Below are 57671 nucleotides of genomic sequence, written 5' to 3'. Positions count from 1 at the left end.
ATCAATGTTAATGTAAATGATAAAGCTGTAAAAGGAAATCTAAAGCTTAGTGTTTTTGATATTTCCGGGAAAAATGTGATGGAACAGAATCTGTCTGTAAAAGAAGGTTCACTCAATCAGCAGATTTATTTCAAGAATTTAATCAATGGAGCTTATATTGTAAGCATTACAGACCAATCCGGTAAAGTGATATTAAATAAAAAAATTATTGTTACAGAGTAATAGCTTACATTATTGTTGCAAATTTCTTTAACTCTAATAAATACAAGCCTTTTCAAGTATTTTGGAAAGGTTTTTTAATGATTATTTGATCTTCATAAGTTTTATTTTTCGATATTAAAATGTATTTTTATAAAAAAATATAGATGAAGCTATACTTTAATGTAGGGTATAATGCAAAGGCCGGACAGAATCTACAGCTCCTGATTGTGGATGAGGAAAGTGCTGCTGTTCAGACTCATACCCTGTTTTATGCAGAAAACGGCATTTGGAAATGTGAAGTAGATTATTTTTCAAAATCAATTTCATATAAATATCAGCTGACAGATGAAAAGAGCAATATTCTTAGAGAAGAATTTGTGCTGCACAATCTTAATTTCCCGCATAACTACAAAGAGTTTATTATTTTTGATGAATGGAATAATAAGAACTTCCCTGAGAACTATTTAAACAATAAAATCCTTTATAATAAGCTCAATCAGTTTGTTCCCGAAAAAGCAGCTGTTTTAAAAAAGCATACCCATTTATTCAGGATTGAAGCGCCTGTTTACAATCCGGACTGGGAAATTGCTCTTTTCGGAAGTACGGCTTCTCTGGGAGGCTGGGATTATAATAAAGCGATCCGTCTTACGCAGACAGATTTCGGAATCTGGGAAGTATCTGTTGAAATTCCTGAAAGCGAGTTTATCCAGTTTAAATATTGCCTCTACAGCAAAAAAGAAGGAAAAATTATTGACGTTGAGACTGGCGAAAACAGATTTACGGTTGCCAATCAGTTGAAAGATGTGCTTCAGATTGTTTCAAATCATTACTTTAAATTCAAATCTTACCAGATGTATCATGATGCTGGTGTGGCAGTTCCTGTATTTTCTTTAAGAAGTGAGAGCGGTTTTGGAGTCGGAGAATTTTCCGACCTTAAAAAGCTGGCAGACTGGACGAAGGAAACCAATCTGGGGATTATCCAGATCCTTCCAATTAATGATACCACTGCTAATTATTCCTGGACAGATTCTTATCCTTACGCAGCTGTTTCTGTTTATGCATTGCATCCGCAGTATATTTCATTGGAAAATCTTGATTTTGATTTACCGGAAGAATTAGTTTCTGAATATCAGTCTGAAAAAGAAGTATTGAATGCTCTTGAACTCATTGATTATGAGAAAATGATCCAAGGAAAATGGAAATTTTTAAAAGCAGTTTTCAATGCAGACAAAGAGAAAATCTATAAGGACAGGAACTTTAAAAAATTTATAAAAGATAATGATTACTGGCTGACTCCTTATGCCGCTTTCTGTGTGCTTAGGGATAAATATAAAACACCGAATTTCAACGACTGGAAAACCCATAAAAAATATATCGCAGGAAAAATTTCACAGTTTTTCACTACAAAAAGTAAAGATTATGATGCGTCTATGCTTCATGCCTGGGTGCAGTACCAACTTCATTTACAATTGAAAGATGCGGTAGATTATATCCATAGCTTAGGGGTTTCCTTAAAGGGAGATCTTCCGATCGGTATTTACAGGCATTCTGTGGAAGCATGGACCGAGCCCGAGCTTTTCGGAATGGATTTCCAGGCCGGAGCACCACCTGACCAGTTTACGGAGCTGGGACAGAACTGGGAATTCCCGACATACAATTGGGAAGCGATGAAGGAAGATGATTACCGTTGGTGGAAAAACAGGTTTAAAGCACTCGAGCAGTATTTCGATGCCATGAGAATTGATCATATCTTGGGTTTTTTCAGGATTTGGAGGATGCCGGTTTCCGCTACACAGGGAATTTTAGGATATTTTTATCCGGCTGTTCCTATTGTTCTGGATGAATTTAAAGCTAGGCATATTCCTTTTGATTTCAACAGATATTGTAAGCCTTTCATCAATGAAAGAATCTTGTGGGAATATTTCGGGGAAGAAAGCAGTAAAGTTTTTGAATTTATTAAAAGCAATAATGACGGAACATATACATTTAAAGAAGAATTTGATACCCAGAGAAAGCTGGCAGAGTTTTTCAAAAAGAATCCGCAAGGCTCTATAGAAGAAAAGCTTATCTCTTTATGTGCCAATGTTTTGTTCCTTACTGAAGAGCGGAATGGCGAAACAGTGTATCACCCAAGGTTTAATGTGTATAATACTGATTCCTATACCTATCTTTCCGAATGGGAAAGGAAGGCGATTTATGAGCTGTACCATGATTATTTCTTCAGAAGACAGGATCACCTGTGGTACGAAAAGGCAATGGAAAAGCTTCCGGTTATTCTTAACGCAACGAAAATGCTGATCTGTGGTGAGGACCTGGGAATGGTTCCTGCCTGTGTACCTGTTGTAATGGATGAGTTGGCGATCATTGCTTTAAAAGTACAGCGAATGCCGTCAGACAATATTCCGTTTTACAATCCTAAAAAAGCTGATTATATGAATGTAGTAACAGCTTCCTCACATGATAGCTCAACGCTGAGACAATGGTGGAAAGAAGATTCTGCATTGACGCAAAAATATTTTAATCAACAGCTGGTTCAGTACGGGAAGGCTCCGGAAGAAATGGATTCCCATCTTGCTGAGATCATTATGAAACAACATCTTTACACTGAAGCAATGCTGGCTGTTTTCCCAATCCAGGAGTTTCTGGCCACGGACCCGGAGTTAACTAACCTGAATATGGATAATGAAAGAATCAATAATCCAGCGGTTTTCCCTCATTACTGGCGTTACAGGATGCATTTAAAGCTGGAAGATTTAAAAGATAAGAAAAGGTTTAATGAAAAAATAGCCTATTGGATAAAAGATAGTGGAAGGTTGTAAATTTAACATTTGATTATCAGTTAGTTAAAAATAAATTAAAAGAAGTTTTATCTTAGGATTTAACTTCTTTTTTTTATTTATATCCAAAAGATAGAATAGAGATATTCTGCTATATACTAACCAATTAACGACTATAGAAATGAAAAAAATACTTTTGGGATTTGCCTTGGGACTGGCAGTGTTGTCTTCCGCCCAGCAGTATCCAAATAATGGATGGGGAGATGACGGATATTACCAGAATGGAGACGGCTATTATCATGATGAAGATGACAGAAACTACTTCCCGGACGATTATTACTATAACTATCCTCAGGATTATTATCCAAGCGATTATTACCAGGCATATTATAATGACTACAGAAACAGTGTTGTAAATATCAACTGGAATGTATTTTTCAGAGATAACAGGCTGAACCGATGGCAGATTGATCAGATTTTAAGTCTTAATAACCTGTATGTAAACTTTTCTACATGGAATAATTTTTACAGATACAATCCGGACAGATGGTATTATGACAGATTCTATGCATTGGAGAGAATTTTAGGCCCTAGAGTATTTGTTGTTTTCCAAAACAATTATTACCGCGGAGCCAGCCCGATTGTTTACTTCCAGAATTACAGAAGAACTTATTATGCACCAAGATATGCAGTAATGCCGAGGTACAGGAATGTAAATATCAATGTGTACAGAGTAGACAGGTCGAGATTCCGAAGAATGGATAATCCAACTTTTAATGTGATCAGAACAAGCAGATCTGATGGATTCAGAGGGTCCAGAGATGATAATAATTCCGGAGGCTTCCGTAAGCAGGCTGATCATAATAACAACGGTTTCCGCAGTAATGAAAATAATGGAGTAAGAAATAACGGAGGATTCAGAGGGAATTCTGAAAATAACGGAACACGCGGTGGATTTGGAAATAATGGTGGTAACGGTGGTTTCAGAGGAAATAATGAAGCAAACAGAGAAAGAGCTCCAAAAAGAGAAAATAACAGTGGAGGATTTAGAGGAAACAATGGAAGCTCCAGGTCTGAAAGTTCCCCTTCGAGATCACAGAACAACGGCAGTGAAAACAGAGGAGGTGGTTTCAGAAACAGATTGGTAAGTAACAGATAATAATTTTCATATATTATATTTAAGTGGTGTGAAGGACAGGTTTTAGGATCTGTCCTTTTTTTATTGTTTTAATGTTAAAATTTAACATTTTTTATGAATATTTCAGTTTAACTTATCTTTTAACTGATAATCAAAAAGATGTATAACAATTAATTAAATATTTTTTAAGATGAAAAAATTAGTTTTAGCAATAGCATTTATCGGAATAGGAAGCTTTGCAATGGCACAAACAACAACTCCACAGGATAGACAAGCCAGAAAAGCAGAGAAACATCAAAAAATGGAGCAGAAGCATCAGGAACACCTTGATCAGATGCAAAAAGATCTTAACCTGAACGAGTCTCAGGTAGCACAGATTAAAAGCCTTCATGAAAAAAGAAAGTCTGAAATGAAAGCTGACTTCGACAAGAATAAAGAAGTAAGACAGGCTAAAATGGAAGAGATGAAAGCTAAAAGAGCTCAGATGGATGCTGATATGAAAAAAATCCTGACACCTGATCAATATGATAAATGGCAGGCTGACAGAAAAGCAAAAATGGAGCAGAGAAGAGTGGCAATGAAGGATAGAAAAATGATGAAAAAGACTATGAATACTGCTGCTCCGGAAGCAAAATAACAATTCATAATTTTGATTTTTTAATGTGTGAAGGGCGGGTTTTATCCCGCCCTTTTTGTATTAATTTTCATTAAAACTTTTGATTTCGGGCTTTTATTGCGTATTTTTGACTATAAATTTATACTTATGATCAGCGAAAAAATTGCAACGTTAATTAACGAACAGATAGCTCACGAACAATATGCAGCACAATATTACCTTTCAATGTCTGCCTGGTTTTCAGGAAAAGACCTTGATGGAATTGCAAACTATTTCAGAGTTCAGAGCAAAGAAGAATTGATGCATGCAGATAAAATGTTTGATTTTTTAAATGACGTAGGCGGAGAGATCATCATCGGAGAAATTGCAAAACCTCCGCATGAGTTCGAAAATGCTACTGATATTTTTGAAAAAGCATTGGAACATGAGAAAAAAGTAACCAGAAGTATTTTCAATATTGTGAAAAATGCCAATGATGAGGGTGATTTTGCAACAACATCTTTTATGCAGTGGTTCATCAATGAGCAGGTAGAAGAAGAGGCCAGCGCTTCACAGTATGTTACAAAAATCAAAATGGTTTGTGATAATCCATCTGCACTTTATCTTTTCGATCAGGAATTGTCTCAGAGAGTTTTTGTGCCTGCGACAACAGCTTAAATACATTATACTGTAGAAACCGCCCCGCCGTTCGAAGAACGGCGGGGCGGTTTCATTTTTATGATCAGGTTATCCACAAACATCTCTGTAAGATTTTGTTCTGATTATTGATAAATCTGTTCTTTAAGCTTTATGGTATAATTTTGATAATCAGCTTGTTGATGAGAAATTTTAAAGTTATCAACATTATGTTGTGGAAAACAATGTGGAAAAAGATAATACAGATTCCTCTATAGATAAATCAGCTGAGTCTTTAACACTTTTCTTCCCAGACTTTCAAGAATACGTTTATAATTCTCAATTTGTTGGTCATTTTTTTCTGTTTCTTCACCCGTTTTAAAGTCAACAATAATATACCCTTCTTCTCCCTTCAGAATACGGTCGGGTCTGAAAATATGGCTTTGACCTCTTTCTGAAATCATGATATCTTTTTCATTAATCACTTCCCATTTTTCATCAAAAAATTCAGAATATTTTCTGATGATCTGAACTAAAGTTTCCTGGATCTCATTTTTTTCTTCCAAGGTAATTTGTCCGTCCAAAACATAACTTTCCAGAACTTTTACCGTATCTCTCTCCGTATTGATTTTTGACAGTAATTCATGAACAAAAAGCCCGATCCTTACCTTTTCATTCCGTACCTGATAATTTTTGGAAGGAGTCGCGATCTTGATGGACGCTCTGTTTTCATTAATATTTTTAAGGTTCTGAATATCTTTGGTCTTAAATAATGATGTTTTATCTTTAGAATGTTTTTTCAGCATTTCAGGATGTACTTCATACAAATCGAATTCATCAGATCCTTCCGTATTTTTTGCATTGAAAAATTCAAGCAGCTCAAGATTATTGGATGTTTTATTCGCTTTCTGAAGATAGAAAAACAGCTGTTCAACAGGACGGGTAGTCGCGACATACTGAAGACATAACCTGTCAATAAGATTTTTATAAGAATTTTTCTTGTTAAATGCCTCTATCTCTTCATCGTACACTTCAAGATTTTTGCTGAACTGATTAATGTTGACTGATTTTAATGCATCATCATTATTGGTATCAAACCAGTTTGTAAACTCGCTGTCCCGGTTTTTATTCATCATCGGGATGAATACAATAGGGAATTCCAGTCCTTTTGATTTATGAATGGTCATGATCTGTACAGCATCAATATTTTCCGAAGCCTGGATTGTATAAGCAGAAGCTTCTTCATCCCAGTATTTCAAAAATTCTTTTGTGCTGGCACCCGCATTTTGTGTGAAATTGAAAAGCATTTCAAGGAAATTCAGAAGAAAATCTGTCTCTTTATTTTCTACGGCAAATTCATTGATGTAGTATTCCACAAAATTATACAGATTGAATCTTGGAAAATTATCCTGTTTCAATTTCAGGGAATAGGTATTCTGGATGAACTGAAGTACCTCTTCGTGCGTTTCTATATCCAGAATTTCTTTCATTTCCAAGGTGAAATCTGCCATATGAATTCTTCCTAAAGCATTCAGGTAATACATCATCATGATCAGATTAGGCTTGTTTTTCGGATTGATTTCCCACCGAAGAAATTCAATAACAGCCTTTAAAGTATTGGAAAGCTCCAGTGTCAGACCTTTGTCGGAAATTGTTTTAATATTCGTTTCTTCCCCATGATAGTTCACTTTCAGATTTCCTAATTTTTGAGAATAGCTGAAAATATCAAAGTTACCACGGCATAAGATCGTAATATCAGAAAATTTAAACCCATTATCCAGGCTTTCCTGAATATCCTTCCGCATTTTTTCCGAAGTATCATTATAAAAATCCTCATTTGTAAGATTTTCGATCAGACTTACTTTTACACGGCCCTCGATCTGGGATTTTGAGTTTTGTTCAGCATCTTCCCCGAAAATATTACGGTGTTCCTCTTCCAGATCTTCCGAATGATACCGGTACAGCTCATTATTGAACTGTACAATATTTTTAGCACTTCGCCAGTTATCCTTTAAAACAAGAAGAGCTGCTTCCTTTGGCGAAAATTCTTTTTTGTTGATAATATCCAGCATTAGTTTGCTTTCCCCGCCCCGGAACCTGTAAATACTCTGTTTGGGATCTCCTACAAGCGTAAAAGAAGTATTTTCCGTAGAAACACTGTGATCGCGTAACGGAACAAAATTCTGCCACTGCAGTTCCGAAGTATCTTGGAATTCATCAAAGAAATAATGCTGAAACTGTGAACCTACCTTTTCATAAATAAAGGCTGACGGCTCGTTTTTAAGATTTTCATTGATCAGGATATTAAATTTTGAGAGCAGGACAAGATCATTTTCTTCTTCAATTTTTTTTAACTCATCCTGAATGTCCTTATTCACCTTTAACGGAAGAAGCGCAGACAGGATTTTTTCCTTCTTTTGAGTTTCAATGTATAAAAGAATCAGCTGCATTCTGTTATCAAGAAGCTGGTCCAGGATTTCAAAGATCTCAGATTCTTTACTTTTGGCTTTCGAAGAAGCTCCCTTTCTGTAATTGTTAACTACAGATTCTTCAAGCGTTGTGGGAAACGGAAAACCCGGTCTTTTCTGATGGTAAAAATCCTGAACCTTAGTGAAAAATCCTCCGATCCCGTTTTTTCCCTGTGCAAAATCTTCGATGTCGATATTTCTGGACCGGAACAGCTCAATAGATTGAGCAGCAAGTTCAGCAGACCTTTTTTTATTCAGAACGATTTCCTTTCTGAGTGTATTTTTTATATTCTCGTAATTCGTGTCATCAAAGCTTTTGTTACTTTTCAGATGTTCATAGTGAATATCTTTTACAAACTCCTTTGCAGAATCATAAAGGTTTTTATTAAGATTGATCCTTTCATTGTTTTCCAGGCTGTAATCCACATAATCCATGAAGGAATTGGAGATATTTTCATTCTCACCGATTTGGTCCAGCATTTTATCCACGGCTTCAATCAGAAACGGTTCGGCTTCAATTTCAAGGTTAAAATTTTTCGCTAAACCCAATTCGTAAGAAAAACTTCTTACCAGCCTTGAATTAAATCGGTCAATCGTTCCGATATTTAGTGTAGAATAATTGTGAAGGACATAATCCAGCAGTTTTTTGGAGCGGTAATGAAGCTCATCAATCGTTATTTTCAGCCCATCAGCTTCAAATGCTTTCTGAATGTTTTTCAGGTCGCTGTTTTCCGCAAAATTGTCCGCAGAAAAATTTCCCAGCCAGGATAAAATTCTCTCCTTCATTTCATTGGCCGCTTTGTTGGTAAAGGTAAGCGCGAGAATATTCCGGATCGACTGCTGCTGGTTGGGATAGCGGAGACAGATCATCAAAAGCCTCTGGACAAGGGCATATGTTTTCCCTGACCCGGCTGAAGCATTGATCACTGTATAAGAATTTTGCATTGCTGAACTTAGAATTGAGACTGCAAGTTAGCTAATTTTTAAGTGAAATTTTAACAATTCACAGTGGCGATTTAACAGTTTGCCAAGCAAAAATCAAAAAGAAATCCCAAAACACGTTAACTGTGGTTAAACTTATCATTTAATTTAAAAATAATTTTAGATTTGCTCTATAAAAAACTATTCGTGAAATTTAAACTATTCTTTCTTTTTACTATCCTTTTTTTCGTTAATGTCAATGCTCAAAATTATATTTTTGGAAAAGTAACTTCTGAAGATCATTCAGAAATTCCGGATGTAATTGTAATTAATATCAGGACGGATGAAAGAACGGTTACGAATCGGGACGGCCATTTTATGATTTCCGGAAGGGTAGGGGATGAACTTCGTTTTGTAAAGCCAGGCTATGAACGCCTCGTTAAAAAAGTTTCCAGGGAAAATATAGAATCTCCCATTAATATCACCTTAGAAAGAGCCACCATATTGATCCCTGAGGTAGAAATCAAGCAGGGAATCACCGGGGATCTTAAGATTGATGCAAAAAATCTTAACAGACCAAAAAAGGTAGAAAAGCTTGTAAAAGATATTGATAAATATATTTCTCAAAAATCAGATCCAAGAATACTGGCAGCGAAACCCGGAGAATTTGTGCAGCCGAAAGGGCAGGGATTTTCTATTGGGAAAGTGAAAAACAAGTGGGATGATATTGATCTCGGAAGTTATCTGAAAACAGCTCTTGGTGAGGAATACTTCACGGATTTAAAAATTGAAAAATCTCAGATAGATCATTTTATCGGCTATGTTCTGGCAGGTGGTTTTGAAAGGAAAACCATTCTGAAATATGGTTTCTGCAGCGATGCTGATCTCTACAGGTTCCAACGTTTTGTACTGACAAGAATTTCTTCTTACCGCGCTCCACAGACTCAAAGATAAACGAAGATGAAAATTTATTTTAAACAAAGCCTTTACGGAATTCCGTTTTTTATCTCGGCAGGAATTTTTGCCCAACAGCAGGTAACGGGGATGGTGACAGATAACAGCAAAAAAAATATAAATCCTGTTTTAATTATCAATGTTTCCAACCAAAAAAGTACATTAAGTGATGCTTCAGGGAATTTTACATTAGAGGCTTCGGAAAATGATGAACTTAGGTTTGTAAAAGAAGGATATTACCGTTTTGATAAAAAGATGAGAAAGGAAGATTTCAATTCTCCTTTAATGATAAGCCTTGACAATACTGAAATAGAAATTCCTGAAGTAAATATCACGTATAAGCCCACAGGTAATCTGGAAAGGGACAACAGGCATCTTAATGAATCCAGAAAAGCAGTTTCTTTAAGATCTGAGCTGGATGAGTATATGAAAAGTCCTTTGAATGCACCTTTACCGGATAATACGGTTTCAAAAACCTTTACAGGGCAGGATTATAAAACCGGACAGGTCAGTATTTTAGGGGTCTTAGATGCTGCCGTAGGACTTTTCAAGAAAGCAACAGAACTTAAAATTACAAAAGCCAATTTTACGGAGACACAGGATTTCCTTAAAAGAGTAAAGGAAGAAATAGACTTGCAGTTTCTGAGAAAATACGGTATGGATGAAGAGCAGATAGATCATTTTTTAATCTATGCCAATGATACCCGTATGATGGCGAAAAAATACAGGAAAAAATTTAAGGCTGATATTGTAGAGTATGAATTAAAAGTAGCCTTTGCAGAATATAAGAAAACCCATAAGTTGGGCAATATTTAATCTTAAGGAACAGGAACATGAACTTTCTAGGTGGAAATATAGGCATTCATGGCTGGAAAACAGTTTTGTTTCTTCTTGTGTTCACGTTTAATAATTTCTTCTCACAGCAGACGGTTACGGGCCGTATCACCGATGATAGTGGTGAAAGCCTTAGTTCAGTGACCATTATCAATATGTCCAGTGAGCAAAGAACCTATTCCAATTCTATGGGCCAGTTCTCTATTGAAGCTTCTCCAAATGATGAACTGAGATTTGTAAAAGCAGATTTCAGAAGGGTTTCTGCCATAGTTCCGGCCAACGGATTCAGTTCTCAGCTCTTGGTTGTTCTGATTCCTATCCCAAAAGAAATTGAAGAGGTAAAGGTAGTTAAAAAACCGACTGGAGACCTTGAGACAGATTCCAGAATGGCCTCAAAAGCGGATAAAGGTGAGATCGTACGACAGGCAGTAGGGTTACCCCAACCTGTTGGGAAAATGAGGGAAAAGCCGGCAGAAGTGAAACAGGTACTTCTTCCGATACTTTTAGGGAGCCTGGATGTACAGGGAACTTATGATCTGATAAGTGGAAAAGCAAGGCGCCAGAAAAGGCAGTACAGGTATGATGATTTGCAGGAACATATTGCGTGGGTACGGAATAGAGTGGATAATGAATACTTTACGAAAGCAGGTATTCCGGAGGAAAGAATTTCAGAGTTTATACAATATTCATTTGAGGTCAAACCTCAAGTTCGCACATATGTGAAAGCAAAAAACTTATCCGGAGTATTGTTGCGGATGGAAGAAACCATGCCTGTTTATCTCGAAAGATTGAAACAGAATAAAATACAGGAATAATGTTAAGAAATTCTTAAAATTCGGAATAGAAATTGATGTACTGTTATTTAAATTAATCAATCACAATTTCTATGAATAAAAATATTATTGCGGTAGCAGTCGGAGCACTGGGATTCGTCCTTGGGCTTGCCTTTTTAGGAAATGCTATTAAAAACAGAAATAAATCTGAAAATACCATTTCTGTAACCGGATTGGGCACCAAGCAGTTTACTTCCGACCTGATCACATGGTCCGGAAGTTTTTCCAAGAATAATTCTGATCTAAAGGCAGCTTATGATGAGCTGGCTATAGACAGAAAGATGATCAACGATTATCTTGTTTCAAAGGGGATCAAACAGGGTGAGATTGTTTTTTCTTCTGTAGATATTCAAAAGCAGTTCAGAAGCTATAATGATTCTAACGGGAATTATGTGCAGGGTGAATTTTCAGGCTACAACCTTACCCAGAAGGTCTCTATTGAAAGCAAAGAGGTTGTGAAAATTGAGAATCTTTCCAGAAACATTACAGAGATCATTAACCGCGGTATTGAATTTACTTCTTCGGCACCATCTTATTTTTACACTAAACTGGCAACAGTAAAACAGGAAATGATCGCCAGCGCAACCAAAGATGCCAAAGAAAGAGCAGAGAAAATTGCGGAAAACTCAGGAAGCAGTCTGGGAAATCTTAAAAAGGCCACAATGGGGGTGATCCAGATCACAGAACCGAATTCCAATGAAGACTATTCTTACGGCGGAACATTCAATACTTCCTCCAAAGAAAAAGAAGCTAATATTACCATAAAACTGGAATACGAAGTCAATTAAGACTATTCATTTGTGAAATCAGAGGAAATAAAAATAGCAAAAAATAAACCGCCGGAAATTTTCCGGCGGTTTTTTATATTTTAATGATATACAACGTCATAAATTTCGTCTTTTACACGCTTCAGATCTTCAGGAGTATAATTGGCCAGCAACCAAAGATCAAGAGGCTTTTTTCCTTCCCCATAGCTAGGCTGTACATACATTTCGTCAATCAGTGCAAACCCGTTTTTCTGATAAAAGGAATAACGTCTTTTCGCATCATCTCCTAAATGATCGGGTTCTATTTCCAAAATGATTCTGGGATAATTTTTAAACAGATATCCGGTAATATATGATCCCAGTTTCTGGCTTCTGAATGCTTCAAAAACTTCAAAATGTTCTACAAAAACATAAGAACTTAGTTCCCAGATGATAAGATACCCAATAGCCTGCGACTCATGAAGCACAGAAATTATTTTCACGTGAGGGTTTGAAAATAAGGCGGTAAATTGGTTCCAATCCCTTTGTTCGTCTTCAGGGAATGTGCTGGAGTAAGATGTATAGATGTCCTGGACTCTATAATCTTCGGCAGAAGTTATCGGTAAAAATTCCATAATTATAAATCAAAAACGCTTGGTCTTCTTGTAATAAAAATATCTTTGATCCAAAGCGTAAATGCCAGGCCCAGATAGATTAAAAAGAAAAAGCCGGCAGTTGCAAAAGTAGAATAGATGAAGAAGACCCTTAATTTGGATACAGGGATTCCCAGTTTAGCGCCTGTCCTTGTAAGAACACCAAACCATTCTCTCTCCATTTTATGGCGGATATTATCAAACATTTGAAGATTCTTTTAAAAGTTTAAATCCAATACTGCAATTTAAGCAATTTTTTTCTTCGCACGAGGTTTTATGATGATAAATAAGGCTCTGGCTTTCCAGTGCATTTTTAACTTTCAGTCCCAGTTTCTTCCATCCGGAAGTTATAGAATTTTTTTCAGCGGTCATGTTTCTGTATATCTCCAGAATTTCATCGGCGGTTTCCTCGTTATGATATTTGTGATACGTGTATTTTAAAGGAAGTACGGTATTTAAGATAACCAGTTCAATAAAATCCCTGCTTAAGGTTTTAGGCTGGAATTTCGAAACTGTTCCGAAATTAAAATGAAAATCCCAATAAGCCGAAGCTTTTACCGGTGCAAAAACTTCATAGAGCTTATTCATATTGTCAGCTTTAATGATTTTTGAAAACAGATTCTGATGCCTGTAATAAAGATCTGCCAGCTGGGAAAGACGTATCGTGGGGAAATTGGGCGGACGCAGTCTTAAAAACTTCGGATGAAATACCATATCCGGGATGCCGAATTTTTTTCGTATGAATTCAAATTCCCTTTTCCACATTAGCATTTTTTCATCTTTTGGGTGGCCCAGCCATCCTGAAATACCAAATAATAAGGCCTCCAGCTGTAATTCATTCTGGCGGATTTTGTTGATAACACCAAAATCTATGGACTCGGCAATCTGCCTGAACATATGAGCATTTACTTTCAATCCGAAAGAGTAGGCAAGACTGTGGAAAAGAACTGCTTCAAAATTGTTCCTGTACTTTTCTAAGCTTTTTTCCAGTTCCTGAGACTTTTCATCCAGCTTTTTAAGGATATTGGTCTCGTGAAAGGTTAGTGGAATTTTGGTGGAATCAAAAATATTTTCACAGGGAATAAACTGAGTCCCATTGATCATTTTTTCATATTTCCAGAGAATATCCTGATCAATATGATCTTTCAGTTCCAAAGTAGGCACATTTTTAGAGATGAGGTCATTGATCTCAGTGTCATTCTGGTAAACAACGTGAAGAATAATGTTTTGATAGTTAGGGTCCTGGGAATGGTTGTGAAAAACCCAGTCGGAGGTGCGGACGTGCAGCTCGATATTTCCGGCAATAATCAAATCTTTCGTTTTAATTTTTGCGTCGAGAAAATCCGGACCTGCATTTGTATTCCATTTTCCAAAGCTGATGATCTCAACGGAATGCCCTTCAATATCCTTGAAGTCGAAATGTTTGAAAACCTTATAGTTCCAAAGATATTGAAGCAGTTTTTCCGTCATAGTGACGATAAATATAATAGAAATATTATACTTTCGCCAGCTCTTTTTTGAAATTTTCTATAGTCGTTCTATACATTTCTTCATATATAGGAAGAATGTTTTTCAAATCGAATTTTATAGCCTGATCTTTCGCATTTTTTTTCATTTTGGCTAAAAGCTCATCATTGCTCAGCAGCTTGATGGTATAATTGCTCATAGCTTCTACATTTCCAATTTCAGCTAAGAATCCTGTTTCCCCCTGAATATTTACTTCAGGAATTCCGCCTGCATTAGAACTGATTACAGGAGTATAAGCAGCCATAGCCTCAAGAGCTGCCAGACCGAAACTTTCCTGCTCAGAAGGAAGTAAAAATACATCAGAAAGTTGGAGGATCTTATACAGGTTATTTACTTTTCCTAACAGACGGATCTTTGAAATAAGCTCAGGATTTTCTTCCAGAAACTGATTCACTTTTTCCATATCCGGCCCTTCACCGATGATGATCAGTTTTGATTTTACCTTTTTCTCAACACTCTTAAATATCTGCAATACTTCCTCTACACGTTTTACAGGACGAAGATTGGAAACATGGATCAGAATTTTCTCATCAGGATTGGCAAACTGTGTTCTCTGGCATTCCGTGCAGTCATCAAATTCAGAATTATCAATAAAGTTGGTAATAACCTGTATTTCTTTCTTGATATTGAAAAACTGCAGTGTGTCTTTTTTCAGACTCTCAGAAACTGAAGTAATAGCGTCTGACTGATTGATGGAAAATTCTACGGCGTGTTTATAACTTGGGTGCTGACCTACAAGAGTAATATCTGTTCCGTGGAGCGTAGTTACCAATGGAATGTCATTATTATCCTCTTTCAGCATCTGTTTGGCTGTAAACGCAGCGTAAGCATATGGAATGGCATAATGAGCGTGTAGCAGATCAAGCTTATAAAGATTTACGACCCGGTAAATCATGGAACTTAATGCAATATCATAAGGCTGATACTGGAAAAGCGGATAGGTCTGTACATTCACCCTGTGAAAGAAAATGTTCGGATTGGTAATGTCTAGTCTTGCGGGGAGTGCAGAACTTATAAAGTGAACCTCATAGCCTTTATTGGCCAGGGACATTCCCAGCTCTGTTGCAACGATTCCGCTTCCCCCGTATGTTGGATAGCAAAGTATGCCTATTTTCATTAGATTATTGTTGTTTTGATGTTGTAGAAACTGTTGTATTCAGAGGAGTATGATCGATCCCCATGCCTGCTTTCAGCTGATCATTGACCAGAACAGGCAGCCTGCCCCATATTTTTGTTTTTCCGTTCAGAGCATTGGCTGCAGCAGTCATTGAATCATCATTATTTTCATAAGAGACCAAGACTGTGGATATTTTTGTAATATCAATGTCTTTTAAGGCATAAGCACTTCCGAAAACATTTAGAATAACTTTTTGATTTTTGGTAAGATCAGCAAGGACTTTCTTAGATTCTGCTGAAATTTTATAGGGTTTATATGCTGTTGAATTATCCTTGTGGAATCCTACGATTACTGTAGAACCTGCAGGGATTGTAGTGATCTCGTTAGCTTTTTTGATCATGACATTTGATCCGAGCTGATTGGCGAAAGTCTGATAAGGAGCCTCTTCAAGAGGAACGTAATATATTTGTTTTCCGGTGACAGGAAGCAATTGTTGATCATCTTTTAGCAAAGTCAATGCATTGGAATAAAGATTTTGCACCAATGTTTTATGAGAATCATTGTTCAGATCACTGTTGATATTTTCAGGATTTTTTGGACTGTATGTATTAAGGCCCAGGAAATATTTTGTGAGTAAAATTTTCTTTACACTTTCTTCCACTCTTGATTGTGGAATTTCACCGTTTTCAATTGCTTTCTGAATTAATTTTTTCCCTTCCGAAACTCCCTGGGAGAAAAGCATAATATCATTTCCAGCTTTAAAAGCAAGGGCATCCAGTTGACCCGGCTTATATTTATTGGCTACAGCACCCATGTTCAGTGCATCAGTAATGATTAAACCTTTGTAACCCAGTTTTTCTTTTAAAACACCAGTAATAATATTTTTAGAAACCGAAGCTGGAATTCCTTTTCCTGATTCAAGGCTCGGGACATATAAGTGAGCTACCATTACACCACCGATTCCTTTATCCATTAAAGCTTTAAAAGGTGCCAGTTCAACAGTATTTAATCTTTCTAAACTATGTGAAACCACAGGTAAATCCAGATGAGAATCTGTACTGGTGTCACCATGTCCCGGAAAATGCTTGATGGCAGCAAGAATCGTATTGTCCTGAAGACCGTTGGAATAAGACAAGGCAGAACTGATTACATTATCTACCTCTGAGCCGAAGCTCCTGTTTCCGATAATAGGGTTATCCGGATTGGTATTCACATCAACAACCGGTGCGAAATCCCAGTTGATCCCCATTCTGTGGCAGTCTTCTGCGATTTTGGCGGACATCTGATAAATAAGACTCTTATCCTGAACGGCCCCAAGGGTCATGGCCCAGGGAAATTTATGGGCTGTAGCAATTCTTTGAAACAGTCCCCATTCTGCATCCATGCCAATCATCATCGGAATTTTTGATTTCTGCTGGAACTCATTAACCAGGTTGATTTCTCTGGCGGCATCATCCTGCATTAAGATTAATCCTCCGATCTTATCATTAACCACAATATTCCTGATCTGGTTAATATAGTCTTCACCTTTATTTGTGTAAAGCGCTACAATAAACAGCTGGCCCAGCTTTTCATCCTGAGAAAGTGACCTGTAAGTTTTGTTCACCCAGTGATGAGCCTTTTTCAGGTCTTCTTCGGAAATGTTTTTGGGCTGGTACTGAGCTTTGGCTGTAAAGCTTATTAATGAAAAAATAAAGAGGGAAGTATATAACAATTTCTTCATGATCTTTTGAATAAGAACAAAAATACAATTAAAAAAATGATGAAAACAAAGTTTTTGCAATTTTTGGTATATGATTTGAATACGCTTTATAAATAATAACTAAACTTTTTTAAAATGAAAAAAATACTTCTCTTTTTATTCCTGGGTGCTGTAGGTTTTACTGCTTATAGTTGTGACGATGATGATGATGTTGTTCAAACAGTAGATTATGATACAATTTCTCAAATGAAAGATATTACAGGCACTTTTTCAAGTAATGGTAACTATACTATTTCTCAAGGGCTTAATATTCCAAGTACAGATGTTGTTTTAGTCTATAGATCAGTTGCTGGCAATCTTTGGCAGCAAATTCCAAAATCTGTTTACATACCAGATGTAGCTGGCAAGCCAACAAACAGGGGATTTGATTATAATTTTGTTTTTAATTCTCAAAATGTAGAGATCAGAATTGATGATGAGAATTTTAATTTACCAACAGATCTTACATCTGGTGAGATTGCTGAATATTTAAACAACCAAACTTTTAGAATTGTACTTGTTCCTGCCAGTGCTACAGGGGTAGGTGGAGCTAAAAATAAAAATGCCAGTGTAGATTATAGTGATTATAATGCGGTAATTAAGTATTACAACCTAGATGACACTAAGGTGCAAACTATCAAAGTGAATTAATTAAGAATATCTTTTCAGTTTTTTATAATTATTAAAAAAGCTCCGGGAGAAATCTCGGAGCTTTTATTTTATATGGATTTAGAGATGTGTTAAATGGATAACAAATTGTTATGAAAAGGATGACCTTACAAGGCGGCGGTCCCTTTGTTTAACCATAGAATTAATCTACAGAACAGCAGACATTCTTAAAAAACAAAGCTTCAGAAATTTCTGAAGCTTTATTTTATTTAATTATCGTTGTCATCCAGAAGATGGCCAAAGAAGTCTTTTTTTGTCTTTAAATAACCTTTACTCATCTCATTGGCGGGAATCTGTAATGGAACCCTGGAGTTGAGATTAATATTGCTGTTGACCACATATTTTACCTTTTCAGGGTTGTTGGTCAGAAGATTAATATCTTTTACATCCAAAAGATTAAGAATCTCGATAGCTACGCCAAAGTTCCTGTCATCTGCGGGAAGTCCCAGTTCCAGATTGGCCTGTACTGTGTCAAGACCTTTTTCCTGTAAAGAATAAGCTTTGAGTTTGTTGATAATCCCGATATTTCTTCCTTCCTGACGAAGGTAAATAATAATCCCTCCGTGCTCATGGGTATATTTCATTGCGGCATCCAGTTGTTGTCCGCATTCACATTTTTTTGAATGGAAAACTTCTCCGGTAATGCATTCAGAATGGAAACGTACGTTCACCGGTTTTGAAAAATCTGTATTTTCTGCTACGATGGCCATGTGTGGCATCCAGTCGTTTTCGTTTTCAGAGAAAGCGATCATTCGGAAAGAGCCGTGTTCAGTAGGAACATTGGCTTCTGCCTGAATTTTAATCATTAATAGTGGTTAGTTTTTAATTTCCTTTTAAAGAATCTTCGATTACAAAAATATTGGTTTTTAAGCGAACCAGATATCTGTTAAGAACTTCATCATCATCTTTGTCAAGTTGCTGTCTGAGTCTCTGAATTTTCTTGTATGATTTTTCGAAGCTTTTAATGGCTCTGCTTTTTCCCGGCGAATTGTTGGCATCAATGGCATATAAATAATTCTGAAGGCTGTATTTCAAGCTTGTCACTTCATCATTCAAGCTGTTATTCTTAAACTTTGGAAAAGTAGAAATCAGATTTGAAATTTCAGAAGCATTTACATTTTCTTTGATATTGATATCAAAGCTTTTTTTTGCCCCTCTGTCGGAATCAGAACCTTTAGTTTCGCTATAAAAATTATTTGACAACGGGGAAAGATTAAGCTTCTCCGTCGCACAGGAAGTTATGATTAATAGTAGTACTCCAAAAAAAAATAGTTTTCTCATTTCTGTTGCCCCTTTTGATAAAGGATCGGGTTAAGACTATCATCGTTATACATTTTCATTTGTTTGTATACTTTCATCTTAACATTACCGCATTCAATATCAGTAAGCAACTGATTAATAGAAGTTGACAGGTCTTCTTTCTGAGTAAGCAGTACATCCAGTTTAGCCTGGCAGTTGGCACGGTGCTCTTCAGAAGCGGATTCCCTATTGGCCTCTAATGACATATGATAAACCTTTAATGCAAGAATTGATAATCTGTCTACAGCCCAAGCGGGTGTTTCTGTATTGATTTTTGCATCAGGTTTGGGAGTTATATTTTCAAACTTTGTAAGGAACCAGCTGTCGATAAATTCTACCAGGTCTGTTCTTTTCTGGTTGGATGCATCTATTGTTCTCTTCAATTGAAGAGCTTCAGCGGGATCAATATTTTCATCTCTAATAATATCTTCCAAATGCCATTGAACGGTATCAATCCAGTTCTTTGCATACAAAATCCGTTCCAAACTGTCTTTTTCGAAAGGGTTATTAATTAGAGCGTTAACGTCATCGGACACGTGATAATCTTCAATAGACTGATTGAAGACTTTCCATGCAGTCTCAGTGAAATTCATTATTGCTGAGGAATTTTAGTTGCTGGTAGTATTATTATTGTTGGTAGAAGAGGTTTTGCTTTCAGAACCTGATTTGTCTTCTTCCTTCACCGCATCTTTAAATTCTTTGATTCCTGAACCAACTCCTCTCATTAATTCCGGAATTTTCTTTCCTCCAAACAGCAATACCAAAAGTATAGCTACGATAAGGATGTGCTGCCAAGATAAGGCAAGTATTGTTAGTGTGTTCATCTCTTAAGATTTTTGCAAAGTTACGCTTTTTTTAATATGAAATCCAACCTAATGGATCAACCGGTGTATTTCCGTTCCATACCTGGAAGTCAAGGGTATAAGAACCATCAAAATCCTGAGCTACCGTACCTACCGGAGTACCGGAAGAAACCTGCTGTCCTTTGGATACACTTACGTTTCCTAAGTTGGAATAGATCGTAAAATAGGTTCCGTGTTTTACCATAACAGTTTTTGTTCCGTCACTATTTGCCAATACTGAGGAAACGGATCCCGGATATACAGATTTTGCACGGGTTCCAGATGGAACAGAAATTTTAATACCTGTATTTTCCTCAACAATATTTTTGAAAACCGGGTGTGGCTGTCTTCCGAATCGGTGGGTAACCTGTCCTGCTCTGTCTGCAGGATAGCCCAGTCTTCCTCTGTTGTCTGCAAAACTGCTACCGATTGGTGTAGTCACTCCATAGCTGGTCATTGCTTTAGTTTCAGCGGCCTTTTTCTCTTCTTCTTTTTTCTTATTCAGTGCGGCTTCTGCAGCTCTTGCGGCAACAAGCTTATTTGTGGCTTCTTTAGCTCTTGCATTGGCTTCGTCAGATGCTTTTTTCGCGGCTACTCTTCTGGCCTCGTCTTTTGCGCTGGCTTCTGCTCTTGCGGCCTCTTCATTGCGTTTTTTCTCCTCTTCAGCTCTTTTAGCAGCCAAATCGGCGGCTTTTTTAGCTTCAATTTCTGCCAGTTTTCTTTCTCTTTCTAGTGCTTCAGCTCTGGCTTTTGCCTCTGCTTCAATTCTTGCTTTTTCTCTTTCCGCAATTATTTTAGCCATACGGATTTTTTCTGCTTCCGCTTTTCTTCTGGCTTCTTCTTCTGCTTTTGCTATTCTGATTTCTTCTGCAATGATGGCTCTGATCTGTCCTTCTAAGGCTTTAGACTGAACCTGCTTCTGCTTAAGTTCTACAGTAAGCTTGGCTTCATTTTTCTTGAAATCTGCCAGCAGCTGTTCTTTCTGCGCTCTTTCTGCATTAATGGTTGCCAGGTCTTTCTGCTGGTTAGCCAAAAGATTTTCTTTTTCCCTTGCGGAGTTCTGCTTCTGTGCGATTGATTTTTTGATCTGGGCAGCTGCGTTGCTGATCTCTGCCGCTTTTTTATCCTGATAGTCAGCGTACTGTTTTAAGTACTGAACTCTTCTGATGGCTTCACCCAAATTTTTGGACGAAAGAATGAAGGTTACTTTGTTCTGTACTCCTTTGTTTTTGTATGCATTGACAAGAACCTCAGCATAATTCTTTCTGAGAACTGCCAATTCTTTATTTTGACGGTTGATTTCCAGCTGACGAAGATAGATCTCATCTTCAATAAATCTTTTTTCTTTTTGAGTGTTGGTATACACCTTTTCTCTTAAAGTCAATTTTTTATTGACATTATTAAGATAGGCTACTGAAAGTTTGGATTCAGTTCTGGTTTTCGCCAGATCTGTATTTATCTGTACAATTTGTTTTTTAAGATCGGCATTCTGTTTCTGAAGCTGTTCCTTGTTCTGCTGTCCCTGATGCAGGCCGAACAGTAGAATACCTATTAAAAAGCTAAATTTTTTAATCATTTAATCTCAATTTTCTTATAACTGGATGGTACAGAATAAGCTGTTTCCATCCTCGAAAAATCAAATTTCGTGTTTTCCAGTAAAATTTGGCTAGATTTTGAGCCTTTTATAATTATTTTAACATTTTTTGGAAGGCGGATTCCATTGTATTCATTCCAGTTGCTGTAAGAGATTTCGAGCTCATCAGGAGATAAAACATCCTTCAAATTCACACTCAGCAGATCATAATTTGTATCATACTGAAGCTCAATTTTGTATTCCCTGGTTTTCTGGTCTGTGACAATTTTCTGGTTGGTATTGGAAACCATTTTAAAGCCCTGCATATTTTTGGTCAGGGTAAACTGGGAATCACTGATCTTCACAAAGGTTCTCCCCATCAATATTTTTTCCAGTGATTTGTAGTCGATGAAATTGACATTCAGTAAGTTATTTAAGTAGTCGAAATCTGAATCGATATAGGTTTTGCTGGTTTTGTCCTGTCCTTTGATTCCTTCAGGAGTAGCAATTCCTCTTGCTACAGTAAATAAAAATGCCTGAAGATTCATCCATACTTTTTTATCATTTTCAATATAGATGACGGCATCAAGGGTTGGGATAAAGTTTCCGGTTTCCACATTCACCTTACTGTTGATCTTGATCTGATCAAATTTTGGTGGAATAAGCACATGCTCGTAGAAGGTAAGTTTGTCTCTCACCGGCTCATTGGCATCTTTGGGATTTCTATTGTCTTCTGCTATGACGGTACTATCCTGATTGCTGCCATTGTTTTTAGCTGCATTCCTTGTTTTACAGGATGATAGGGTAAGCAACAGGAGAAGTATTGGGATCCAGTTTTTCATGTATTTTGTCTTGCAATTAAAAAAAATACGCTGCAATATTAACGCCAAACCACACAACAGATGCTATGTGGTTTGGTTATATCTTATTTTAGATTAATTATTTCTGTTTTTATCTGGATAAAAAATCCAGCACTGAGTAGTCACCTAAAGAAATTTCTCTGGACACTCCAAAATACTGGGCAGAATTTCCGATCATTGAATTGGAAAGGTTTCCGTGATTGATTTTTGTATTTTCCTGAATCAAAGAGTTTTCAATATTGGAATTGACAATAACCGTGTTATTTCCTAATGAGACCCCGGGACCTATTTTAGAATTGGAAATCTTTACATTTTCACCGATGAAGCATGGCTGAATGATCAATGAATTTTCAATCACTGCCGATGCCGGGTAATCAAGCATTGCTTCTCTTTCGTATTCAAGGATTTTGCTGTTGGTTTCTACGGTAGCATTTTTGTTTCCGCAGTCCATCCAGTCATTCACTTTTCCTAAAGTGAATTTTGCTCCTTTTGCTCTAAGGTTTTCCAGTGCTGTTGTCAGCTGATATTCACCGCCGTTTTTTATATCATTATCCATAATATAATTGATTTCGTCCATCAGTTTTTCAGCACTGTTGAAGTAATAAATACCGATGATGGCAAGATCTGAAACGAAAGTTTGAGGTTTTTCAACAAAATCAGTAATAAAACCGTAGTTATCTAACTTTACCACTCCGAAAGCAGAAGGATCTTCTACGCTTTTTACCCAGATTACTCCATCAGAATTTTTGTCCAGCTGGAAATCTGCACGGAAAAGTGTATCTGCAAAAGCGATCACTACATCTCCCTGCATGGAGTTTTCTGCACATTTAATAGCGTGTGCTGTTCCAAGCGGGTCATTCTGGTAATATATACTGCCTTTTGCTCCCAGTTTTTCGGCAATCTGAAGGAGGGATTTTTCAATCTCCGGCCCGAAATCTCCAATGATAAATGCTACTTCTTCAATTTTTTCGCCTGCCACTTTAGCAATATCTTCTACCAGTCTCTGTACAATAGGTTTCCCAGCAATCGGGATAAGAGGTTTTGGAACTGTCAGTGTATGTGGACGTAATCTGGAACCACGTCCAGCCATAGGAACAATTATTTTCATAAATAATATGACAATGTTTATTTGTTATTTTGATTAGTTAAAGGTAATAATTAAAATCATTGCTGATCGTAATAATTATCATCTTTATCAATCTTCTGTTTAATTTTTTTAAGAAATCAATAGTATCAAATTAGAGGCCATATTCTAAGACCTTTTTAGTATTTTGGATAAAATAGCTTTTTCTTTATAGGCTACAAGGGCAATAAAAAGAAGCAGAAATAAATTTCCCACGATATAATTGGTTCTGAAGAAATAGAAAGATACGAGTGAGCAGGTAATAGTAAAGATTAAATAGAGCGCAATTTTCCCTGTATTATAATGAATAGGATATTGCTTCTGCCCCCAAACATATGAAATAATCATCATAGACATAAAGGTGATCAGCGCAGCCATAGCACTTGCCCAGTATCCATATTCCGGAATAAAGAAGAAGTTAATGAAAACGGTAATGCATGCACCTATCACTGAAATATATAAGCCGACTCTGGTCTGGTCAGATAATTTATACCAGATAGAAAGGTTAAGGTAGATCCCTAAAAATAAAGCGCCAAGCATCACAAATGGTATGATTTCAATACCTTCATAATAAAGCGGGTTGCTCAGGTATTTTTCTGAGATCCACTGAAGGTTCACCATCAGTCCCATATAAATGATACAGCTGCATATCACAAAAACATCCATCAATACGGCATAGGTTTTATGTGAATCTTTATTCTTAAAACTTGAAAAGAAATAAGGTTCAATACCGAGCTGATAGGCCTGCCGGAAAACTGTGATAAAGGTTGCGATTTTATAAACTGCACCATATACTCCAATCTGATGGCGTGCTTCGTCAGGAGGAAGCAGATATTTAAGAAATTGTCTGTCAAGAGTCTGGTTAACGATTCCTGCCAGTCCTGCAATCATTACAGGCCATGAATAATTCATAATTCTTTTCCATAATTTAAAATCAAATTTGGAAATACTGAAACTGAAAAACTCTTTTCCGACAATCAGCAATGTAATAATACTCTGTACCAGATTGGCGATAAATACATAACCTACCCCTAATTGAGGATCATATTTTAAACCGAGAATTCCTTCCGGATGTTTGGGAAGCCATTGGATGAAAAATATGACCAATAGAAAGTAAACAACAGAGCCGGCAACTTTGGAAAACATATATTTAAATGCTTTCCCCTGCAACCTTAATATAGCCGAAGGAATTGTAGAAAAGGCATCCAGAGAGAGAATGAATAAAAATATGACCAGATAATTGACCTGATCCGGAGTTTCAAAAGCCACTGCAAGTTCATTCCGGAATACATATCCTAAACCAAGATAAATTAAAGCAATGCTGATAATGCTTACCGAGCATGTCGAAATCAATGTTTTCTTGTCAATGCTTTCTTCCTGGGCAAACCGGAAAAATGAGGTTTCCATACCATGGGTAAGGAGTACCGTAATAACTCCGGCAATGGAATACCAGTCCACAAAGGGTGATGAAGCAGCAGGCCCGAAAGCCTTTGTCACGATAGGTGCAATGATGAACGGGAAAATACGGACCAATACTGAACTAAGCCCATATACGGCGGTCTGGCCGAATAACTTCTTATACAAACTCGAAAATTTTATGCAAATGTAAATATTTAGAAATTGATTTATAATCAGCAACATTAAAATTCATTCATAAACCTTAATTTTGTTTTTTGTAGATGCCAGATATCAGAAGTTAGAAATTAGCGATATAATTTTAGGCTTAAAATTTTTCTGACATCTAACCTCTAATTTCAATAAAAGTAAAAAATGAAGACCCTAATCAAAAGTGTAAAGATTGTGAACGAAGGTAAGATCTTCGAAAGCGATATTTTAATAGAAAATGACCTGATCTCTAAAATAGATACCCATATTTCCGAAGAAGCGGATCAAATCATTGATGGCTCCGGGAAATACCTTCTTCCGGGGGTAATAGACGACCAGGTGCATTTCAGAGATCCGGGACTTACACATAAAGGAGATATTGAAACTGAGTCCAGATCTGCCATTGCAGGAGGGGTTACAAGTTTTATCGATCAGCCTAACACGGTTCCTAATGCAGTTACTCAGGAATTACTGGCCGATAAATACGAGATTGGTTCTCAAAAAGCATATGCCAACTACGGGTTTATGATGGGAGGAACGAACGATAATCTTGAGGAAGTTTTAAAGACAAATCCTAGAAATGTTCCCGGGATTAAATTATTTTTAGGCTCATCCACGGGAAATATGCTCGTAGACAATCCTGAAACGCTGGAGAATATCTTTGGCAGCACAAAAATGCTGATCGCTGTCCACTGTGAAGATGAAGCGACAATCAAAGCCAATACCCAGAAATATCTTGATGAATATGGGGAGGATATTCCTGTAAAATTTCATCATCTGATCAGAAGTGAGGAAGCGTGTTATAAATCTTCTTCCAAAGCAATTGAATTAGCGGAAAAAACAGGAGCAAGGCTTCATGTATTCCATCTTTCAACAGCAAAGGAAATGGAGCTGTTCAGAAATGATATTCCTTTAAAAGATAAAAAAATTACAGCTGAAGTATGTGTTCATCATCTGACGTTTACCAATGAAGACTATGAAACTAAAGGTTCTCTGATCAAATGGAATCCTGCTGTAAAAACACAGAAAGACAAAGATGCACTGTGGGAAGCTCTTCTGGATGACAGAATTGATGTAATTGCTACAGATCATGCACCGCACACAGCCGAAGAAAAGCTGAATCCATATACGAAATGCCCTTCCGGTGCACCCTTGGTACAGCATTCGTTATCGGTGATGCTGGAAAATCATTACTTCGGAAAAATTTCTTTGGAAAAGATTGTTGAAAAAATGTGTCACAATCCTGCGATACTTTTCAGAATTGAAAAAAGAGGTTTTGTAAGAGAAGGGTATAAGGCGGATCTTGTTTTGGTTGATTTAGATGCAGAGTGGACTGTAGCTAAAGACAATCTTCTTTACAAATGCGGATGGAGCCCGCTGGAAGGAATGAATTTGCACTCCAAAGTAACCCAGACTTTTGTGAATGGCCATCTGGTTTATGATAACGGGACTATTTCAGAAAAAAAATCAGGGGAAAGACTTCTTTTTGAAGTAGAAGAATAAGGGTAAGATAAAGATCAAAATAATAAAAAGGGCAAATAAACATATTTGCCCTTTTATTTTTATAAGCCAGATGCTCTCTGGAATTACCCGTCAAAAATTATCTGAATTTTCGCGACCCTTCTACGGGAAGGAATTCTGATCTGATGAATCTGCAGTCAGATATTTTTTAAGCTTAATTGCTTTTCCTTTGATGTATTTAACTTAACAGCTAAAATCTTTTGTGAATTTTGTAGTGAAAAAAAACTATTTTTTCGCTCTGGCACTCATATAAAATGTAAGTTTTCCGCCAGCTACGAGCTCAGAATGTTTTAGCGTAAAATTTTTAATCTCTTTACCGTTCAGAAGAATCTTTTCAACATACGCGTTCTTCGGACTCTGACTAACGGCTTCAATTTCAAACGTTTTCCCGTTTTCCAAATTCAGAACTGCATGGTCCACTGCCGGACTTCCAATGGCATAATCTTCAGAACCGGGTGCTACAGGATAAAATCCGAGTGAGCTTAAAATGTACCACGCGCTCATCTGTCCCGCATCATCGTTTCCACCAAGTCCATCAGGTGTTGCTTTGTACTGCATTTCTAAAATACGGCGGATCTGAGCCTGGGTTTTCCATGGCTGCCCTGCCCAATTATAAAAATAAGCAACGTGGTGTGCCGGTTCGTTCCCGTGAACATAGCCTCCGATAATTCCTTCGCGGGTAATATCTTCTGTATCAGCAAAAAATTCATCAGGAAGGTGCATGGTGAAAAGCTCATCCAGTTTTGAGGCAAATTTTTTCTTTCCACCCATCATCTGAATCAGACCGTCAGGATTCTGAGGAACAAAAAAGCTGTAATTCCAGGAATTTCCTTCAATGAAGCCCTGTCCGTGGGTGCTCAGTACATCAAAATCTTTTTTGAAACTCCCATCAGCAAGTCGGGGACGCATAAATCCGGCTTTCGGATCAAAGTTATTTTTCCAGTTTTCAGAACGTTTGAGGAACTGGTTATAAATTTCTGTTTCACCTAAATGTTTTGCAAGCTGGGCAATTGCCCAGTCATCATAAGCATATTCCAGGGTGTTGGAAACTGAAGTTCCGTTTTTCTCAGTCGGAATATAACCCATATCTATATAGTATCCGATGCCTTCATAATCTCTTTTATTGGCTGTGGCAATACAGGCTTCCAATATTTCTTTCGGATCACCGTTGTAATTCCCTTTGATTACAGCATCGGCTGCTACACTTACACTGTGGTATCCGCTCATACACCAGTTATCATTGGCATAATGTGACCATATCGGAAGCATTTTCATGGAGAACTGATCGTAATGGGCCATCATGGATTTCACCATATCATTATTCCTTTTGGGCTGGATGATGTTAAAGAAAGGATGAAGGGCGCGGTATGTATCCCAGATTGAAAATGTTGTATAATTTGTGAAACCTTCTGCCTTGTGAATATTCTGATCTAAACCTTTATATTCCCCATTGATATCCATATAAGTGGTAGGACTGATAAAAGTATGATACATCGCTGTATAAAAATTGGTCTTTTCTGTTTCCGAACCTTTGATGATGATTTTATTCAGCTCTTTATTCCAGCTTTCCTGAGTTTTTGCTTTGATCTGATCAAAAGATAAATTTCCGGTTTCTTTTTCAAGATTTTCCAGGGCATTGGCCTGACTTACCGGAGAAATGGCCAGCCTAACTTCTACGGCTTCGTTTTCCTGAGTATCAAAATCAAAATACATTTTCAGATTTTTACCGGCGATTTCTGGGAAGTTTTTATTCTGGTCAAATTTTCTCCAGAATCCTTTGTAGACCTGCGGTTCATCAAAATTTTTCTGCCCATATGACTGAAAGGGTTTTGAAAATTTCATAGCAAAATAAACTGTTCTGGTTCTTGCCCAGCCATTGGTCTGGCGGTAACCTGTTACGGTGCCGTCGTTTTCTACGCGTACATATGTCCAGACATTTTTACCCTCATAATTATAGATTCCTGCAGTCAGATCTAAAATGATATGTGCCTGATCAGATTTCGGGAAGGTGTACCGGTGAACTCCGGTTCTTGTGGAAGCAGTCAGTTCTGCCAGGATATTGTGATCATCCAGCTTCACTTTGTAATATCCGGCTTCAGCTTTTTCATTTTGATGGGAGAATCTGCTTCGGTATCCATTTTCAGGATTGGAGGCTGTTCCGGGATTCAGCTGCAGTTTCCCGACAGTTGGCATAATCAGGAAATCTCCAAGGTCGGAATGTCCTGTTCCGCTGAAATGTGTTGAACTGAAGCCTACAATCGTTTTATCTTCATAACGGTATCCTGCGCAGTATTTATATACTTCACCATTATATTTTCCATTGAGTTCATATGAGACCGTATCAGTTTCCGGACTTAGCTGTACAGCTCCGAAAGGAACGGTAGCACCGGGATAGGTATGTCCCATTTTTTCAGTTCCGATCAAAGGGTTTACATACTGTATCAGCTTTTCAAACTGTTGGGCTTTCGAATATTGACCGAGAAGTAAAAGGAGTATAACTGCAAAAGTTGCCGTATTTTTCATGAATGAATATATTTTCAAAAGTAAAATTAATTAAAAATTGAAGAATAATCATTTATTGCTTTGCTTTAGATGCGATTCACTCCGTATTTAGTGTTTTTCAGAAAAGCGGAATCCTATTCCATGCAGGTTCTCGATCAGGATATTTTGCTCATCAGTAAGTACTTTTCGCAGTCTGGAAATAAACACATCCAGGCTTCGTCCCATAAAATAGTCATCATCTCCCCAGATTGCCTTCAGGATATCCTGTCTTTTTACCACCATATTCTTGTGGCGAATAAAGTATAAAAGCAGTTCAGATTCCCTTTGGGTAAGGGTAATGCTGTTTTCCATGTCCTGGAGGGTATAGTTTTGGGGGTCAAAATCATATTTTCCTACCTTGTATTTTAGCTGGATGGCATCCGTTTTCTTTGTACGTTTCAGGAAAACTTCAATTTTAAGAATTAATTCTTCTATGCTGAATGGTTTTACCAGATAATCATCAGCGCCAATTTTCAGCCCTTTAATCCGGTCTTCTTTTAAAGCTTTTGCAGAAATGAAAATGATGGGTATTTCAGAATTTTTATTGCGGATTTCCTGTGCCACTTCAAATCCGTTGATTTCAGGCATCATAATATCTAGCAGGCAAATATCAAAGCTCTGGCTGTTGAATGCATCAAGTGCAGATCTTCCATCCGAATAACAGTTGATGTCATAATAGCTTTCCAGGCTGTCCTGGATGAGGAAAGCTATGGTTTTATCATCTTCTGCATATAAAATTTTAGATTTCTCCATACTTATATATCATTAATTTAAAATGGGAAAAAGAGCGTTATGGTAATTCCCATATCTGTATTATTCTCAACTGAAATTTTCCAGTTATGCTGCCGGACCACTTTCTTTACATAAAATAAGCCTAATCCAAAGCCATTGATATCCTCGGTCTTTTTAGTATTTACCCTGTAAAACTTTTCAAAAATATCAGAGATATTTTTAGCAGGAATCCCTATTCCATTGTCTTTAAACTTTAAATATAAGCCTTTTGAATCTTTATGGGCTGAAATTACAACCTGAGGTTTTACCTCACAATACTTAATAGAGTTATCGATAATGTTGTAAATGATATTCGTAAAGTGAAATTCATCTGCCATTATGGAGAGGCTGTTTTCGATTTCTATATAGATGGTGACGTTTTCGTTCTTCTGCTGTATGGTGTCGGCAATTTCCTGAATAAAAGGAAGCAGTATTATTTTCTGGGGTTTTAATGACAGGCCGGAAGAATCATTTTTGGCAATATTCAGTATTTTTTCAATATGGTTATTGAGCTTGTAGCTTTGATTGATAATGATGGAGGTATAGGTCTGCAGTTTGGGGTTTTCCTGTACAATATTCTGCTTGCTGAGCGATTCTGAAGCTAAAAGTATGGAAGATAACGGAGTTTTGAACTCATGGGTCATGTTATTGATGAAATCACGCTGCAGTTCCGAGAATTTTTTTTGTTGAATAATAGTATATATAGAATAAACATATACCAGGAGAATGATAATAAGGGCAAAGGTAAGTAAATACCAAAACCTCAATGAACTTACCAGATAGGTTGTTTTATCGGGAAAACGTATGGAAAAATAATAGATCAGGTTTTTATGTTTGGGGAAATTAATAACCTTATCACTGGGGCTTTCCTGATTTTTCGACATGTACTTCCCATAAACCATTTTATCACTATGGCAATTATATAAAGCATATACATAATCTGTATTCACCTGAAAACGGGTGAATTCTGTTCTGAGATAATGTTCCAGAACTACAGGATGAAATTCATTATTGGTATTGACTACATAATAGTCATTGGCAATATTCTGTACAGGATTTTCTGTGAAAGATGTTTTCCCCCCTGACAGTTTTTTTGCCACTTCTAATAGAGCGAGGTTTACTTTTTGATTAAATTTCTTATCTTCGAGATTATAGGCCTGCCGGGCCCAGAGAAGCTGAGCTATCAGGATCCCGATAATAGCAATGAATCCGAGCGTTATAATGATATTGAGTTTCTTGATTTTCATTTCTGAAACAATATTATCCAAAAATATCTATTAATCTTTGATCATTAACAACTCGTTAACAAATGTTTGACAGCGGTTAACAAGTTGTATGGCCAATCCGCTTTACATTTGCTATATTAAAAGATAATAATCAGTTCCTTTAATCTTGTAACTATTAAAATTTATACTCATGAAAAAATTAAAAATCACAGCACTTTTAGCCGTTTTGGCATTCTCTCCGTTTTATGCCAATGTATTTCCTGCTGAAAGCAACTCAATCGTAAAAATGATTGCTGATGCTATTAAATGGAAATCAGAATCGATAGACGTTGGAACCATCCCTCAGGGAAAACCGAAGCTTATCAGATTTGAATTTACCAATACATCTTCAAAGCCGATCGTGATCGAGAATGTAGCTCCGTCATGTGGATGCACAACAGCAGATTACACTAAAACGCCGATCCTTCCCGGAAAAAAAGGATTTGTGGAAGCAAGCTATAATGCAGCGAGCAAAGGTGCATTTATGAAAACAGTGAACGTTACAACCAGCGATAACAAAGCTCCGAAAACACTTTCTTTCAAAGGAGTAGTTTCATAATAAAAGTTTGTACAACCAGCCATTATAAAACAACCCTGTAATTCTTTACAGGGTTGTTTTTTATGATTTTCCTGATCTATAATTAGTTTTTTATCTTTTATTTTATAAATTACTGTTGTTTTGCTGTAAGATTTTTAAGCATAGGAGGAGAATAACTATTTATAACATTATTATTTATCCCGTTATTTTCAATGGCATCCATTCAATATTTAGTATTTTTAGGAAAAAATAAAATCATATGAATTTATATACACAGCCAATGTTGCGCGAAGGTGCACTACAGGATAAAGTAGCTATTGTAACAGGAGGCGGAAGCGGTCTGGGAAAAGCAATGACCAAATATTTTCTGGAACTGGGAGCTAAAGTGGTGATCACTTCCCGTAACCTGGAGAAGTTACAGGGAACTGCAAAAGAACTGGAAGAGGAAACCGGAGGGAAAGTTCTGTGTGTTGCATGTGACGTAAGAAACTGGGATGAGGTGGAAGCCATGAAAGAAGCTGCGTTAAAAGAATTCGGAAGAATTGATATTCTCTTGAACAACGCGGCAGGGAATTTCATCTCACCTACCGAAAGGCTGACACATTCAGCTTTTGACTCTATTTTGGATATTGTTTTAAAAGGAACAAAAAACTGTACCCTTTCTATCGGAAAACACTGGATTGATTCTAAAAGCCCGGGAACTGTTTTAAATATTGTAACAACCTATGCATGGACTGGATCTGCTTATGTAGTGCCCTCAGCATGTGCGAAGGCAGGAGTTCTGGCCATGACCAGATCTTTAGCGGTAGAATGGGCAAAATATGGCATCCGCTTCAATGCGATTGCGCCGGGACCTTTCCCTACCAAAGGAGCCTGGGACAGGTTGCTTCCGGGAGATCTGCAGGAAAAATTCGATATGAGGAAAAAAGTCCCTTTGAGAAGAGTGGGAGAGCATCAGGAGCTTGCTAATCTTGCGGCTTATCTGGTTTCAGACTATTCAGCTTATATGAATGGTGAAGTTGTTACCATAGATGGAGGAGAATGGCTTCAGGGGGCCGGAGAATTCAACATGCTTGAAGATATTCCAAAGGAAATGTGGGATGCGCTTGAAGCGATGATTAAAGCAAAAAAGACCAATTAATTAAAATTTTATAAAATGCCCCGGATTTGTAACGATTCCGGGTTTTTTTATAATTTATCGCAGAAATAATATAACTTATTCCAATGAATCAGTCTATTAAAGGCGTAAAATGCTTCATCGGGGATTTCATTACCACTTTTAACTTCTGTCCTCGCTCTTTCCCTCCATAAATTAACAATAATGTATCCCTAAATCTTCATGACCTCTCAAAAAGATGTTCTATTTTTGTTATTCTAATTTAAAAATAGATTATGAATTTCAGATTTTCAATTGTGTCCCTGCTGTTCTTTGCGATGGGGCTTTCGCAAGATCTTAAAGTGATGAGTTTCAATATCCGGCTGCAGGTTACATCAGATAAAGAAAATGCATGGACGGAAAGAAAACAGGATGCTGTGGATCTGTTGAATTATTATCACCCTGATTATTTCGGAGTTCAGGAAGCGCTTCCAGAGCAGATGAAAGATATCAAAGCTGGCCTTAAAAACTACGATTATGTAGGAGTAGGAAGAGATGACGGGAAGGAAAAAGGAGAGTTTTCAGCTATTTTCTATGATACGGAAAGGCTTCAGGTCATAAAATCCGGAACATTCTGGCTTTCGGAAACACCGGAAACACCGTCAAGAGGATGGGATGCTGCTCTGAACAGAATCTGTACCTATGCTTTTTTTAAAGATAAAAAATCCAAAAAAGAATTCCTGGCAATGAATCTCCACTTTGATCATATTGGAAATGTGGCAAGAGTGAAATCTTCCGAACTTATTTTGAAAAAGATCATAGAGATGAATCCTAAAAATCTTCCGGTAACCTTAAGTGGTGACTTTAATTTAACAGAAGATTCGGAGCCGATAAAAATCCTTTCGCAGAACTTGAATGACAGCTTCTATCATTCCGAAACAAAACCTTACGGACCAAAAGGAACATTTACCGCTTTCAATGTAAATGAAATTCCCAAAGACAGAATCGACTATATTTTCGTAAAAGGGTTCAAAATAAAATCCCAGAGACACATCAACGACAGAAGAGGAAATCTGTTGTATCCATCGGATCACTTTCCGGTATTGGCGGAACTTTCTTATTAATCGGGATCAGCTCACCGGGAAATCAACTTCAAATCCAATGCCTCTCAGGGATTGGATTTTTATTTGGGGATCGTAGATGAAATATTTGCGGAGCCGGCTGATAAACACATCAAGACTTCTTCCTGTAAAATAATCATTCGTTTCCCAGAGATTATCCAGAATGTCATCTCTTTTGATCATCGTGCCGTTGTATTTCAGAAGATACAAAAGAAGCTCGAGTTCCCGGATTGTAAGGCGGACATTTTCTTCAGGATGGGAAAGCAGGAGTTTTTCAGTATCTAAAGAATAGCTTCCGATCTTTATTTGTGGTGAAACAGCCGGCTGAGTCCTTTTAAGAATGTTTTTGATTCTTAAAACCAGCTCTTCCGGATCGCAGGGCTTGGCAATATAATCATCAGCTCCTATTTTTAGACCCATCAGTCGGTCTATTTTTTGGTTTTTGGCGGTGAGGAAAAGTAAAGGGAAATTGTTTTTCTCCTTTAAGATCATTTTTGCTAAGGAAAAACCGTCGATCGAGGGCATCATAATATCCAGAATGCCGATGTGAAACGGAAAATCGGTATTTAAAAGACTGACTATATCTTCCGGGTTCTGGAACCAAGCCACTTCAAAACCCTCCAGTTCAAGATACTGTTTCAGGATCATTCCGAAATCCGGGTCGTCTTCTGCCAAAAGGATCTTAGTTTTCATAGGGAATGGATATTTTAAAAGTGGTTTCGGCTTTGGGAAGACTGGAAACGTTTATGCTGCCATCGTATTTGGAGACGATCTTTTTAACGAAATAAAGCCCGAGCCCTAATCCTTTGGTATTATGAATATTATTTGACTGTATCCTATAGAATTTTTCAAAAATAGAATTGAGTTCTTTTTTTTCAATACCGCAGCCATTATCGCTGACTTCTATTTTAAGATGTTGAGAACTGTCGCTGATATTGATTTTTATTTGGGAAGCTCCATACTTTACACTGTTCTCACCAAGATTTTTAAGGAGGGTTTCCATGAGATTTTTATCAAAAGGAAGCTCTTCTGAAACCTGGCTGATCAGTTCAAAATTTGTCTCAGGATAAGTAAAGGCGAGGTCTTGCACAAAAAAGCTCCAGTCTTCAGGCTTTACAGACAGAACTTCTCCGGCCGTTTCATCCTTGTGAAGCTGAAGCATCAGGTTTTCCAGTCTGCTGATCTGTCGGTCAATCAAAGGTAAGGTATCAGGATTCCATTCCTTCTTTAAAGCTTTTGAAGCGATCTTTAAAGTGGCGATCGGGGTTTTGAATTCATGGGAGATATTATCCACAACCGTGTGGAGAACTTCTACCTGTTTCTGCTGGCGGGCTAAATTTCTAACCGTGAAAATATAAAGCAAAAGAACACTTGCAAGAATAGCAATACAGCAGACCGTAAGCAGAGCCAGCTCTTTAAATATGATACTTTTGATATTTAAAATTTCAAATCCGGTGTTGCTTTTGACGAGAAAGGAATCATTTCTGCCGGGCTTACCGTTTTTAGCAGAGGATGTTGAAGTGGTTTCCCATGTTCCCGTACTGGATATTCTCGGATTGGTCACTTTATTGGTGGTTTCATAAAGAACCAGTGGACGGTCGATGAGATGTGAACCGTCAGGAAGATAAACTATAGAAATATACTCAATCTTTATTGCAATTTTATATCCTCCTTTTTTAAAAGTGTTGTCCACATAGTTGTTCAGGCAGGCTTCATTATCTTTTCTGTTCTTTTTAAAATATTTCAGAAACTCTTTCTTGCTGATCTTTTTGTCGTGATAATTGATCAGTATTTTCTGAATAGAGTCATCCGTTTTATTTTTTATACCGCCCAGATCTTCCAGATTATCTGTGTAGTTGGTGATTTTTTCATGCACAATCCTATAGATCTCCCGTTCCTTTACCTGATAGGTCTTGTACATAAAATAGGCCTGTATTCCGAGCAGAAGCAGGAATAGCGCGGCGAAAAGGGCAATAAGATATTTACTTTTGGATATCATTGAAACAAAGATAAAACTTTAGTCTTTCCCTTGCCGGCATTAACTCACCATTAACCTTCCATTAACCGAAATTCTCTCTGTAAATACTGAATTTTGAACTGTCAAGCAAAATAACATCCATGCTTTTCAGAATCAATTATGTATAAAATTTTTCTTTTGCTGCTTTTTCCAATGTTGCTGTCTGCACAGGTACAGATTATCAAAGGTTCAGTGACAGATACCGGAAGTGAGAAAATATCTTCTGTAGAGATCAAAGTTTATAATTTAAAAAATGAACTGATCAAAACATTGAACACAGATGGAAATGGTTATTTCAGCTTGGAAGGAATCTCCATTGACTCTATAAAAATAACGGCTAAAAAAACAGATTACATTCCTTTTGAAAAAATGATAGATCTGCAAAAGGAGAAAAACCCTTTAAAAATCATTCTTAAGAAAGAGACTCAGGAAATAGACGCTGTTGTTATGACCAAACAGAAACCGATAGTCACCAGGAAAGTAGACCGTCTGGAGTTCAATGTGGAAAACAGCAATATTTCTTCGCTCAATGCATGGGAGATCTTAAAGAAAACGCCGGGTGTAACGGTAAATAATGATGTTCTTGCCATCAAAGGTGGTACGGGAATTCTGGTGACCATCAATGATAAAAAAATAATGCTGACCGGGGATGAGCTCAAAAATTTACTGGAAAACACACAGGGAGACGAAATAAAATCCGTAGAAGTAATCACCAATCCGCCTGCAAAATATGAAGCGTCCGGCAGTGCAGTTCTGAATATTGTGATGAAGAAGAATAAAATTGAAGGCTACCGTGGAATTGTTTCATCAAAATATGTTCAGACCCAATATGCAAAAGGAGTTGTGGGAGTATCCCAGTATTACAAAAAAGATAAGCTTTCACTGATGGGAAGTTATTACAGGGGTTTTGGAACGTATTACCGTGAGGGAACCGATTATGTGAATTACCAGGAAAGCTGGACGAGGTGGGTAAGTACCATGAACCGGAAGGATAAAAACAAAGCGCAGAATACAGTTAACTTCAATGCTGAATATGAAATTGACAGTCTGACGAATCTGAGTCTGAATTACTCAGGGTACTTCAGTCCGAAATCCTTTGGAACTTACGTTGTGCCTACATTGATCTACAACAGTCAGGATATTGTTGAATCTGACTACACAACGATTAATGATCATCAATCCCGGACGATCAATAATTCACTGAGTTTTCAGGTAGACAGAAAACTTAATAAGAAGAGCAGCATTTCATGGATCAGTTACTTTACCGGGAATAACGTGGATAAATATCAGGATGTACTGACTCATCTGAATTTTAGAGGAGAGACGCCAAGGGATGATAATTTTTTCACCCAAAATAAAACAGATGTTCAGCTGTATTCTACACAGGCCGATTATCAGTGGAAAGATAAAAAACTTGAGTTCGAATCCGGTATGAAGTACAGCTTTGTCAAAACAATAAGCAGACTGGATTTTTCTGATAATGAAAACGGAACCCTGCAACTCCGGCCCGAAAAAAGCAGTATGTTTGACTATAAGGAACATAATTTTGCAGCCTATTCATCATTGGCTTACAATCTTGGGAAGTGGAATTTTAAAGGTGGTCTCCGTGCAGAAATGACGGATCTGGAAGGTCTGGTTTCCGAGCCTTATGAACGGAACAAAAATAAGTACTGGAATCTTTTCCCGACTTTTTACGCCCAGTATTCAACGGAAAGTAAGCATGAATTTGGTTTTTCATACGGGAAAAGGATCAGCAGACCATCTTATTCCTGGTTGAATCCCGCAAAATCTTACTACAATTTGTTCTCTTATTATCAGGGAGATCCAAAACTGAAGGCTACGATTATTCATAATCTGAATCTTACCTATTCCTGGAAAGGCTGGAATCTGGATCTGTACTACCGGAAGGAAATCTATCCATCCATGGAAATTTCATTTCAGGAGCCCAGTACGAGCAATCTGATCTATTATTTTACCAATATTGAAAAAGGACAGGCTTTTGGGGCAAGCCTGTATAAGAGCTTCCAGATCAAACCCTGGTGGACGCTCATTCTTTCAGAAAATCTGGAGCACAATGAAAATTACTTCAAAGGAATTGATGATCTTCTGTATAAAAATAAGGTATGGAACTGGGTATCGAATGTTTCTGTAAATATTACTTTGGATAAAGGCAATGACTGGAAGATGGAATTAGGTCACAAATATTACTCGCCGGGGATACAGGGAACTTTCACGATCTCAAGTGCATGGGCTGCTTATTTTGTAATGAACCGTAAATTCTTCGGTAAAAAACTGGAAGCATCATTTATTTTTAATGATATTTTCAGGACGATGGGGCAGAAAATAAGTACAAAATATGCCAATCAGGACAATTATTTCCTGGATTATGGAGATACACAGGGATTTACCTTTTCTATTAAATTCAATTTTGGGAATCAGGCTGTGAAAAATGCTAAAACGATTAAGAAAACGGAGGAGCTGGATAGGCTGTGATAGGGAACTGGGAAGCGGTGGCTACTTATTAATTTGAGAAATATGGTATTTTCTATACTTATGCATCTGTCTTCCTTTCTGAAAAATAAAACTAATATCCATAAAACATTATTATAAAAGAAATTCCTTTTCTGTGTGACATTTTCCCTAATTTTGGTACTTATTTTTAAAAATTAGAGATATGAAACGATTTCTTTATGCTCTGGTATTGACTGTTTCAATGCAGCATATCGCTGCCCAGGAGCTGTATATACCTAGAAATATTAAGAAAGCCTATGAAAAAGGAACCCGGGATATTTCCGGTGCTCCGGGCAAAAACTATTGGCAGAATAAAGGGATTTATAATGTTGAGGTAAAAGTGGATGCAGGAAGCAAAACGGTTTCAGGAAAAGAAACGATCACATACATCAATAACAGCCCGGATGAACTTCACGAACTGGCGATCAGATTTGTAAATAACCTTCATAAGCCACAATCGCCGAGATCAGGTTCTGTATCCAAAGATTTTCTGTCTTCAGGTCTTTATATTAAATCGATGGTTATAAATGGTGAGAAATATACAGTAAACAGTGATGACTGGGGAACCGTAGAAAGAATAAAGCTGAATAAAGCACTTAAGGCCGGAGCAAAAGCTGATGTGAAAATAGAATGGGAATATCCGCTTTCTGTACAGAGCGGAAGAGAGGGGCAGATAGATTCTGAGACTTTTTATGTAGCCTATTCTTTCCCGAGAATTTCTGTTTATGATGATTATAATGGTTGGGATATGCTTCCCCATTCGGATAGACAGGAGTTTTATAATGATTTTAATGATTACAGTTTTACCATCTCTGCCCCCAAGAATTTTGTAGTATGGGCTACCGGAGATTTTCTGAATCCTGATGCTGTGCTTCAGCCGGAATATTTAAAAAGGTACAAAGCGTCTCTGAAGAGCGATAAAGTGATTCATATTGCTTCCGAGCAGGAAATGAAAGCCGGAAAAGTGACGAAGCAGAATAAATGGAATGTGTGGAAATTCAAAGCGAATCATATTACGGATTTCTGTTTTGCTTTAAGCAGCCATTATGTTTGGGACGGAGCAAGTGTCCAGCTAAAAACAAAAAGGGCAAGTGTTCAGGCAGGATATAAAGCTGGTGCGAAGGATTTTGAGCAGTATGTAGACTGGATGCGCTATAATCTGGACTGGTTCTCAAAGAAATGGCCAGGAGTGGAATATCCTTATAATGTAATGACTGCTATTCAAGGATATGCAGATATGGAATATCCAATGATGATTAATGATACAAGTATTCCTGATGATCTTCGAGATGCAAGGCTTACCGCAGATCACGAGATTGCTCATACCTATTTCCCTTTTTATATGGGAATCAATGAAACCCGTTATGCTTTTATGGATGAAGGCTGGGCTACTACCCTTGAGTACCTGATCGGTATTGATGAAAACGGCGAAGCTCCAGCAAAAGAATTCTATAAAAATTTCCGTGTCAAAAAATGGATCAATGACCCTTCTGCGGAGCAGGATCAGCCGATTATTACAATGAGCACGCAGGTAAGCGGAGCAGGATATGGGAACAATTCCTATGTAAAAGCATCCTTGTCTTATCTTGCCTTGAAAGATTATTTAGGAGATGAACTGTTCAAGAAAGCGCTTCTGCATTATATGAGCAACTGGAATGGAAAGCACCCGGTACCGTGGGATTATTTTAATTCAATGAGTACAGGTTCCGGAAAAAATCTGAACTGGTTCTTTCAAAACTGGTTCTATACCAATAATTATATTGATCTGAAAATAACTGATATTTCACAGCTCAACGATCTTCTTACAGTCAATGTAGATAATGTGGGCGGATTTGTGATTCCTTTTGATGCCGTTTTAAATTATGAAGACGGATCTGTTGAAAAGCTTCATTTTTCACCTTCCTTATGGGAAAAGAACCAGAAGCAGGCAGATCTTGCTATTCCTATTAAAAAGAAAGTGAAATCGGTGACCCTGGACGGAGATATGTTTATGGATTATACACCCGAAAATAATACAAAGTCATTATAAAAAGAAAAGCCTGAATAGAAATTCAGGCTTTTCTATGAGTTAATTTAAATTTTAGTAAAGTCTTAATCCAGATCTTGCCCCTGTGGAAGCAACTACTGATTGAACTCTTGCTTTCTGTCCTGCTGAGAACATAAACATTGCAGCATCATCTACATAATCCATATAGTTCATGAACATTACAGATCTTTGAACACCGCTACATGTGTTGTATAATGGATAAGTTGGTTTTCCATAATTGGCAGTAGTCTGTGTAGGAGTATCTGTAACCTGGTCATTACCACAGCTTGCATCTCCCCAGATATGTCTAAGATTTAAATAATGTCCTACTTCGTGTGTTGCAGTTCTTCCTAAGTTAAAAGGTGAAGCTGCTCCTGTTTTTCCAAAGTATGGAGCGGCAATGGCTACACCATCGTTCCATAATCCTGCAGATTCAGGAAATGTAGCGTATCCAAGAATAGTTCTTCCCTGGCTGGTCATTTTACCTACAATCCAGATGTTTAGGTAATTGGATGGGTTTGTAGCATCAATTCCTCCCTTAGAGGCTTTCTTCATATCATCATTAGTTGCCCAGCTTGTCTTGCTTGTAGCTTTTCTTATGGTATTTACCAATCTGAATTTTACTTTCGTGTCACCAGCGCTTACAGTCTGGAATTCAGCAGGGATTTTACTGGCATCGGCGTTTGTTCCTGTGAAGTCTGCATTCAGAACTTCGATTTGCTCTGCGATTCTGGCATCAGATACATTTTCTGCAGTGGTTTTATATAATACATTGACAACAACCGGAATTTCTACAGTACCATCTGCCAAAACTTTTCCAAGTTTTAATTCATTAGCGAATTTTTCTGTATTCGCCTCTAATGTTACAAACTTTTGTCTAAGTTGAGCATTGCTTTTTAATGCTTCCTGTCTTACTTCTTCAGATGCACATCCCCTTTTGAACATATCAGCTGAAGAAACCTCTTCATTTGCAGGGTTTTCATTTTGGTTTGACATATTGTCGCTGTTACAAGCTGACATGAAGCTTAATACAATTGCTCCAAATAATAATTTTTTCATAAGCTCTTATTTTCTATAGTTTCTGGTGGTGAATTTATATTATTTGAAATTATTATGCAACATGTTTTTAATATTTTATTAAAAATATATCAATATTTGGTTTAAAATATTATGCATTTCATATGTTATTTGACGTAAATTTGATTTATTGTTAATTTTAAGAGTTATAAATTAATTGAATTATTTTTTTAAAAGTATAACGTAATTTTATTTTGTATGGATTTTAAGTAGATTATTTTATTTATTATTACGCTATTAATAAATATGATGAGGTGGTCCTGATCAGTAACTTTTTTTAAAAAAAATGTTTTCATTCTGATATTTTTGAATCTGATTTTTTAGGAAACATGCAGAATTAATTATAAAAACAAATAGCCTGAATTAAAAATTAATCCAGGCTATTTTATTTGAATTTATCAGATATCTATTGTCTTAGTCCGGCTCTTGGCCCAGCTGTAGCCACCACTGCCTGCATTCTTGTTTTTTGATTTGCAGAGAACATAAACATAGCTTTGTCATCTACATAATCCATATAATTCATAAACATCTGAGAACGGCTTACTCCTCCACAAATTCTGTTTAAAGGATATGATGGTGTTCCGAAGTTAGGACCTGGAGAAGTAGGAGTATCACTGGAGTAATCTGTTTGGCAGCCTGTATTGGTTGATCCCCAAAGGTGAGGCAGGTTTAGATAATGACCTACTTCGTGGGTAACAGTTCTGCCTAAATTAAACGGGGCGGAGGCACCTGTTTTTCCTATATATTGGTACCCTATGACAAGTCCGTCGTACCATAAACCGGCAGATTCAGGGTAATAGGCATATCCTAGTGTTCCTGGCTGGCTGTTCTCATCAAGGATAGAATTGACAACCCAGATATTCATGTTTTTGGTAGGGTCAGTAGCATTAATACCTCCGGTAGTTGATTTTTTCATTTCTTCCAGATCGGATCTCCATCCCGTTTTTGTACTTTGCTTACGGTTGGTTGCCACTAGTTTAAAGCGGATTTTTACATCGCCGGCTGCAGAAGGCTGGAATGCTGATGGTATTTGAGTAATATCAGAATTGGTAGCGCCGTAATCTGCATTAAGAACTGCTATTTGCTCTGCAATTCTTGCATCGGAAATATTTTGAGTAGAAGTATTGTAGATCACATTGAAGACAACAGGGATTTCAACTGTTCCATCTGCGAGCACTTTACCCATCGTAAGGTCCCTTGAAAATTTCTCAGATTGCAGTTCATTAGCTTCAAATCTGGCTCTTAATGCTGGATCGCTTTTGAGTGCCTTTTCCCTTATAATGTCAGAAGGACAGGCTCTTTTTGATGCTATAGAGCTTGAAAGATTTCCCGGCTCTTGTGATATATCCTCTTGGTTGGAAATATTATCACTGTTACAAGCTGACATGAAGCCCAGAACGAGAGCTCCGAATAATAGTTTTTTCATAATATATTGTAAATGGTTTGCGTTCCAAATTTATATTATAAAAAATTAATACGCAAAAAATATTCACACATGTTTGAATAATTGTTATTAAATACCGATGGTTGTTGCTTATTGTTTGGTTTTCGGTGATTTTAATTGAATTTTAATCATTTCTATGATTTGTATTTAAATATTTTTCGGTTGAAATTATTGTAATTAAAAATATTTATTGAATTGTTAAAAATGATTTATATTTTTAATTTTATTTCTTTTTTTTGATTAACCTGCAAAACCATTTTTAATGGCAAAAACTGCCAGACCAACCCGGGTTTTCAGGTCTAACTTATCGCATAGCTGGTCGCGATAGCTTTCTACTGTTCTTGGGCTGCAACACATCCTGTCTGCAATTTCCTTATAGCTCAGCTCGGTGACGGTGTATTTAAGGAATTCTCTTTCGCGATCTGAAATTCTTACGGTACTTTCTGTTTCCTTATCTTTGTTAAGATTGGAAAATATAATCTTTGAAGCCCATTCCGGATAGAAAAAACCGTCAGAATTTAATTTTATTAATGCGGTTTCCAGATCCTTAGGATGGGTGTTTTTTAATAAATATCCTTTTGCTCCGTTTTTGATCATTTTAATCACGCTGTTGTCATCACCCTGCATGCTCAGGGCCATTACTTTGATTTCCGGATGATTTTGAGTGAGCCATGCAGCGGTTTCGAACCCGTCCATAATTGGCATGCTGATATCCAGAAGAATGATGTCTGGAACTTTACCGTTATCTTCAAGCTTTTGAATCAGGTCTTTGCCATTTTCACAAACATAGATTACTTCAAATTCGTTAAAATTATCAATAATCCCTTCCAGTGCTTTGGCAATTAGTACGTGGTCATCAACAATTACTATTGTTTTTTTCATGGCTGTTTTTTTAAAATAATATTGAGTGTGGTTCCGATATTCTCTTGGCTTTCAAGGCTGAAGTCTGCACCTATAATGGCTGCTCTGTTTTTCATATTGGTCAAGCCAATACCGCTGGATTTTATCTTAGTGCTGTCGAATCCGATTCCATCATCCCTGAGATTAAGCTCCCAGAGTGCCTCCTCGGAAGTATTCAGGCTGATAAAAATATTTTTACAGTTTGCGTGTTTAATACTGTTTTGAATAAATTCCTGTATGATCCTGAGGAGTACATTTTTGTGGACAAATCCAAGATCAAGCTGCTTAAAGTTATGTTCAAAACTCACATTGCATCTTTTGAAGGTATTGGTATTGTCTACCTCTTCCTGGATCAAAGTTACGATTTCCTTCTGGTTTATATTATCGTCTGTCAGTGTTTTTGAAAGGCTTCTAAGATCCTGCAGCGACTGGTTGATGATCTGGGAAACCTGGTCAATTCTTTCACTTACTTCAGGAACCCTGTTTTCGTAAAGTAGCTGTTGGGTATAGAGGCTTACCAGCGTCAGTTTCTGGCCGATATTATCATGAAGCTCACGTCCTATCTGTTGCATGGTAGCCTGCTGGATCTCAAGCTGTGTGGCTAAAATTTCTCGCTTGTGGATTTCATTTTTTATTTCAATTTCATTCAGGTATTCCTTTTTACGCTGCTTATATTTTCTGATGTATACCATTACAGCAGCCACAAACAACACAAAGAAGATGTTGAATAAAATAATAGTTATTAAGAGCTCCGTTTTCCCCATATGAATGAAATTGAAAATAAAAGATACATTGTGATTCCCGTTATGAGAAAATAATTAAAATACATATCCCACAATTCTTTATACTTAGCCAGAAGACTGAAAAATGTCCAGAAGGGCAGTGTTCCAATATAGAATAAGGTTACTCCAAGATTGATATAGAACATTTTATTTCTGCTGAAATTTAAAATTTCTGATGAGTTAATCTGCTTATAATACTCCATAATCACCAACACCATTAACATAAGACATCCAAATGTATAGTTGAAAGAGAAAATTATTTTTTTCGTGGTAAAGAAGATTTCGCTTGGTAAAAATGACAGTAAATAGAGTAGGGATAAGGTATAGAAAAGTTTTGGCCTTCCCAGTGATTTGGCGGCATAGAGCCAGTAAAAGAAAAGAAACTCAATAGGAATCACAAAATAATTAAAAAACTTCGGCTTGTCATAGTCTATAAGCAGATATCCCCATTTACCCATTACTTCGCACAAAAACATAAGAATAAGATAAAAAGAGAAATATTTCCAATATCTGTCTGTGTTACCACGGTTATAGTAAATAATGGATATTACGGCAGCAAGGCCTTCTACCCAGATTAGAGACTCCTGGAGTATCTTCTGAAAATCAGTCATGTTTGTTGTGGGATAAAATAAATTATTGAATTAAGGGAATTGTTCAACTTTTGTATCGTGTGGTGGTGAAAGTGTCCCGTGATTTTCTGCAAGAGTTTCAGCACCAGCTGACTTTCCGGTTTTTGAGCCCATAGCCAATATTGATCCTGAATTTGATGGGCAGAAATCATAGTTAAGCATTTCTCCAGTTTCATCTGCTTTTTTCAAGGTCGGGACCATTACTAAGGTATGTCTTTCTGCATATTCTTTTTCTACAGGATGGTTTTCCATCATGGCCCAGTCTTCAGCTTTTGGATAGGAGGCATAATAGAACCTGATCCCTAAATCCTCTTCAGAAACATCAGGATTTGCTTTTGTTGCTTCACTTTCTATACATGCTATAAACTTTTTCAGTTTAGGAAGGTCAAACCATATGGCATGAGAGTCAGTAATCCCCAATTCTTTGTTAACAGCCTGCATTTGATTGTTTCTGTAGTTGCTTATTAGCTGTCGAACAAGTTCCAAAGAAATGGTGTTTGTACCTGAACCAGTCTCGCGTGTTCCGGTTTCTGAAGTAGGTTTTATTTTCATAACGTTAGTTTTATAAGAGAATGTTAGTTAGTAGTGCAAATCTCGTAAAAATTTTGAGGTAAACGGATGTGTTTTTTCCTGTTTATTTTCCGTGTTTTTACGGATTGTGTATAAGCTGTAAAATAGTAAAGCCCCCAACTGATTTGGGGGCTTCATTATTTATAATGATTGTGTTCTATAATATTCTCAATCCGGCTCTTGGTCCGTTAGCTGAAACGGATGCCTGCATTCTGTCGTTCTGGTTTTTTGTAAACATGAATAAAGTGGTTTCATCAGAATAATCCATATAATTCATGAACATTACAGAGCGGGATACCCCTCCACATGTTTCCATTTTAGGATAAGAAGGAACTCCTCTGTGAAGCGTGATCTGCTGTGGAGTGTCATCTGCGAAATCATTTCCACAGTTAGCATCACCCCAGATGTGTCTTAAGTTCAGGTAATGTCCTACTTCGTGTACCGTTACTCTTCCTTTGTTGTGGGTGGCAATCGGTCCTCCTGCACCTACATATTCATCCATCATTACTACACCATCATTCCAAAGACCTGCGGATTCAGGGAAAGTTGCATAGCCTAATACGTATCCGGATTGGTAAGGCATGTAGTCTACCACCCAGATGTTTAAATATTTTGCAGGATCAGTAGCATCTACTCCTCCGGTCGCTATTTTTTTCATTTTATCGTCTGGAGCCCATCTGGATTTGGTTGTAGACTTTCTATTGATTTGTGCCAGTCTGAATTTGATTTTTGTATCTCCGGCGTTCAGCGTTTGAAATGCTGCCGGAATATTAGAAACATCGGCGTGCGTTGAAGCGAATGCTGTATTCAGTACATCAATCTGCGAATTAATTCTTGCATCTGATATATTATTAGTTGTATTGGTGTAAAGTACATTAAAGATTACAGGAATTTCAACACTTCCGTCGGCGAGAACTTTCCCCATCTTTTTTTGTTCAATAAACTCAGCTGTACTGTTTTCAATTTTAAACATACGCTGAGCGGCATCAGGGTTTTCTGAAAGAAATTTTTGCCTCACAACATCAGAGCCACAAATTGCTCCTTTATCCGCCATTGCGGGTTGGTCAGTGTTTGCATTTGCAGTGTTGAGATTTTCTGTTTCATTAGCACACGAAACAAAAAGAGTAATCAATACTCCTAATACTGTTTTTTTCATAAAATTATCTTTTGTAGTTTGAATGTATGACAAATGTATAAAAAATATGTATTGTTTGACTATTATTTAAAAATTTAACACTTTTTATTATTTAAATGATATTTTTTGATAGTTTATATTATTCGTTAATTTATTTATTTTATTGAAAAATTTTAATTGTTTTATTAATACAGTGAATTGATAGACTATATCTTTTAAATTACTCGAAAAATACTAAGTATGGTTAAAAGCAAAAAAAAGCCGGAGTTAAATCTCCGGCCTGATTAAATCTACATACAAGGATATCGTTTGGGATCCCTGCAGATATATCCTGTTGAACAACAAAGTCCTATAGGGCAGTTCATATCAATGTCGCATTCTGTGAGACTAGCCGATATGCCACCACTGATTCTCTTCAAATCATTTCTTTTTAACTTTTTCATACCATTCACTTTAGGGGTTAATCAATAAGTGAAGGCCTGCATTCAGCCTGTCCGCAATTGATGTTGATCTGTGAACATCTTTCCGTGGCACATGTTCCGCTGGTGGAGCCGTCAGGGTAAATTAATATATTGCAACGGCAATCAATTTTTCCCCCTAAAATAGTTTTCAATGAACTTCTTTTTAACTTTTTCATACTGATTTTGTTTTAGTTAGTGATTTGTTTTGAATCATAAATATACTGATATTTCACATAGTTTTGATAAAAAAGGAATAAAAAAATAAGTGATGCAGATTTGGCTGCACCACTTACTTACAAAAATAATATATATGAAAAAAAATACTTACTGATCTGTCGGTCTGAAAACCAAACCTGTCTCTTCAAAATAATCTAAAGTGATTCTGTCTCCGTCGTTTACTTTGCCTGCGAGGATCTCTCTGGATAATTTATTTAATACTTCCTGCTGGATCACCCTTTTTAAAGGTCTTGCCCCGAAAGAAGGATCATATCCTTTATTCATCAGATAATCTACTGCATCCTGCGTAGCGGTCATGATGATATTTCGTTTGGTTAGCATATCATTGAAGCCTCTCAGCTGGTACTGAACAATTTTTCCGATTTCTTTTTTATTTAAAGGCTGGAACAGTACCACTTCATCTATTCTGTTCAGGAATTCCGGACGCAGTGTTTGTTTCAAGAGGTCAAAAACTTCATCTTTTGTCTTGTCGACGATCTCATCCTGGTTTTCTTCCGTAATATCTTCAAAATTCTCCTGGATCAGATGTGAACCTAAATTAGAAGTCATAATAATGATCGAATTCTTAAAGTTCACCACACGTCCTTTATTATCTGTCAGACGTCCGTCATCCAATACTTGCAGCAATGTATTGAAAACATCTGGATGTGCTTTTTCAATTTCATCCAGAAGAACCACGGAATACGGTCTTCTTCTTACCGCCTCCGTCAGCTGTCCGCCTTCATCATAGCCTACATATCCCGGAGGAGCACCTACCAGTCTGGAAACGCTGTGTCTTTCCTGGTATTCACTCATGTCGATCCTTGTCATATTATTTTCATCATCAAACAGGAATTCTGCCAGTGCTTTGGCTAGCTCAGTTTTACCGACACCCGTAGTCCCCAAAAATAAAAAGGATCCGATGGGCTTTTTATCATCACTTAATCCTGCCCTGTTTCTTCTGATGGCATCTGCCACTGCCCCGATAGCTTCATCCTGTCCTACGACACGATGGTGAAGTTCAGTTTCAAGATTCAGAAGCTTTTCTCTTTCAGACTGTAGAAGCTTGGTAACAGGAATTCCCGTCCATTTTGCAATCACTTCAGAAATGTTCTCAGATGTAACTTCCTCTTTAATTAATTCATTCTGATGGTTTTGCATTTCCAGTTCAAGTTTCTGCAGAGCATCTTCTTTTTCCTTGATTTTCCCATACTGGATTTCTGCTACCTTCGCATAATCTCCAGCTCTTGAAGCTTTTTCCGCTTCCAGCTTCAGAGACTCAATATCTTTTTTAATCTGTGTTAAATCCTCAGATTTCTGTTTTTCTTTCAGCCATTTGGCATTGATCTCATTTCTTTCCTCAGAAATTTTTGAAATATCTTCCTTTAAATGATCAATTTTTGTTTGGTTACCCTCCCTTGAAATAGCGGCCAGCTCGATTTCCAGCTGCATTAATTTTCTGTCTAAAACATCCAGTTCTTCAGGCTTTGAATTGATTTCCATTCTCAATTTAGCCGAAGCTTCATCGATAAGGTCAATCGCTTTATCCGGTAAAAAACGATCTGAAATATATCTCTGAGACATTTCCACTGCAGCAATGATTGCCTCATCTTTGATCCTTACTTTATGGTGTGCTTCATATTTATCTTTAATACCACGGAGAATAGAAATAGCAGATTCCGTATCCGGTTCTTCCACCATCACTTTCTGGAAACGCCTTTCTAGTGCTTTATCTTTCTCAAAATACTTCTGATATTCATTTAAAGTTGTAGCACCGATTGCTCTTAATTCTCCTCTTGCTAAAGCAGGTTTCAGGATATTGGCTGCATCCATTGCTCCTTCACCGCCTCCGGCTCCCACCAGAGTATGAATCTCATCAATGAAAAGAATGATCTGTCCTTCAGATTTAATCACTTCATTCACTACGGATTTAAGACGCTCCTCAAACTCTCCTTTGTATTTAGCACCGGCAATTAAGGCGCCCATATCCAGTGAATATAGCGTTTTGTCCATCAGGTTTTCAGGAATGTCCCCTGAAATAATACGGTGTGCGATTCCTTCAGCAATAGCTGTTTTACCTACCCCCGGTTCCCCGATAAGGATTGGATTATTTTTGGTTCTTCTCGAAAGGATCTGAAGCACTCTCCTGATCTCCTCGTCACGCCCGATTACTGGGTCCAGCTTTCCTTCCGCAGCTAATTCGTTGAAGTTTTTAGCATATTTATTTAAGGATTGGTAAGTTTCTTCTGAACTGGCAGAAGTAGCCTTGCTTCCTTTTCTTAGTTCTTTAATAGCACCTTCCAACAGGCTTTTGGTAACACCCATGTCTTTAAGCATTTTGGATACTTCAGAACTGGTTTCCAGTAATGAAAGCCACAGATGCTCTATTGTGACATATTCGTCCCCCATTTTTTTTGCGATATTAGGGGCATCCAGTAAAACTTTGTTGGCGGATTGTGAAAGATAAATGTTTCCACCTTGAACTTTTGGAAGTTTCTCAATACTCTCACGGTTACGTTCTCTTACCAAAGCAGCGTCTGCTTCAGATTTTTTTAATAAGAAAGGTGATATGTTTTCATCTACCTGAAAAATACCTTCAAGTATATGTTGCGGTTCAATGCTCTGATTACCAAATTCCATAGCAGTCTGCTGTGCTGTCTGGATGGCTTCTTGCGATTTTACAGTATATTGGTTTAAGTTCATATTTTTTATGTTTTTGGTAATAATTTGTTTTGGTTGAGTTTTTAAAAAGACACCAAGAAACCAAATTTTAAGGCCCGGTTTCTTAATGCCATCAAGTTATTTAATCATTTAATCGATTACCTTACCGCAAAAACTGTTCAATTATTAAATTTACAAAAAATATGGACAAAATTTCCGGATTATCTATTTTTAACGTTAAATTAACTTGACAAAATTTCCGATTCCTTTAAGTTTGCTTTGATATAATGGAAAAACCGTCAGGTTCCGGAAAAAATGGAAATGGAAAGGAGGAGGAATTTTAGTATTTAAAGGCTTTTTTTATAAACTTAACCTGAAATTCCCCTCCGTTGGAAGGGTAGCAAATCTCAGATGTGGTGGAGTTGTTAAAAAAAACTCCCGCTTCTGTGTTTAAAATCATAGTGTTAAATTAACGTATTAATCTCAGAATAATTACTTTTGCATTTTACCAGATGGAGCTTAAAGAAAAACAAAAGAAAATTTTAGACGTAGCAGTAGAGCTTTTCAAAGAGAAAGGATATATGGGCAGCTCGGTGAGAGACCTGGCTACAAAGCTTAATATAAAAGCAGCGTCACTCTATGCTCATATCCGTTCAAAAGAAGAAATTCTTGAATGGATATGCTTTGGCATTGCACAGGAATTTTTTGATGAACTCCAGGAAGTAAAAAATACAGATATTGCCCCGAAAGATAAACTCAATTTATTTTTGGATAAACATTTATCCGTCGTTCTTCAAAACCGGGATGTTACCCATATCTATTCCAATGAGTGGAGACACCTTCAAGAAAGGCTTCCCGAATTTGTAGAGTTGAGGAAAAAATATCAGGAAGAAGTAGAGCAGTTAATCTCTGAAATTTACAAAGCAGAAAACTGGGAGCTGAAATCACCGACTTTTACGACAAGATTCATTCTGCACACACTCAATAATTCTTATTTCTGGTTCAAAAGAAATACGGAATCTACTTCTGAAATTACCGATGAAATAAGAGCTAAGCTTCTGTATGGGCTACTAGGTAATCAGAAATAATATTTTTACTTAAAGGAACTGATTATTTAGAATCATTCAAAATGTGACAAAAATCATAAAAATTTGGCCAGCAGAGAAATTATTTTTAAATTTACACCTAACAAATGTTAGTTAGTAGGATATGGATTTTTCAGTTGAATATGTAAAGCTTGACCAGTTGAGACAGCTTCAGTCTGACCGGTTGACAGATTTGGTCGGCTATCTTGGAGAGAGATCAGAATTTTATAGAGGGAAATTTAATGAATCAGGAATATCTCCACAGGATATAAGATCGATTGAAGATATCACGAAACTTCCTATAACTTATAAACAGGATTTAAGGGACAATTACCCGTTCGGACTTTTTACTGTTCCCAAAAATGAGCTGCAGAGAATTCACTGTTCCAGCGGAACTACGGGGAAACCTACAGTAGTGGGTTACACGAAAGAAGATGTGGACCTTTTCAGTGAAGTAGTCGCCAGATCATTATATGCAGCGGGTGCAAGACCGGGAATGCAATTACACAATGCTTACGGGTACGGAATTTTTACCGGTGGATTAGGACTTCATTACGGAGCAGAAAAATTAGGAATGAGTGTTCTTCCGATTTCGGGAGGAATGACAGCCAGACAGGTTGATCTGATTATCGATTTTAAACCAGAAGTAATTTGTTGCTCACCGTCTTATGCATTGACTATTGCTGATGAATTTGCCAACAGAGGAATTACGGCAGATCAGATTAGTTTGAAATATGCTGTTTTAGGTTCAGAGCCATGGACGGAAATTATCAGAAGTCATATCGAGGAAAGACTGGGTCTTCATGCAACGAATATCTATGGATTAAGTGAAATCATCGGCCCGGGAGTATCCATGGAAGATTTTGAAGAAAAAGGAGGATCTTACATCTGGGAAGATCATTTTTATCCTGAAATTTTAGATCCGTTGACGAAACAGCCGGTTCCGTTTGGAGAAGAAGGCGTTTTGGTGATTACCACTTTAACGAAAAAAGCAATGCCGCTTTTACGTTACTGGACGAATGATATCACAAGTTTGTATTATGATGAGAATGCGAAAAGAACCATGGTGAAAATGAGACCCATCAAAGGAAGAGCAGACGATATGCTGATCGTAAGAGGCGTGAATGTGTATCCAAGCCAGATCGAAGAAGCATTTTCACACGTAAAAGGAGTGGTTCCGAACTATTATCTTACCCCAATTGAAAAAGAGCAGATGTGCGTAGCACTGGATATTGATGTGGAAATTGATAATGAACTGGTAAAAGCTCAGAAAATATATGCTGATACTGATGATTATTTTAATTTTGTCGGCAGCTTTGGAAAAAACATAGAAAACGAAATAAAAAAGAGGGTAGGAATTACCACAAAAGTAAAGATTCATGCCCAGGACAGCCTGCCAAAGTGCGAAGGTGGAAAAATTAATAGAATACTAAAAAAATAATGAATTCATTTTATAAACTTAAAACGGTAAAGGTTCAGAAAGATACTCCTGATGCGGTAAACGTAGCAGTAGAAGTTCCTGAAGAGCTGAAGGATAAATTCAGGTTCAAGCAGGGGCAGTATCTTAATTTCCGTATGATGATCAACGGGAATGAAGAAAGACGTTCTTATTCTATCTGCAACGCTCCAAGCGAAAAAAGCAATACACTGGAAGTGCTGGTAAAGCTTTTGGATGGCGGAAAGGTTTCAGGATATTTCAATGAGCATCTTCATATGGATGAAGTGTTGGAAGTAATGCCTCCAATGGGTGGTTTCAATACTTCTTATCATCCTACCAATGTGAAAACCTATGTAGGTTTAGCGGCAGGAAGCGGTATCAGTCCTGTTTTATCCAATATTAAGGAAAGCCTTTATCAGGAACCAAACAGCTGTGCCTATCTTTTCTACAGCAACAAAAGCATGAATCATGTAATGAAAAGAGCTGAGATTGATAAACTGGTAGAGCGTTTCAATGGAAGACTGAAGGTGATCTATCTGGTAAGCCGTGAAAAACATGAAGACCCTGTATTCGAAGGACGAATCTCTGCTGAGAAATTAGAGCAGTTATTTGAAAGATATACAGATATTGATGTAAAAGAATCCACTTATTTCATCTGCGGACCTGCCGAAATGATCAAAGGGATTTCCGATTATTTGAAGAAAGATAAAAAAGTACCGGCCATTCAGGTTTTATTCGAATACTTCACTGCTCCTGATGATGAAAATTCTGAGGAAATGAGTGATGAATTCAAGGCTATTGCCAATATAGAAAGTATGGTCACGGTAATCATTGATGATGATGAATATTCGTTCCATCTTAATTCTAAAAAAGAGAGTATCTTAGATAAAGCATTGAAAGACAATCTTCCGGTACCTTTTGCATGTAAAGGCGGAGTTTGTTGTACGTGTAAAGCGCAGGTTCTGGAAGGAGAAGTTTTCATGGAGAAGAATTTCGCGCTTACCGAAGATGAAGTAGCCAGAGGCTATGTTCTGACGTGTCAATGTCACCCGACAACGAATGTGGTGATGCTTAATTATGATGTGTAAAAATTAATGTACCAATGTAATAATTTACCAGTGTAACAATCATTAGTACATTATTAAACAGATACATTGCTAAATTGAAAATTATGGACTTAGAAAAATTTGTTCAATACGTTCACGAAGAAAATAAAGTAGAGCCAAAAGATGTAATGCCCGATGATTACAGAAAACTATTGGTTCGTCAGATTTCACAGCATGCCCATTCCGAGATTGTCGGAATGCTGCCGGAAGCCAACTGGATCTCAAGAGCGCCTTCATTGAGGCGAAAAATGGCTCTTTTAGCTAAAGTTCAGGATGAAGCAGGTCACGGTTTATACCTTTATTCTGCAACTGAAACTTTAGGAAACGGAACCATCAGAGCGGACAGAGATGCCACTTACGAAGATATGCTGGAAGGTAAGGCGAAATACTCAAGTATTTTCAACTACCCTACATTGAGCTGGGCTGATATCGGTGCGATCGGTTGGCTGGTAGATGGTGCAGCCATTATGAATCAGGTGATGCTGATGGGGAATTCTTACGGCCCTTATTCAAGAGCGATGGTGAAAATCTGTAAAGAAGAGTCTTTTCACCAAAGACAGGGTTACGAGATTCTGATGGCACTTTGCCGCGGAACTAAACAACAGAAAGAAATGGCTCAGGCTTCGTTAAACCGTTTCTGGTGGCCGGCTTTAATGATGTTTGGTCCGAATGACGACAGCTCGCCTAACTCTAAAATCTCTATGAATTACAGAGTAAAAAGAGAAAGTAACGACAGTCTTCGTCAGAGATTTATCGACGTTACTGTTTCTCAGGCTGAATTTTTAGGATTAACCGTCCCGGATAAAGCCCTGAAATGGAATGAAGAAAGACAGCATTATGATTTCGGAGAGCTTCCATGGGATGAATTCATGGAAATCTTAAAAGGAAACGGACCTTGCAACAAGAAGCGTATCGAAACCAAAAGAAAAGCTCAAAGAGAGAATTCTTGGGTAAAAGAAGCGGCAATAGCTTTTGCAGAGAAACAACAAAAAGAAGTAATATAATAATGTAACAATATACCAATGTAAAAATGTAACAATCATTGTTATGCTGAGCTTGTCGAAGCATCTCATTGGTAAACTGTTATATTGACACATTGTTAAATTTATAATTTGACTATGGCAAATTTAGATATGTGGGAAGTGTTTATTCAGACTAAACCGGGATTATCTCACAAACACGCGGGAGTAGTACAGGCACCCACAGCAGAAATGGCTTTGCAGAACGCAAGAGACGTGTACACCAGAAGAAAAGAAGGAACATCTGTTTGGGTAGTTCCAAGTAAATATATTGTGACTTCAGAAGGAGTAGACAAGGAAGCTTTCTTTGATCCGGCAGATGACAAATTATACCGTCATCCAACGTTCTACGATATTCCTAATGATGTAAAAAATATGTAATTAATATAGACTTCAAGATGCTAGATATCAGACACCAGACTTACTGTCTCATCTGAAATCTAATGTCTGAAATCTGAAATCTATAAAACAATGAATTCATTATATAATTATTTATTAAAGTTTGCTGATGACAGCTTCATTATGGGACAAAGACTGTCTGCATGGTGCGGTGAAGGTCCTTATCTGGAGGAAGATATTGCATTGACAAATATTGCTTTAGACGAACTTGGCCAGGCCAATAACTTTTATGTGTATGCATCAAGAGTTATTGATAACGGTAAAAGCGAAGATGATTTGGCCTTCTTAAGATACGAGCACGAATATGTAAACGCACATTGGGTTGAACTTCCTAATGAAGACTACGCGCAGACGATTCTTAAAGTATATGTTTTCTCAGTGTATCAGAAACTGATGTATGAGGCATTGACAAATTCTGCAGATGAAGAACTTTCTGCATTGGCTCAGAAATCATTAAAAGAAGTGAGATATCATTACACTCATGCTTCTTCCTGGATGAAAATCTTTGCTCAGGGGACAGAAGAAAGCCGTGAACGCTTGATAAAAGCCATTGAAAATATCTGGGAATACACAAAAGGTTTATTTGCAAAAGTGGAAGGAGAAGATGATCTGATTGCTTTAAATATCGCTCCGGATGGAGACGAACTATATAAAGACTTTGTAGCCATCACCGAAAAAGATTTTGCAGAATATGGATTGGAATATCCTGCAAATCCGTTCATGCAGCCTAAATCAAGAACAGGTTATCATACAGAATACTTCGGATTTATCCTTTGTGAGCTTCAGTATATGCAGAGAGCTTATCCGGGGTGTACGTGGTAAATATTTGAATGTAACAATGTAGCAGTTTACCAATGTAACAATTAATTGCTAGACTGTTAGATTGATAAATTGGTGCATTTTTAAAATGAAAGATCCTTTAAAAATATTAGAATTAGTTCCCGATCCCGAAATTCCGGTGATCAATGTCGTGGAATTAGGTATTGTAAGAGAGGCAAAAATTACGGGTGAGAATACCTGCGAAGTAACCATTACCCCTACTTATTCTGCCTGTCCTGCCATGTTCACGATTGAGGAAGATATCATGAAGATCATGAAGGAAAACGGCTGGGATGCCAAAGTGGTAACCAAAATGTTTCCGATATGGACAACAGACTGGTTAACGGATGAAGCGAGAGAAAAACTTAGAGCATATGGAATCACACCTCCCGAAAAAGGAGCAGACGAACATCACATCGGGAAACCGAAAAAATGTCCCCGTTGTGGTTCTATGAATTCAAAACAGATCAGCAGATTCGGATCTACATTGTGTAAGGCTTCTTATCAATGCTTAGACTGTCTGGAACCGTTTGATTATTTTAAATGCCACTAATTAATGTACCAATGAATTAATGTAGCAGTTTACCAATGTAAGAAGAATTGTCACATTGGTAAACTGCTACATTGCTAGATTTATTTGCAGCATTGTTAAACTGTTAGATTGTTACATTTGATCGATTGCCACATTATTTTATATTGTTAAATTAGAGCAGTGTAATTTTTCAAATTCTTTAATCATTTAATTTAAATTTAAACCATGTATACACAACTTGATATTGAAACGCATTTTGACGGAAAACTGAAAATTGCTTACCTCAATCAGCCTGAAACGATGAACGCACTTACAAAGCCGTCTTTATCAGATCTTAAAGATTTCGTTAAAGAATGCAGCGAAGACCCAACAGTAAGGTGTGTGGCGATTTCAGGAAGAGGAAGAGCTTTCTGCTCCGGTCAGAATCTGGATGATGCCTTCGTACAGGGCAACGAACACCACGATAACGATATCATCAGAAAAATTGTAGTGGATTACTACAATCCTCTGGTTACAGAGATCACGCGTTGTAAAAAACCTGTTGTTGCATTGGTAAATGGTCCTGCAGTAGGAGCAGGTGCTATGCTGGCCCTGATCTGTGATTTTGTTTTAGCAGTAGATAAATCCTATTTCGCTCAGGCATTTTCAAATATCGGACTGATTCCTGACACGGGAGGAACATATTTCTTGCCAAAATTATTAGGAAGGCAGTTAGCCAATTATTTAGCCTTTACAGGCAAAAGATTATCAGCTGAAGAATCTAAAGCTTATGGTTTGGTAGCTGAGGTTTTCACTGAAGAAGAATTTGCTCCGAAATCTATGGAGATCCTCGAGAAAATGTCAAATATGCCGACTGCTGCAATTAAATTAACTAAAAAA

General features: G+C 37.2%; 52 protein-coding genes (2 of these 52 cut by a window edge). 24 read left to right on the top strand and 28 right to left on the bottom strand.

Going from position 1 to position 57671, the window contains the following annotated elements; translation table 11 throughout:
* The 5 genes from J2T03_RS10705 to J2T03_RS10685 form a co-directional block, all read left to right on the top strand.
* On the top strand, positions 1-222 hold the 3' end of the coding sequence (locus J2T03_RS10705; RefSeq protein ID WP_307211190.1) for a T9SS type A sorting domain-containing protein. It extends 945 nt beyond the left edge of the window; the window shows 222 of its 1167 coding nt (coding positions 946-1167); its start codon lies off the left edge, out of view; its stop codon occupies positions 220-222.
* Positions 223-365: 143 nt separating this feature from the next.
* Complete coding sequence (locus J2T03_RS10700) at positions 366-3020, top strand: 4-alpha-glucanotransferase (protein ID WP_307211188.1); 2655 nt, start codon at positions 366-368, stop codon at positions 3018-3020.
* A gap of 139 nt (positions 3021-3159) precedes the next feature.
* Positions 3160-4137, top strand: coding sequence for a hypothetical protein (locus J2T03_RS10695; protein WP_306840374.1), 978 nt, complete (start codon positions 3160-3162; stop codon positions 4135-4137).
* Between the two features lie 169 nt (positions 4138-4306).
* Positions 4307-4753 (top strand): hypothetical protein, encoded by a 447-nt coding sequence (locus J2T03_RS10690; RefSeq protein ID WP_306840373.1) that lies wholly within the window; start codon positions 4307-4309, stop codon positions 4751-4753.
* Positions 4754-4879: 126 nt separating this feature from the next.
* Positions 4880-5389, top strand: a complete 510-nt coding sequence (locus J2T03_RS10685) for a ferritin (RefSeq protein WP_034725863.1) — start codon at positions 4880-4882, stop codon at positions 5387-5389.
* 230 nt (positions 5390-5619) lie between these two features.
* Here the strand turns inward: J2T03_RS10685 and J2T03_RS10680 are convergent, their stop codons facing one another.
* A complete protein-coding gene (locus J2T03_RS10680) occupies positions 5620-8760 on the bottom strand; it encodes a UvrD-helicase domain-containing protein (protein WP_307211186.1) in 3141 nt (1046 codons plus the stop codon).
* Positions 8761-8943: 183 nt separating this feature from the next.
* Here J2T03_RS10680 and J2T03_RS10675 point away from each other — a divergent pair, with 183 nt between their 5' ends.
* The 4 genes from J2T03_RS10675 (at position 8944) to J2T03_RS10660 (ending at position 12145) form a co-directional block, all read left to right on the top strand.
* A complete protein-coding gene (locus J2T03_RS10675) occupies positions 8944-9690 on the top strand; it encodes a carboxypeptidase-like regulatory domain-containing protein (protein WP_307211185.1) in 747 nt (248 codons plus the stop codon).
* Positions 9691-9696: 6 nt separating this feature from the next.
* Positions 9697-10506, top strand: a complete 810-nt coding sequence (locus tag J2T03_RS10670) for a hypothetical protein (RefSeq protein ID WP_307211183.1) — start codon at positions 9697-9699, stop codon at positions 10504-10506.
* A gap of 17 nt (positions 10507-10523) precedes the next feature.
* Positions 10524-11339 carry a carboxypeptidase-like regulatory domain-containing protein gene (locus J2T03_RS10665; RefSeq protein ID WP_307211181.1) on the top strand — a complete coding sequence of 272 codons (816 nt, stop codon included), beginning with the start codon at positions 10524-10526 and terminating at the stop codon, positions 11337-11339.
* A 71-nt stretch (positions 11340-11410) separates the two neighbouring features.
* Positions 11411-12145, top strand: coding sequence for an SIMPL domain-containing protein (locus tag J2T03_RS10660; RefSeq protein ID WP_306840368.1), 735 nt, complete (start codon positions 11411-11413; stop codon positions 12143-12145).
* 80 nt (positions 12146-12225) lie between these two features.
* Here the strand turns inward: J2T03_RS10660 and J2T03_RS10655 are convergent, their stop codons facing one another.
* Genes J2T03_RS10655 through J2T03_RS10635 form a run of 5 tightly spaced genes read right to left on the bottom strand, consistent with a single transcriptional unit; the run spans position 12226 to position 17123 of the window.
* The gene (locus J2T03_RS10655; protein ID WP_307211179.1) at positions 12226-12738 is read right to left on the bottom strand and encodes a GNAT family N-acetyltransferase; all 513 of its coding nucleotides are present in this window, start codon (positions 12736-12738) and stop codon (positions 12226-12228) included.
* A 2-nt stretch (positions 12739-12740) separates the two neighbouring features.
* A complete protein-coding gene (locus J2T03_RS10650; RefSeq protein WP_169234843.1) occupies positions 12741-12962 on the bottom strand; it encodes a PspC family transcriptional regulator in 222 nt (73 codons plus the stop codon).
* Positions 12955-14226, bottom strand: a complete 1272-nt coding sequence (locus tag J2T03_RS10645; RefSeq protein ID WP_307211177.1) for a DUF2851 family protein — start codon at positions 14224-14226, stop codon at positions 12955-12957. Before J2T03_RS10645 ends, J2T03_RS10650 begins: the two co-directional genes overlap by 8 nt.
* Positions 14227-14251: 25 nt before the next feature.
* Entirely contained in the window at positions 14252-15400 is a 1149-nt protein-coding gene (bshA, locus tag J2T03_RS10640; RefSeq protein WP_307211175.1) for an N-acetyl-alpha-D-glucosaminyl L-malate synthase BshA, read from the bottom strand.
* 4 nt (positions 15401-15404) lie between these two features.
* Positions 15405-17123, bottom strand: coding sequence for a glycoside hydrolase family 3 protein (locus J2T03_RS10635; protein ID WP_307211173.1), 1719 nt, complete (start codon positions 17121-17123; stop codon positions 15405-15407).
* Between the two features lie 114 nt (positions 17124-17237).
* On the opposite strand from J2T03_RS10635, the gene J2T03_RS10630 reads away from it, so the two are divergent.
* Positions 17238-17792 (top strand): hypothetical protein, encoded by a 555-nt coding sequence (locus J2T03_RS10630; RefSeq protein ID WP_306840363.1) that lies wholly within the window; start codon positions 17238-17240, stop codon positions 17790-17792.
* Between the two features lie 227 nt (positions 17793-18019).
* Here the strand turns inward: J2T03_RS10630 and ribA are convergent, their stop codons facing one another.
* The 8 genes from ribA to J2T03_RS10590 form a co-directional block, all read right to left on the bottom strand.
* The gene (gene ribA, locus J2T03_RS10625; RefSeq protein WP_306840362.1) at positions 18020-18616 is read right to left on the bottom strand and encodes a GTP cyclohydrolase II; all 597 of its coding nucleotides are present in this window, start codon (positions 18614-18616) and stop codon (positions 18020-18022) included.
* A gap of 16 nt (positions 18617-18632) precedes the next feature.
* Positions 18633-19091 (bottom strand): hypothetical protein, encoded by a 459-nt coding sequence (locus tag J2T03_RS10620; RefSeq protein WP_306840361.1) that lies wholly within the window; start codon positions 19089-19091, stop codon positions 18633-18635.
* Positions 19088-19702 (bottom strand): DUF4254 domain-containing protein, encoded by a 615-nt coding sequence (locus tag J2T03_RS10615; RefSeq protein ID WP_306840360.1) that lies wholly within the window; start codon positions 19700-19702, stop codon positions 19088-19090. The genes J2T03_RS10620 and J2T03_RS10615 overlap by 4 nt, the downstream gene beginning before the upstream one ends.
* A gap of 15 nt (positions 19703-19717) precedes the next feature.
* Positions 19718-19933, bottom strand: a complete 216-nt coding sequence (locus J2T03_RS10610) for a twin-arginine translocase TatA/TatE family subunit (protein ID WP_307211172.1) — start codon at positions 19931-19933, stop codon at positions 19718-19720.
* Positions 19934-19964: 31 nt separating this feature from the next.
* Entirely contained in the window at positions 19965-21527 is a 1563-nt protein-coding gene (locus J2T03_RS10605; RefSeq protein WP_307211171.1) for a peptidoglycan DD-metalloendopeptidase family protein, read from the bottom strand.
* Positions 21524-22366 carry a DUF4292 domain-containing protein gene (locus J2T03_RS10600; RefSeq protein ID WP_306840358.1) on the bottom strand — a complete coding sequence of 281 codons (843 nt, stop codon included), beginning with the start codon at positions 22364-22366 and terminating at the stop codon, positions 21524-21526. The genes J2T03_RS10605 and J2T03_RS10600 overlap by 4 nt, the downstream gene beginning before the upstream one ends.
* Positions 22367-22475: 109 nt before the next feature.
* The gene (locus J2T03_RS10595; protein ID WP_306840357.1) at positions 22476-23492 is read right to left on the bottom strand and encodes a sugar phosphate nucleotidyltransferase; all 1017 of its coding nucleotides are present in this window, start codon (positions 23490-23492) and stop codon (positions 22476-22478) included.
* Positions 23493-23636: 144 nt separating this feature from the next.
* Positions 23637-25091 (bottom strand): lipopolysaccharide biosynthesis protein, encoded by a 1455-nt coding sequence (locus tag J2T03_RS10590; protein ID WP_306840356.1) that lies wholly within the window; start codon positions 25089-25091, stop codon positions 23637-23639.
* Between the two features lie 186 nt (positions 25092-25277).
* Here J2T03_RS10590 and J2T03_RS10585 point away from each other — a divergent pair, with 186 nt between their 5' ends.
* Positions 25278-26615: a dihydroorotase gene (locus tag J2T03_RS10585; protein WP_307211169.1), complete on the top strand. Its 1338-nt coding sequence runs from the start codon at positions 25278-25280 to the stop codon at positions 26613-26615.
* A 243-nt stretch (positions 26616-26858) separates the two neighbouring features.
* Here the strand turns inward: J2T03_RS10585 and J2T03_RS10580 are convergent, their stop codons facing one another.
* The 3 genes from J2T03_RS10580 to J2T03_RS10570 all read right to left on the bottom strand — a co-directional run bounded on the left by J2T03_RS10580 (position 26859) and on the right by J2T03_RS10570 (position 31192).
* Positions 26859-29156: a GH92 family glycosyl hydrolase gene (locus J2T03_RS10580; RefSeq protein ID WP_307211167.1), complete on the bottom strand. Its 2298-nt coding sequence runs from the start codon at positions 29154-29156 to the stop codon at positions 26859-26861.
* An 87-nt stretch (positions 29157-29243) separates the two neighbouring features.
* Entirely contained in the window at positions 29244-29927 is a 684-nt protein-coding gene (locus J2T03_RS10575) for a response regulator transcription factor (protein ID WP_307211165.1), read from the bottom strand.
* Between the two features lie 17 nt (positions 29928-29944).
* Positions 29945-31192, bottom strand: coding sequence for a sensor histidine kinase (locus J2T03_RS10570; protein ID WP_306840352.1), 1248 nt, complete (start codon positions 31190-31192; stop codon positions 29945-29947).
* A 169-nt stretch (positions 31193-31361) separates the two neighbouring features.
* On the opposite strand from J2T03_RS10570, the gene J2T03_RS10565 reads away from it, so the two are divergent.
* The 3 genes from J2T03_RS10565 (at position 31362) to J2T03_RS10555 (ending at position 33968) form a co-directional block, all read left to right on the top strand.
* Complete coding sequence (locus tag J2T03_RS10565) at positions 31362-31769, top strand: DUF1573 domain-containing protein (RefSeq protein ID WP_306840351.1); 408 nt, start codon at positions 31362-31364, stop codon at positions 31767-31769.
* A gap of 238 nt (positions 31770-32007) precedes the next feature.
* Positions 32008-32889, top strand: coding sequence for an SDR family oxidoreductase (locus J2T03_RS10560; RefSeq protein ID WP_034703011.1), 882 nt, complete (start codon positions 32008-32010; stop codon positions 32887-32889).
* Positions 32890-33140: 251 nt separating this feature from the next.
* Positions 33141-33968: an endonuclease/exonuclease/phosphatase family protein gene (locus J2T03_RS10555; protein WP_307211163.1), complete on the top strand. Its 828-nt coding sequence runs from the start codon at positions 33141-33143 to the stop codon at positions 33966-33968.
* 6 nt (positions 33969-33974) lie between these two features.
* On the opposite strand, the gene J2T03_RS10550 is transcribed toward J2T03_RS10555, so the two are convergent.
* The gene (locus J2T03_RS10550) at positions 33975-34658 is read right to left on the bottom strand and encodes a response regulator transcription factor (RefSeq protein WP_306840349.1); all 684 of its coding nucleotides are present in this window, start codon (positions 34656-34658) and stop codon (positions 33975-33977) included.
* Entirely contained in the window at positions 34648-35964 is a 1317-nt protein-coding gene (locus J2T03_RS10545) for a sensor histidine kinase (protein ID WP_307211160.1), read from the bottom strand. Before J2T03_RS10545 ends, J2T03_RS10550 begins: the two co-directional genes overlap by 11 nt.
* 138 nt (positions 35965-36102) lie before the next feature.
* Between J2T03_RS10545 and J2T03_RS10540 the strand changes: the two genes are divergently transcribed.
* Positions 36103-38475 (top strand): outer membrane beta-barrel family protein, encoded by a 2373-nt coding sequence (locus tag J2T03_RS10540; RefSeq protein WP_307211158.1) that lies wholly within the window; start codon positions 36103-36105, stop codon positions 38473-38475.
* Positions 38476-38656: 181 nt separating this feature from the next.
* Positions 38657-40522, top strand: a complete 1866-nt coding sequence (locus tag J2T03_RS10535; RefSeq protein ID WP_307211157.1) for a M1 family metallopeptidase — start codon at positions 38657-38659, stop codon at positions 40520-40522.
* A gap of 51 nt (positions 40523-40573) precedes the next feature.
* Here the strand turns inward: J2T03_RS10535 and J2T03_RS10530 are convergent, their stop codons facing one another.
* The 9 genes from J2T03_RS10530 to clpB all read right to left on the bottom strand — a co-directional run bounded on the left by J2T03_RS10530 (position 40574) and on the right by clpB (position 50436).
* Entirely contained in the window at positions 40574-41578 is a 1005-nt protein-coding gene (locus J2T03_RS10530; protein WP_307211156.1) for a zinc metalloprotease, read from the bottom strand.
* 424 nt (positions 41579-42002) lie between these two features.
* The gene (locus J2T03_RS10525; protein WP_307211155.1) at positions 42003-43022 is read right to left on the bottom strand and encodes a zinc metalloprotease; all 1020 of its coding nucleotides are present in this window, start codon (positions 43020-43022) and stop codon (positions 42003-42005) included.
* Between the two features lie 258 nt (positions 43023-43280).
* Positions 43281-43922 carry a response regulator transcription factor gene (locus J2T03_RS10520; protein ID WP_306840343.1) on the bottom strand — a complete coding sequence of 214 codons (642 nt, stop codon included), beginning with the start codon at positions 43920-43922 and terminating at the stop codon, positions 43281-43283.
* A complete protein-coding gene (locus J2T03_RS10515) occupies positions 43919-44704 on the bottom strand; it encodes a sensor histidine kinase (RefSeq protein WP_306840342.1) in 786 nt (261 codons plus the stop codon). The genes J2T03_RS10520 and J2T03_RS10515 overlap by 4 nt, the downstream gene beginning before the upstream one ends.
* Complete coding sequence (locus J2T03_RS10510) at positions 44683-45333, bottom strand: hypothetical protein (RefSeq protein ID WP_307211153.1); 651 nt, start codon at positions 45331-45333, stop codon at positions 44683-44685. Before J2T03_RS10510 ends, J2T03_RS10515 begins: the two co-directional genes overlap by 22 nt.
* Positions 45334-45363: 30 nt before the next feature.
* Positions 45364-45903 (bottom strand): hypothetical protein, encoded by a 540-nt coding sequence (locus J2T03_RS10505; RefSeq protein WP_307211151.1) that lies wholly within the window; start codon positions 45901-45903, stop codon positions 45364-45366.
* 175 nt (positions 45904-46078) lie between these two features.
* Positions 46079-47077, bottom strand: coding sequence for a zinc metalloprotease (locus J2T03_RS10500; RefSeq protein WP_306840339.1), 999 nt, complete (start codon positions 47075-47077; stop codon positions 46079-46081).
* A 439-nt stretch (positions 47078-47516) separates the two neighbouring features.
* Positions 47517-47693, bottom strand: coding sequence for a hypothetical protein (locus tag J2T03_RS10495; protein WP_306840338.1), 177 nt, complete (start codon positions 47691-47693; stop codon positions 47517-47519).
* Between the two features lie 148 nt (positions 47694-47841).
* On the bottom strand, positions 47842-50436 hold the full coding sequence (clpB, locus tag J2T03_RS10490) for an ATP-dependent chaperone ClpB (RefSeq protein WP_307211149.1): 2595 nt from the start codon (positions 50434-50436) through the stop codon (positions 47842-47844).
* 470 nt (positions 50437-50906) lie between these two features.
* Between clpB and J2T03_RS10485 the strand changes: the two genes are divergently transcribed.
* From J2T03_RS10485 to J2T03_RS10450, 8 genes are all read left to right on the top strand, one after another.
* Positions 50907-51482 (top strand): TetR/AcrR family transcriptional regulator, encoded by a 576-nt coding sequence (locus J2T03_RS10485; protein ID WP_306840336.1) that lies wholly within the window; start codon positions 50907-50909, stop codon positions 51480-51482.
* Between the two features lie 121 nt (positions 51483-51603).
* Positions 51604-52920 (top strand): phenylacetate--CoA ligase family protein, encoded by a 1317-nt coding sequence (locus J2T03_RS10480; protein ID WP_306840335.1) that lies wholly within the window; start codon positions 51604-51606, stop codon positions 52918-52920.
* Positions 52920-54005 (top strand): 2Fe-2S iron-sulfur cluster-binding protein, encoded by a 1086-nt coding sequence (locus J2T03_RS10475; RefSeq protein ID WP_306840334.1) that lies wholly within the window; start codon positions 52920-52922, stop codon positions 54003-54005. The genes J2T03_RS10480 and J2T03_RS10475 overlap by 1 nt, the downstream gene beginning before the upstream one ends.
* Before the next feature lie 83 nt (positions 54006-54088).
* Entirely contained in the window at positions 54089-55027 is a 939-nt protein-coding gene (gene paaA / locus J2T03_RS10470; RefSeq protein WP_307211147.1) for a 1,2-phenylacetyl-CoA epoxidase subunit PaaA, read from the top strand.
* 114 nt (positions 55028-55141) lie between these two features.
* On the top strand, positions 55142-55423 hold the full coding sequence (paaB, locus tag J2T03_RS10465) for a 1,2-phenylacetyl-CoA epoxidase subunit PaaB (RefSeq protein ID WP_306840332.1): 282 nt from the start codon (positions 55142-55144) through the stop codon (positions 55421-55423).
* A 90-nt stretch (positions 55424-55513) separates the two neighbouring features.
* A complete protein-coding gene (paaC, locus tag J2T03_RS10460; protein WP_307211146.1) occupies positions 55514-56263 on the top strand; it encodes a 1,2-phenylacetyl-CoA epoxidase subunit PaaC in 750 nt (249 codons plus the stop codon).
* A gap of 85 nt (positions 56264-56348) precedes the next feature.
* On the top strand, positions 56349-56813 hold the full coding sequence (paaD, locus tag J2T03_RS10455; RefSeq protein WP_307211144.1) for a 1,2-phenylacetyl-CoA epoxidase subunit PaaD: 465 nt from the start codon (positions 56349-56351) through the stop codon (positions 56811-56813).
* A 204-nt stretch (positions 56814-57017) separates the two neighbouring features.
* Positions 57018-57671 carry the 5' portion of an enoyl-CoA hydratase/isomerase family protein gene (locus tag J2T03_RS10450; protein ID WP_306840329.1) on the top strand. It continues 147 nt past the right edge of the window, so only the first 654 of its 801 coding nucleotides appear in the window; its start codon is at positions 57018-57020; its stop codon lies beyond the right edge, outside the window.

Origin of the sequence: Chryseobacterium lathyri, from assembly GCF_030812195.1 — a bacterium.
Lineage (GTDB): Bacteria > Bacteroidota > Bacteroidia > Flavobacteriales > Weeksellaceae > Chryseobacterium > Chryseobacterium lathyri_A.
The sequence above is the reverse complement of the archived record's forward strand: the minus strand, read 5'-3'. Positions and strand labels throughout refer to the sequence as shown.

Excerpts from the sequence above, each read along its gene's own strand:
- J2T03_RS10700 (WP_307211188.1), top strand. The coding sequence starts at position 366 with ATGAAGCTATACTTTAATGTAGGGTATAATGCAAAGGCCGGACAGAAT.
- J2T03_RS10695 (WP_306840374.1), top strand. The coding sequence starts at position 3,160 with ATGAAAAAAATACTTTTGGGATTTGCCTTGGGACTGGCAGTGTTGTCT.
- J2T03_RS10690 (WP_306840373.1), top strand. The coding sequence starts at position 4,307 with ATGAAAAAATTAGTTTTAGCAATAGCATTTATCGGAATAGGAAGCTTT.
- J2T03_RS10685 (WP_034725863.1), top strand. The coding sequence starts at position 4,880 with ATGATCAGCGAAAAAATTGCAACGTTAATTAACGAACAGATAGCTCAC.
- J2T03_RS10680 (WP_307211186.1), bottom strand. The coding sequence starts at position 8,760 with ATGCAAAATTCTTATACAGTGATCAATGCTTCAGCCGGGTCAGGGAAA.
- J2T03_RS10670 (WP_307211183.1), top strand. The coding sequence starts at position 9,697 with ATGAAAATTTATTTTAAACAAAGCCTTTACGGAATTCCGTTTTTTATC.
- J2T03_RS10665 (WP_307211181.1), top strand. The coding sequence starts at position 10,524 with ATGAACTTTCTAGGTGGAAATATAGGCATTCATGGCTGGAAAACAGTT.
- J2T03_RS10660 (WP_306840368.1), top strand. The coding sequence starts at position 11,411 with ATGAATAAAAATATTATTGCGGTAGCAGTCGGAGCACTGGGATTCGTC.
- J2T03_RS10655 (WP_307211179.1), bottom strand. The coding sequence starts at position 12,738 with ATGGAATTTTTACCGATAACTTCTGCCGAAGATTATAGAGTCCAGGAC.
- J2T03_RS10650 (WP_169234843.1), bottom strand. The coding sequence starts at position 12,962 with ATGTTTGATAATATCCGCCATAAAATGGAGAGAGAATGGTTTGGTGTT.
- J2T03_RS10645 (WP_307211177.1), bottom strand. The coding sequence starts at position 14,226 with ATGACGGAAAAACTGCTTCAATATCTTTGGAACTATAAGGTTTTCAAA.
- bshA (WP_307211175.1), bottom strand. The coding sequence starts at position 15,400 with ATGAAAATAGGCATACTTTGCTATCCAACATACGGGGGAAGCGGAATC.
- J2T03_RS10635 (WP_307211173.1), bottom strand. The coding sequence starts at position 17,123 with ATGAAGAAATTGTTATATACTTCCCTCTTTATTTTTTCATTAATAAGC.
- J2T03_RS10630 (WP_306840363.1), top strand. The coding sequence starts at position 17,238 with ATGAAAAAAATACTTCTCTTTTTATTCCTGGGTGCTGTAGGTTTTACT.
- ribA (WP_306840362.1), bottom strand. The coding sequence starts at position 18,616 with ATGATTAAAATTCAGGCAGAAGCCAATGTTCCTACTGAACACGGCTCT.
- J2T03_RS10620 (WP_306840361.1), bottom strand. The coding sequence starts at position 19,091 with ATGAGAAAACTATTTTTTTTTGGAGTACTACTATTAATCATAACTTCC.
- J2T03_RS10615 (WP_306840360.1), bottom strand. The coding sequence starts at position 19,702 with ATGAATTTCACTGAGACTGCATGGAAAGTCTTCAATCAGTCTATTGAA.
- J2T03_RS10610 (WP_307211172.1), bottom strand. The coding sequence starts at position 19,933 with ATGAACACACTAACAATACTTGCCTTATCTTGGCAGCACATCCTTATC.
- J2T03_RS10605 (WP_307211171.1), bottom strand. The coding sequence starts at position 21,527 with ATGATTAAAAAATTTAGCTTTTTAATAGGTATTCTACTGTTCGGCCTG.
- J2T03_RS10600 (WP_306840358.1), bottom strand. The coding sequence starts at position 22,366 with ATGAAAAACTGGATCCCAATACTTCTCCTGTTGCTTACCCTATCATCC.
- J2T03_RS10595 (WP_306840357.1), bottom strand. The coding sequence starts at position 23,492 with ATGAAAATAATTGTTCCTATGGCTGGACGTGGTTCCAGATTACGTCCA.
- J2T03_RS10585 (WP_307211169.1), top strand. The coding sequence starts at position 25,278 with ATGAAGACCCTAATCAAAAGTGTAAAGATTGTGAACGAAGGTAAGATC.
- J2T03_RS10580 (WP_307211167.1), bottom strand. The coding sequence starts at position 29,156 with ATGAAAAATACGGCAACTTTTGCAGTTATACTCCTTTTACTTCTCGGT.
- J2T03_RS10575 (WP_307211165.1), bottom strand. The coding sequence starts at position 29,927 with ATGGAGAAATCTAAAATTTTATATGCAGAAGATGATAAAACCATAGCT.
- J2T03_RS10570 (WP_306840352.1), bottom strand. The coding sequence starts at position 31,192 with ATGAAAATCAAGAAACTCAATATCATTATAACGCTCGGATTCATTGCT.
- J2T03_RS10565 (WP_306840351.1), top strand. The coding sequence starts at position 31,362 with ATGAAAAAATTAAAAATCACAGCACTTTTAGCCGTTTTGGCATTCTCT.
- J2T03_RS10560 (WP_034703011.1), top strand. The coding sequence starts at position 32,008 with ATGAATTTATATACACAGCCAATGTTGCGCGAAGGTGCACTACAGGAT.
- J2T03_RS10555 (WP_307211163.1), top strand. The coding sequence starts at position 33,141 with ATGAATTTCAGATTTTCAATTGTGTCCCTGCTGTTCTTTGCGATGGGG.
- J2T03_RS10550 (WP_306840349.1), bottom strand. The coding sequence starts at position 34,658 with ATGAAAACTAAGATCCTTTTGGCAGAAGACGACCCGGATTTCGGAATG.
- J2T03_RS10545 (WP_307211160.1), bottom strand. The coding sequence starts at position 35,964 with ATGATATCCAAAAGTAAATATCTTATTGCCCTTTTCGCCGCGCTATTC.
- J2T03_RS10540 (WP_307211158.1), top strand. The coding sequence starts at position 36,103 with ATGTATAAAATTTTTCTTTTGCTGCTTTTTCCAATGTTGCTGTCTGCA.
- J2T03_RS10535 (WP_307211157.1), top strand. The coding sequence starts at position 38,657 with ATGAAACGATTTCTTTATGCTCTGGTATTGACTGTTTCAATGCAGCAT.
- J2T03_RS10530 (WP_307211156.1), bottom strand. The coding sequence starts at position 41,578 with ATGAAAAAATTATTATTTGGAGCAATTGTATTAAGCTTCATGTCAGCT.
- J2T03_RS10525 (WP_307211155.1), bottom strand. The coding sequence starts at position 43,022 with ATGAAAAAACTATTATTCGGAGCTCTCGTTCTGGGCTTCATGTCAGCT.
- J2T03_RS10520 (WP_306840343.1), bottom strand. The coding sequence starts at position 43,922 with ATGAAAAAAACAATAGTAATTGTTGATGACCACGTACTAATTGCCAAA.
- J2T03_RS10515 (WP_306840342.1), bottom strand. The coding sequence starts at position 44,704 with ATGGGGAAAACGGAGCTCTTAATAACTATTATTTTATTCAACATCTTC.
- J2T03_RS10510 (WP_307211153.1), bottom strand. The coding sequence starts at position 45,333 with ATGACTGATTTTCAGAAGATACTCCAGGAGTCTCTAATCTGGGTAGAA.
- J2T03_RS10505 (WP_307211151.1), bottom strand. The coding sequence starts at position 45,903 with ATGAAAATAAAACCTACTTCAGAAACCGGAACACGCGAGACTGGTTCA.
- J2T03_RS10500 (WP_306840339.1), bottom strand. The coding sequence starts at position 47,077 with ATGAAAAAAACAGTATTAGGAGTATTGATTACTCTTTTTGTTTCGTGT.
- J2T03_RS10495 (WP_306840338.1), bottom strand. The coding sequence starts at position 47,693 with ATGAAAAAGTTAAAAAGAAGTTCATTGAAAACTATTTTAGGGGGAAAA.
- clpB (WP_307211149.1), bottom strand. The coding sequence starts at position 50,436 with ATGAACTTAAACCAATATACTGTAAAATCGCAAGAAGCCATCCAGACA.
- J2T03_RS10485 (WP_306840336.1), top strand. The coding sequence starts at position 50,907 with ATGGAGCTTAAAGAAAAACAAAAGAAAATTTTAGACGTAGCAGTAGAG.
- J2T03_RS10480 (WP_306840335.1), top strand. The coding sequence starts at position 51,604 with ATGGATTTTTCAGTTGAATATGTAAAGCTTGACCAGTTGAGACAGCTT.
- J2T03_RS10475 (WP_306840334.1), top strand. The coding sequence starts at position 52,920 with ATGAATTCATTTTATAAACTTAAAACGGTAAAGGTTCAGAAAGATACT.
- paaA (WP_307211147.1), top strand. The coding sequence starts at position 54,089 with ATGGACTTAGAAAAATTTGTTCAATACGTTCACGAAGAAAATAAAGTA.
- paaB (WP_306840332.1), top strand. The coding sequence starts at position 55,142 with ATGGCAAATTTAGATATGTGGGAAGTGTTTATTCAGACTAAACCGGGA.
- paaC (WP_307211146.1), top strand. The coding sequence starts at position 55,514 with ATGAATTCATTATATAATTATTTATTAAAGTTTGCTGATGACAGCTTC.
- paaD (WP_307211144.1), top strand. The coding sequence starts at position 56,349 with ATGAAAGATCCTTTAAAAATATTAGAATTAGTTCCCGATCCCGAAATT.